General features: G+C 64.8%; 59 protein-coding genes, 2 pseudogenes and 1 riboswitch (2 of these 62 only partly in view). Of the genes and pseudogenes, 29 read left to right on the top strand and 32 right to left on the bottom strand.

The features are described from left to right. Nucleotides 1-44 carry the final stretch of a DMT family transporter gene (locus I6F37_RS05565; protein WP_036012972.1) on the top strand. Its footprint begins 922 nt before the window's first position, so 44 of the gene's 966 nt are visible here — the last part of the coding sequence; its start codon lies beyond the left edge, outside the window; it ends in the stop codon at nt 42-44. A gap of 13 nt (nt 45-57) precedes the next feature. Here I6F37_RS05565 and I6F37_RS05570 read toward each other — a convergent pair whose 3' ends face one another. From I6F37_RS05570 to I6F37_RS05580, 3 genes are all read right to left on the bottom strand, one after another. Next, a complete protein-coding gene (locus tag I6F37_RS05570) occupies nt 58-483 on the bottom strand; it encodes a GFA family protein (RefSeq protein WP_036012975.1) in 426 nt (141 codons plus the stop codon). Between the two features lie 138 nt (nt 484-621). After that, nucleotides 622-1,359 carry a tetratricopeptide repeat protein gene (locus tag I6F37_RS05575; protein WP_036012936.1) on the bottom strand — a complete coding sequence of 246 codons (738 nt, stop codon included), beginning with the start codon at nt 1,357-1,359 and terminating at the stop codon, nt 622-624. Between the two features lie 144 nt (nt 1,360-1,503). Beyond that, on the bottom strand, nt 1,504-2,109 hold the full coding sequence (locus I6F37_RS05580; protein ID WP_036012938.1) for a TetR/AcrR family transcriptional regulator: 606 nt from the start codon (nt 2,107-2,109) through the stop codon (nt 1,504-1,506). Between the two features lie 131 nt (nt 2,110-2,240). Between I6F37_RS05580 and I6F37_RS05585 the strand changes: the two genes are divergently transcribed. Next, entirely contained in the window at nt 2,241-2,639 is a 399-nt protein-coding gene (locus I6F37_RS05585; RefSeq protein WP_036012940.1) for a RidA family protein, read from the top strand. Between the two features lie 47 nt (nt 2,640-2,686). Here I6F37_RS05585 and I6F37_RS05590 read toward each other — a convergent pair whose 3' ends face one another. Both I6F37_RS05590 and purQ read right to left on the bottom strand, forming a co-directional pair. After that, nucleotides 2,687-3,676 (bottom strand): tripartite tricarboxylate transporter substrate binding protein BugD, encoded by a 990-nt coding sequence (locus I6F37_RS05590; RefSeq protein ID WP_036012942.1) that lies wholly within the window; start codon nt 3,674-3,676, stop codon nt 2,687-2,689. Further along, entirely contained in the window at nt 3,673-4,374 is a 702-nt protein-coding gene (gene purQ, locus I6F37_RS05595; protein ID WP_036012944.1) for a phosphoribosylformylglycinamidine synthase subunit PurQ, read from the bottom strand. Before purQ ends, I6F37_RS05590 begins: the two co-directional genes overlap by 4 nt. 167 nt (nt 4,375-4,541) lie before the next feature. On the opposite strand from purQ, the gene I6F37_RS05600 reads away from it, so the two are divergent. Beyond that, entirely contained in the window at nt 4,542-5,558 is a 1,017-nt protein-coding gene (locus tag I6F37_RS05600; RefSeq protein ID WP_036012946.1) for a magnesium and cobalt transport protein CorA, read from the top strand. A gap of 19 nt (nt 5,559-5,577) precedes the next feature. Here I6F37_RS05600 and I6F37_RS05605 read toward each other — a convergent pair whose 3' ends face one another. From I6F37_RS05605 to purC, 3 genes are read right to left on the bottom strand one after another with little or no spacing between them, the layout of a single operon-like run. Beyond that, complete coding sequence (locus I6F37_RS05605; protein ID WP_036012948.1) at nt 5,578-5,763, bottom strand: hypothetical protein; 186 nt, start codon at nt 5,761-5,763, stop codon at nt 5,578-5,580. Nucleotides 5,764-5,768: 5 nt separating this feature from the next. Then, nucleotides 5,769-6,011 carry a phosphoribosylformylglycinamidine synthase subunit PurS gene (gene purS / locus I6F37_RS05610; protein WP_036012950.1) on the bottom strand — a complete coding sequence of 81 codons (243 nt, stop codon included), beginning with the start codon at nt 6,009-6,011 and terminating at the stop codon, nt 5,769-5,771. Nucleotides 6,012-6,025: 14 nt separating this feature from the next. Continuing rightward, complete coding sequence (gene purC, locus I6F37_RS05615) at nt 6,026-6,793, bottom strand: phosphoribosylaminoimidazolesuccinocarboxamide synthase (RefSeq protein ID WP_172782948.1); 768 nt, start codon at nt 6,791-6,793, stop codon at nt 6,026-6,028. Between the two features lie 320 nt (nt 6,794-7,113). Here purC and I6F37_RS05620 point away from each other — a divergent pair, with 320 nt between their 5' ends. Further along, nucleotides 7,114-7,437, top strand: coding sequence for a DUF1476 domain-containing protein (locus I6F37_RS05620; RefSeq protein ID WP_225150536.1), 324 nt, complete (start codon nt 7,114-7,116; stop codon nt 7,435-7,437). Nucleotides 7,438-7,442: 5 nt separating this feature from the next. Here I6F37_RS05620 and I6F37_RS05625 read toward each other — a convergent pair whose 3' ends face one another. Then, nucleotides 7,443-8,417, bottom strand: a complete 975-nt coding sequence (locus tag I6F37_RS05625; RefSeq protein WP_036012977.1) for a LysR family transcriptional regulator — start codon at nt 8,415-8,417, stop codon at nt 7,443-7,445. Nucleotides 8,418-8,520: 103 nt separating this feature from the next. Between I6F37_RS05625 and I6F37_RS05630 the strand changes: the two genes are divergently transcribed. After that, nucleotides 8,521-9,348 (top strand): oxaloacetate decarboxylase, encoded by an 828-nt coding sequence (locus I6F37_RS05630; protein WP_225150538.1) that lies wholly within the window; start codon nt 8,521-8,523, stop codon nt 9,346-9,348. Here I6F37_RS05630 and cynS read toward each other — a convergent pair. The 4 genes from cynS to I6F37_RS05650 form a co-directional block, all read right to left on the bottom strand. Then, nucleotides 9,335-9,823 carry a cyanase gene (gene cynS / locus I6F37_RS05635; RefSeq protein WP_025037304.1) on the bottom strand — a complete coding sequence of 163 codons (489 nt, stop codon included), beginning with the start codon at nt 9,821-9,823 and terminating at the stop codon, nt 9,335-9,337. The two genes, I6F37_RS05630 and cynS, sit on opposite strands and share 14 nt — an antisense overlap. Nucleotides 9,824-9,836: 13 nt before the next feature. Continuing rightward, nucleotides 9,837-10,760: an ABC transporter ATP-binding protein gene (locus I6F37_RS05640; protein ID WP_036012954.1), complete on the bottom strand. Its 924-nt coding sequence runs from the start codon at nt 10,758-10,760 to the stop codon at nt 9,837-9,839. Between the two features lie 5 nt (nt 10,761-10,765). Further along, nucleotides 10,766-11,605, bottom strand: coding sequence for a nitrate ABC transporter permease (gene ntrB, locus I6F37_RS05645; RefSeq protein WP_036012956.1), 840 nt, complete (start codon nt 11,603-11,605; stop codon nt 10,766-10,768). 154 nt (nt 11,606-11,759) lie between these two features. Beyond that, nucleotides 11,760-13,139 carry a CmpA/NrtA family ABC transporter substrate-binding protein gene (locus I6F37_RS05650; RefSeq protein WP_036012958.1) on the bottom strand — a complete coding sequence of 460 codons (1,380 nt, stop codon included), beginning with the start codon at nt 13,137-13,139 and terminating at the stop codon, nt 11,760-11,762. Between the two features lie 160 nt (nt 13,140-13,299). On the opposite strand from I6F37_RS05650, the gene I6F37_RS05655 reads away from it, so the two are divergent. After that, nucleotides 13,300-15,246 carry a sigma 54-interacting transcriptional regulator gene (locus I6F37_RS05655; RefSeq protein WP_036012960.1) on the top strand — a complete coding sequence of 649 codons (1,947 nt, stop codon included), beginning with the start codon at nt 13,300-13,302 and terminating at the stop codon, nt 15,244-15,246. A gap of 117 nt (nt 15,247-15,363) precedes the next feature. Here I6F37_RS05655 and I6F37_RS05660 read toward each other — a convergent pair whose 3' ends face one another. From I6F37_RS05660 to I6F37_RS05670, 3 genes are read right to left on the bottom strand one after another with little or no spacing between them, the layout of a single operon-like run. Then, complete coding sequence (locus I6F37_RS05660; RefSeq protein ID WP_036012962.1) at nt 15,364-16,242, bottom strand: sulfurtransferase; 879 nt, start codon at nt 16,240-16,242, stop codon at nt 15,364-15,366. A gap of 48 nt (nt 16,243-16,290) precedes the next feature. Next, nucleotides 16,291-17,424: an acyl-CoA dehydrogenase family protein gene (locus I6F37_RS05665; RefSeq protein ID WP_036012981.1), complete on the bottom strand. Its 1,134-nt coding sequence runs from the start codon at nt 17,422-17,424 to the stop codon at nt 16,291-16,293. A 35-nt stretch (nt 17,425-17,459) separates the two neighbouring features. Next, entirely contained in the window at nt 17,460-18,002 is a 543-nt protein-coding gene (locus I6F37_RS05670) for an OsmC family protein (protein WP_036012963.1), read from the bottom strand. A gap of 247 nt (nt 18,003-18,249) precedes the next feature. Between I6F37_RS05670 and I6F37_RS05675 the strand changes: the two genes are divergently transcribed. Beyond that, on the top strand, nt 18,250-18,897 hold the full coding sequence (locus I6F37_RS05675; protein ID WP_036012964.1) for a TetR/AcrR family transcriptional regulator: 648 nt from the start codon (nt 18,250-18,252) through the stop codon (nt 18,895-18,897). A 159-nt stretch (nt 18,898-19,056) separates the two neighbouring features. Here I6F37_RS05675 and I6F37_RS05680 read toward each other — a convergent pair whose 3' ends face one another. Together I6F37_RS05680 and I6F37_RS05685 are read right to left on the bottom strand one after the other, a co-directional pair. Then, entirely contained in the window at nt 19,057-20,742 is a 1,686-nt protein-coding gene (locus I6F37_RS05680) for a tetratricopeptide repeat protein (RefSeq protein ID WP_036012965.1), read from the bottom strand. Nucleotides 20,743-20,957: 215 nt separating this feature from the next. Beyond that, a complete protein-coding gene (locus tag I6F37_RS05685; RefSeq protein WP_109143213.1) occupies nt 20,958-21,866 on the bottom strand; it encodes a LysR family transcriptional regulator in 909 nt (302 codons plus the stop codon). A gap of 102 nt (nt 21,867-21,968) precedes the next feature. On the opposite strand from I6F37_RS05685, the gene wrbA reads away from it, so the two are divergent. Then, nucleotides 21,969-22,595 carry an NAD(P)H:quinone oxidoreductase gene (gene wrbA / locus I6F37_RS05690; protein ID WP_036012985.1) on the top strand — a complete coding sequence of 209 codons (627 nt, stop codon included), beginning with the start codon at nt 21,969-21,971 and terminating at the stop codon, nt 22,593-22,595. Continuing rightward, nucleotides 22,595-23,794 (top strand): CynX/NimT family MFS transporter, encoded by a 1,200-nt coding sequence (locus I6F37_RS05695; protein ID WP_036012986.1) that lies wholly within the window; start codon nt 22,595-22,597, stop codon nt 23,792-23,794. The genes wrbA and I6F37_RS05695 overlap by 1 nt, the downstream gene beginning before the upstream one ends. Nucleotides 23,795-23,796: 2 nt before the next feature. On the opposite strand, the gene I6F37_RS05700 is transcribed toward I6F37_RS05695, so the two are convergent. Beyond that, nucleotides 23,797-24,990: a TrmJ/YjtD family RNA methyltransferase gene (locus I6F37_RS05700; RefSeq protein WP_036012988.1), complete on the bottom strand. Its 1,194-nt coding sequence runs from the start codon at nt 24,988-24,990 to the stop codon at nt 23,797-23,799. Nucleotides 24,991-25,327: 337 nt separating this feature from the next. Between I6F37_RS05700 and I6F37_RS05705 the strand changes: the two genes are divergently transcribed. Continuing rightward, nucleotides 25,328-26,542 carry an NADP-dependent isocitrate dehydrogenase gene (locus I6F37_RS05705; protein ID WP_036012990.1) on the top strand — a complete coding sequence of 405 codons (1,215 nt, stop codon included), beginning with the start codon at nt 25,328-25,330 and terminating at the stop codon, nt 26,540-26,542. A 91-nt stretch (nt 26,543-26,633) separates the two neighbouring features. Beyond that, nucleotides 26,634-26,917, top strand: a pseudogene (locus I6F37_RS05710) (DUF3455 domain-containing protein). 27 nt (nt 26,918-26,944) lie between these two features. Here I6F37_RS05710 and alaS read toward each other — a convergent pair. Continuing rightward, the gene (gene alaS, locus I6F37_RS05715; protein WP_225150540.1) at nt 26,945-29,626 is read right to left on the bottom strand and encodes an alanine--tRNA ligase; all 2,682 of its coding nucleotides are present in this window, start codon (nt 29,624-29,626) and stop codon (nt 26,945-26,947) included. Nucleotides 29,627-29,860: 234 nt separating this feature from the next. After that, nucleotides 29,861-29,951, top strand: a riboswitch (glycine riboswitch). 146 nt (nt 29,952-30,097) lie between these two features. Here alaS and gcvT point away from each other — a divergent pair. The 3 genes from gcvT to gcvP all read left to right on the top strand — a co-directional run bounded on the left by gcvT (nt 30,098) and on the right by gcvP (nt 34,641). After that, complete coding sequence (gene gcvT / locus I6F37_RS05720; RefSeq protein WP_225150542.1) at nt 30,098-31,243, top strand: glycine cleavage system aminomethyltransferase GcvT; 1,146 nt, start codon at nt 30,098-30,100, stop codon at nt 31,241-31,243. Nucleotides 31,244-31,252: 9 nt separating this feature from the next. Continuing rightward, a complete protein-coding gene (gene gcvH, locus I6F37_RS05725) occupies nt 31,253-31,621 on the top strand; it encodes a glycine cleavage system protein GcvH (RefSeq protein ID WP_057030328.1) in 369 nt (122 codons plus the stop codon). A gap of 155 nt (nt 31,622-31,776) precedes the next feature. Then, nucleotides 31,777-34,641: an aminomethyl-transferring glycine dehydrogenase gene (gene gcvP / locus I6F37_RS05730; protein WP_225150594.1), complete on the top strand. Its 2,865-nt coding sequence runs from the start codon at nt 31,777-31,779 to the stop codon at nt 34,639-34,641. Between the two features lie 129 nt (nt 34,642-34,770). Here the strand turns inward: gcvP and I6F37_RS05735 are convergent, their stop codons facing one another. After that, nucleotides 34,771-35,766, bottom strand: a complete 996-nt coding sequence (locus I6F37_RS05735; protein WP_036012995.1) for a hypothetical protein — start codon at nt 35,764-35,766, stop codon at nt 34,771-34,773. A 99-nt stretch (nt 35,767-35,865) separates the two neighbouring features. After that, entirely contained in the window at nt 35,866-36,954 is a 1,089-nt protein-coding gene (recA, locus tag I6F37_RS05740; protein WP_027577058.1) for a recombinase RecA, read from the bottom strand. Between the two features lie 323 nt (nt 36,955-37,277). Here recA and I6F37_RS05745 point away from each other — a divergent pair, with 323 nt between their 5' ends. Continuing rightward, nucleotides 37,278-37,478: a hypothetical protein gene (locus I6F37_RS05745; protein WP_036043863.1), complete on the top strand. Its 201-nt coding sequence runs from the start codon at nt 37,278-37,280 to the stop codon at nt 37,476-37,478. A 153-nt stretch (nt 37,479-37,631) separates the two neighbouring features. After that, nucleotides 37,632-37,802, top strand: a complete 171-nt coding sequence (locus tag I6F37_RS05750) for a hypothetical protein (RefSeq protein ID WP_225150543.1) — start codon at nt 37,632-37,634, stop codon at nt 37,800-37,802. Between the two features lie 575 nt (nt 37,803-38,377). On the opposite strand, the gene I6F37_RS05755 is transcribed toward I6F37_RS05750, so the two are convergent. Beyond that, the gene (locus I6F37_RS05755) at nt 38,378-38,629 is read right to left on the bottom strand and encodes a DUF2798 domain-containing protein (protein ID WP_109143204.1); all 252 of its coding nucleotides are present in this window, start codon (nt 38,627-38,629) and stop codon (nt 38,378-38,380) included. Nucleotides 38,630-38,850: 221 nt separating this feature from the next. Between I6F37_RS05755 and I6F37_RS05760 the strand changes: the two genes are divergently transcribed. Then, the gene (locus tag I6F37_RS05760) at nt 38,851-39,051 is read left to right on the top strand and encodes a hypothetical protein (protein WP_225150545.1); all 201 of its coding nucleotides are present in this window, start codon (nt 38,851-38,853) and stop codon (nt 39,049-39,051) included. A gap of 30 nt (nt 39,052-39,081) precedes the next feature. Here the strand turns inward: I6F37_RS05760 and I6F37_RS05765 are convergent, their stop codons facing one another. Both I6F37_RS05765 and I6F37_RS05770 read right to left on the bottom strand, forming a co-directional pair. Next, complete coding sequence (locus I6F37_RS05765; RefSeq protein ID WP_036013009.1) at nt 39,082-39,336, bottom strand: hypothetical protein; 255 nt, start codon at nt 39,334-39,336, stop codon at nt 39,082-39,084. Between the two features lie 98 nt (nt 39,337-39,434). Next, complete coding sequence (locus tag I6F37_RS05770) at nt 39,435-39,731, bottom strand: hypothetical protein (protein ID WP_036013030.1); 297 nt, start codon at nt 39,729-39,731, stop codon at nt 39,435-39,437. A gap of 363 nt (nt 39,732-40,094) precedes the next feature. Here I6F37_RS05770 and I6F37_RS05775 point away from each other — a divergent pair, with 363 nt between their 5' ends. Next, complete coding sequence (locus tag I6F37_RS05775) at nt 40,095-40,559, top strand: PaaI family thioesterase (RefSeq protein ID WP_225147582.1); 465 nt, start codon at nt 40,095-40,097, stop codon at nt 40,557-40,559. A gap of 114 nt (nt 40,560-40,673) precedes the next feature. Here I6F37_RS05775 and I6F37_RS05780 read toward each other — a convergent pair whose 3' ends face one another. After that, on the bottom strand, nt 40,674-40,967 hold the full coding sequence (locus I6F37_RS05780) for an HdeA family protein (protein WP_225128886.1): 294 nt from the start codon (nt 40,965-40,967) through the stop codon (nt 40,674-40,676). A 201-nt stretch (nt 40,968-41,168) separates the two neighbouring features. Between I6F37_RS05780 and I6F37_RS05785 the strand changes: the two genes are divergently transcribed. The 3 genes from I6F37_RS05785 to I6F37_RS05795 all read left to right on the top strand — a co-directional run bounded on the left by I6F37_RS05785 (nt 41,169) and on the right by I6F37_RS05795 (nt 42,593). Continuing rightward, the gene (locus I6F37_RS05785; RefSeq protein ID WP_225147583.1) at nt 41,169-41,417 is read left to right on the top strand and encodes a PilZ domain-containing protein; all 249 of its coding nucleotides are present in this window, start codon (nt 41,169-41,171) and stop codon (nt 41,415-41,417) included. 348 nt (nt 41,418-41,765) lie between these two features. Next, on the top strand, nt 41,766-42,167 hold the full coding sequence (locus I6F37_RS05790; RefSeq protein WP_036027875.1) for a hypothetical protein: 402 nt from the start codon (nt 41,766-41,768) through the stop codon (nt 42,165-42,167). Nucleotides 42,168-42,269: 102 nt separating this feature from the next. Further along, entirely contained in the window at nt 42,270-42,593 is a 324-nt protein-coding gene (locus I6F37_RS05795; RefSeq protein WP_036013014.1) for a hypothetical protein, read from the top strand. 57 nt (nt 42,594-42,650) lie between these two features. Here I6F37_RS05795 and I6F37_RS05800 read toward each other — a convergent pair whose 3' ends face one another. Both I6F37_RS05800 and I6F37_RS05805 read right to left on the bottom strand, forming a co-directional pair. Next, the gene (locus tag I6F37_RS05800; RefSeq protein WP_036013015.1) at nt 42,651-43,118 is read right to left on the bottom strand and encodes a DUF6691 family protein; all 468 of its coding nucleotides are present in this window, start codon (nt 43,116-43,118) and stop codon (nt 42,651-42,653) included. Between the two features lie 5 nt (nt 43,119-43,123). Beyond that, on the bottom strand, nt 43,124-43,552 hold the full coding sequence (locus I6F37_RS05805) for a YeeE/YedE family protein (RefSeq protein ID WP_036013017.1): 429 nt from the start codon (nt 43,550-43,552) through the stop codon (nt 43,124-43,126). A gap of 47 nt (nt 43,553-43,599) precedes the next feature. On the opposite strand from I6F37_RS05805, the pseudogene I6F37_RS05810 reads away from it, so the two are divergent. The 3 genes and pseudogenes from I6F37_RS05810 to I6F37_RS05820 form a co-directional block, all read left to right on the top strand. Beyond that, nucleotides 43,600-43,740: pseudogene (locus tag I6F37_RS05810) on the top strand (ArsR/SmtB family transcription factor); the annotation flags it as partial. Nucleotides 43,741-43,783: 43 nt separating this feature from the next. Next, a complete protein-coding gene (ccoG, locus tag I6F37_RS05815) occupies nt 43,784-45,220 on the top strand; it encodes a cytochrome c oxidase accessory protein CcoG (protein WP_225150547.1) in 1,437 nt (478 codons plus the stop codon). A gap of 154 nt (nt 45,221-45,374) precedes the next feature. Beyond that, the gene (locus I6F37_RS05820; RefSeq protein WP_225150549.1) at nt 45,375-46,544 is read left to right on the top strand and encodes a GNAT family N-acetyltransferase; all 1,170 of its coding nucleotides are present in this window, start codon (nt 45,375-45,377) and stop codon (nt 46,542-46,544) included. Between the two features lie 4 nt (nt 46,545-46,548). Here the strand turns inward: I6F37_RS05820 and I6F37_RS05825 are convergent, their stop codons facing one another. Continuing rightward, a complete protein-coding gene (locus I6F37_RS05825) occupies nt 46,549-47,214 on the bottom strand; it encodes a DsbA family oxidoreductase (protein ID WP_225150551.1) in 666 nt (221 codons plus the stop codon). 171 nt (nt 47,215-47,385) lie between these two features. Here I6F37_RS05825 and I6F37_RS05830 point away from each other — a divergent pair, with 171 nt between their 5' ends. After that, on the top strand, nt 47,386-48,186 hold the full coding sequence (locus I6F37_RS05830) for a thioesterase family protein (RefSeq protein ID WP_225124717.1): 801 nt from the start codon (nt 47,386-47,388) through the stop codon (nt 48,184-48,186). On the opposite strand, the gene I6F37_RS05835 is transcribed toward I6F37_RS05830, so the two are convergent. Further along, nucleotides 48,174-48,995 carry a helix-turn-helix domain-containing protein gene (locus tag I6F37_RS05835; RefSeq protein WP_225124716.1) on the bottom strand — a complete coding sequence of 274 codons (822 nt, stop codon included), beginning with the start codon at nt 48,993-48,995 and terminating at the stop codon, nt 48,174-48,176. The two genes, I6F37_RS05830 and I6F37_RS05835, sit on opposite strands and share 13 nt — an antisense overlap. A 40-nt stretch (nt 48,996-49,035) precedes the next feature. Next, nucleotides 49,036-49,857 (bottom strand): helix-turn-helix domain-containing protein, encoded by an 822-nt coding sequence (locus I6F37_RS05840; RefSeq protein ID WP_225124715.1) that lies wholly within the window; start codon nt 49,855-49,857, stop codon nt 49,036-49,038. 100 nt (nt 49,858-49,957) lie between these two features. On the opposite strand from I6F37_RS05840, the gene I6F37_RS05845 reads away from it, so the two are divergent. The 3 genes from I6F37_RS05845 (at nt 49,958) to I6F37_RS05855 (ending at nt 51,663) form a co-directional block, all read left to right on the top strand. After that, on the top strand, nt 49,958-50,188 hold the full coding sequence (locus I6F37_RS05845; protein ID WP_192893150.1) for a hypothetical protein: 231 nt from the start codon (nt 49,958-49,960) through the stop codon (nt 50,186-50,188). A 33-nt stretch (nt 50,189-50,221) separates the two neighbouring features. Then, nucleotides 50,222-50,620: a hypothetical protein gene (locus I6F37_RS05850; RefSeq protein ID WP_225124713.1), complete on the top strand. Its 399-nt coding sequence runs from the start codon at nt 50,222-50,224 to the stop codon at nt 50,618-50,620. 824 nt (nt 50,621-51,444) lie between these two features. Beyond that, complete coding sequence (locus I6F37_RS05855) at nt 51,445-51,663, top strand: hypothetical protein (protein ID WP_225150553.1); 219 nt, start codon at nt 51,445-51,447, stop codon at nt 51,661-51,663. A gap of 80 nt (nt 51,664-51,743) precedes the next feature. Here I6F37_RS05855 and I6F37_RS05860 read toward each other — a convergent pair whose 3' ends face one another. Beyond that, a complete protein-coding gene (locus I6F37_RS05860) occupies nt 51,744-52,307 on the bottom strand; it encodes an SET domain-containing protein (protein WP_225124709.1) in 564 nt (187 codons plus the stop codon). Between the two features lie 162 nt (nt 52,308-52,469). Between I6F37_RS05860 and I6F37_RS05865 the strand changes: the two genes are divergently transcribed. Next, nucleotides 52,470-52,632: the 5' end (the start) of a hypothetical protein gene (locus I6F37_RS05865; RefSeq protein WP_225124707.1), read on the top strand. 443 nt of this gene lie beyond the right edge of the window; 163 of the gene's 606 nt are visible here — the first part of the coding sequence; it begins with the start codon at nt 52,470-52,472; the stop codon falls past the right edge of the window.

Raw genomic sequence — 52,632 nt, forward strand, 5'->3', positions numbered from 1 at the left:
TTGCCGCGATGACGGTGCCTGCTGAGCGGGTGAAGTGGCGGTAGCCGACAGTGATGGTCAATCCGCCGGAATAAAGCGGAGGGTACCTGCACGGCGCGTCGGTTTGCCGGTGTCGTTGGTGTGATTGACACCGTCCATGACGGGCACCTCAGGAAAATCGAATGGACTTACCCCGTCAAGGCAAGCCACGTTGACAGCATACAGATTCTGGTCCGATCGACGCTGATGATGCGTGTAGATTCCGCAGCGGGAACAGAAGAAATGCTGCGCTGATCTGGTATGGAAACGGTAGCTCGTCAGCGCATCCTCGCCCTTCAGGAACTTGATGCCGCCCATCTCCGCCATGACGACGACCGCACCGCGCATCCGGCAGTAAGAGCAGGTGCAGCGGCGGATCGAATTGAAACCGTCACTCAGCGTCGCCTGGAAACGCACCGCTCCGCAATGGCACTGACCAGCGCGGACGTTTGTATCACTCACCATGTTGCATGCTTCCTGGCGTTGCTGCGAATGACGACGCCGCTCGGCGACGTCAGCGGGCACAACGTTCTCTCAAATGTGGGCCGAACAATCAAAAGGAATCGCCCAAGGCATCAAAACAACTCACGCGGGCCGGACTCCTCACGCCGACAACTGCTTCTCCGCGATCGACAGCCACTCGGCCTGCGCCTTGCGCAGATATTTCGGCGCGCGCCGCATCTGGATCAGGAGCTCGTTGAAGACCATGCGCGCCTCTGCGGTGCGGCCGACCGTTTGCAGCAGCATGCCGTAGCGCACCCGCGCCTCGGCGCCGGGGAAGTAGCCGGCGAGCGCGTGATATTCCTCCAGCGCCTCGTCGACACGTCCGACCTCGGCGAGCGCGCGGGCATAGAGCAGATGCGCGTCGGCGGAATCGAAATCGGGCCATTGCTTCTGCAGATCGTCCAGCGTCGCCAGCGCATCGGCCGGGCGGCTGGCGGCAAATTGCGCCTGCGCCCTGCGCAGCGCGTAGGCGGGATCGTGGCCCATCGGCAGCTTCAGGATGTGATCATAATGCGCTTCAGCTTCGCCGAACCGGCCGATATTCGCGCACTCTTCCGCCAGCGCCGCACGGTTGGCGATGGTGTCGGTGCCGGCGAGTTGGTCGGACAGCTCGCGATAGCGCTTCTCGGGATCGAGGCGATTGGCGACACGCTGGCGCGCCTGCCGGGCACCGGGGCTGGAAAACCATTCAGGAATGAGCTCGACCGCGATATAGGCGATCGCGCCCATCATCGGCACCAGCAGGATGATGAAGGCCCAGGGCCGCAACCGTCCGGTTCGCGAGGCGTGATAGATCAGCGTGATATCGAGCAGCAGAACGACCAAAGCAACGGGCATGTGACATCCGGAAAGCACAACGACAGCCGGCCTCCTGATATCGCAATCGAACCGATGAAACAACTTTGAGTTGCGTCAACCGGCAAGAATCAGCGAACCCGGACGCGCGCCTTAATGGTGACGAGGGGTCAGTCGCCGCAAAACCTATGCAGGTTCACGCGCCTCGCGTAGCAATCCACTCGCCAGCACTCGAAACGCATCAACAGCCTTGCTCAGCACGCTCTTGGGATCGTCGGCGGCCGCGACCCACAAGGCGGCGCTGAGCGCAGCCCCGTTCAGCAACCGCCCCGCCGCTTCGACATCGACCGGCTTCACGATTCCCTGCTCGATCAGCGCACGGATCGTTCGCATGGTGATATCGAGACAGGCGTTCTCGCCGGGCCATTTGGAGGGATCGCCGAGCACGGCAGGTCCATCCAGGAGCATGATGCGCTGGATCTCAGGTTCGAGCGCCATTTCGATATAGGCGCTTCCCTCGGCGAGCAGGCCCAGCCACGGGCTGGGCGCTCGCTCCCGAACGATGCGGAGCCGCTCCGCCATTTCACCGTCGATCTGCTCGACGACGGCCCAGAGCAGCCCCTTCTTGTCTTCGAAGTTGTGATACAGCGCGCCCCGCGTCAGACCGACGGCCGCAGTGAGTTCGTCCATCGACGCGTCTGCATAGCCCTGCGTGGCAAATGCCGCGCGTGCGGCGCGGATGAGCCTGGCCCGGTTTTCCGCCATGGCCGCGGCGCGCTTCCCCTTTGCCATGCCCTGCCCCCTTGACATACGCCTCGTATGTGAGCGATATCTCACATACGAAACGTATCTGAAATTGCCGTGACGCGCCAGCCATGGAACACCCACGATCCGCTCACGCCCATCAACCGAAAGGCCCTGCCATGCCCCAGCGAGAGGCAATCTTCCCCGCCAACCGCCACGCGCTCTACAAAGTGCATCGCTACTCGGCAGCGATCCGCTCCGGTGACCTGCTGTTCGTGTCGGGGCAGGTCGGCAGCCGCGAGGACGGCTCACCCGAACCGGTATTCGAGGACCAGGTCCGGCGCGCGTTCGCCAATTTGCGTGCCGTGCTCGCCGCTGGTGGATGCACGCTGGACGATGTCGTCGATGTCACCACGTTCCACACCGATCCGGCGAGCCAGATCGAGACGGTGATGGCCGTTCGCGCCGAGGAGATCGGCGATCCTCCCTATCCGAACTGGACGGCTGTCGGCGTGAACTGGCTTGCCGGCTTCGACTTCGAGATCAAGGTTATCGCCCGCATTCCTGTGCTCCAGTAAGCTTCCGGGCGGCCATACGCCGGCCGCCAGCAGACAACTTGGCCGGGCTACTTGTTGGCGTCGTCCGCCAGCATCTTGCGGTACTTTTCGACGTCGCGCGTCACGAGCTTTTGCAGCACGTCGGGCGCGTGCTCGTCGGCATCGGGCGCGACGGTCGACAGGTCGGCGAAGCGCTTCTTCACCGCTTCGGTCTCGACGGCCGTGCGCGCCGCGGCATTCAGCTTGGCGAGCACGGCCGGCGGCGTGCCCTTGGGCGCGAACAGGCCGTTCCAGCCTTGTGCCTCGAACTCGGGCAGGCCCGCTTCCGCCGAGGTCGGCAGATCCGGCAGCGTTGAGAGCCGCACGGTCGAGCCGACCACGAGGCCCTTCACCAGCTTGTCGTTGATCGATTGGGAAACCGAGGCGGCCGCATCGCAGACGCCGTCGATCTGGCCGCCGACCGCGTCGGTCAGCGCGGGCGCGGCGCCGCGATAGCCGATCAGCGTCGCGTGGATCCCGGCTGCTGTGACGAAGCTTTTGCAGATCAGATAGTTCGAGGAGCCGACGCCGGCATGGCCGAGATTGATCTTGCCCGGATTGGCCTTGGCATAGGCGATGAACTCTTTCAGGTCCTTCGCCGGAAAGTCCTTGCGCAGCGCGATGATGCCGAACGTCTTCGCCACCATCGCGATCGGCACGAAGGAATCAGGCGTGAACGGCAGTTTTGGATAGATCGTGTAGGTCGCGGCATTGGTGCCGGCATTGCCGATCGCAATCGTATAACCATCCGGCTCGGCGCGGGAGGCCCGCGCCAGCGCGGTCGAGCCGCCGGCCCCCGCAACATTCTCGATCACGATGGTTTGGCCGAGCGCGATGCCCATCTGCTCGGCCACCGCGCGCGCGATCACGTCCGAGGTGCCGCCGGCCGCGAACGGCACGATCATGGTGATGGGACGCTTGGGATAATCCTGCGCGGATGCGCAAGTGGCGATCGAAAATGTCGCGAACGCCAGCGCCGCGATCGCGGCGAGCGCACGCTTCACCACGAACGAGATCACGCGGCTTTTTCCAGATGCTGGGCGAGACCGGCGAACAAGCCGCGACCATCGGTGCAGCCCATGATGTCTTCGACGTGGTTTTCCGGATGCGGCATCATGCCGAGCACGTTGCCCCGGTCGTTGACGATGCCGGCGATCGAATGCGCCGCGCCGTTGATGTTGGCGGCCTCGTCGACCACGCCGTCGGCGGAGCAGTAGCGATAGAGCACCCGCCCCTCGCCTTCGAGCCGCTTGATGGTCTCTTCGTCCGCCTCGTAATTGCCCTCGCCATGGGCGACCGGCACGCGGATCACCTGGCCGGCATTGTAACCGCGCGTGAACGGCGTGTCGGAACGCTCGACGCGCAGATGCACGTCGCGGCAGATGAATTTCAGCCGCGCGTTGCGCATCAACACGCCCGGCAAGAGACCGGACTCGCACAGGATCTGAAAGCCGTTGCAGACGCCGAGCACGAGGCCGCCCTTGGCCGCATAGTCGCGCACCGCATCCATCACCGGTGCACGCGCCGCAATCGCGCCGCAGCGCAGGTAATCGCCGTAGGAGAAGCCGCCGGGCACGACGACGAGATCGGTGCCCGCAGGCAGCGCGGTCTCGGCGTGCCAGACCATCGCGGGCTCGCTGCCGGAGATCAGCCTCAACGCGCGCGCCATGTCGCGCTCGCGGTTGATTCCGGGAAAGACGAGGATGGCGGCTTTCATGGCAGAGGTTCCGACGCGGCTGGGAATCGAGGCTGGCCAACGGGCCAATTCGTGAACAGACATAACCATTTGACGGAGATTTTACCAGTGCTAGCGTTGCGGAGCGCCCTTGTACACAGGCCATAGCCACGCGCCTTTGGCCGCTCGATTTGCCCGGGATTGAAGCCATGAACGTCCCGTCGCTGCCCGTATCTCTCGCCGAAGCAGTATCCGCCGAGGGCGTGGTCGCCGCCGGCGCTTATGTCGACGGCCGCCGGGTCGCCAATATCGCCATCAGCGAGGCCTCGAGCTGGCGAGCCAAGCCCGGCCATGTCGTGTGGATCGGGCTGCACGAGCCCGACATGGCGCTGCTCGGCGCGGTGCAGAAGCAGTTCGACCTGCACGACCTCGCGATCGAGGACGCCAACCACGCCCATCAACGGCCGAAGATCGAGCAATATGGCGAGGCCCTGTTCATCGTCGCGCGCACCGCGCAATTGATCGAGGGGCGCATTGCCTTTGGCGAGACCCACATCTTCGTCGGCGAAGGCTATCTGGTCTCGGTGCGCCACGGCGCTTCGACCTCCTACACGCCGGTGCGCGAACGCTGCGAGAGCTGCCCGCGGGCGCTCGCGCGCGGCGAGGACTACATCCTCTATGCCATCCTCGATTTCATCGTCGACAATTACTCGCCCGTGCTGGAGAGCATCCACGACGAGGTCGAGGGCATCGAGGACGACGTGCTCTCCAAGCAGATCAGCAAGGCGCAGATCGAGCGGCTCTACATGCTGCGCCGCGACCTGTTGCGGCTGAGGACCGCGATCGGCCCGCTGGTGGAGGTCTGCCGCCGGCTGGAGCATGACGACCTGTCGATGGTGCGGCAGGCCATGCAGCCGCTGTTCCGCGACGTCACCGACCACGTCCGCAACATCCAGGAGCGCATCGATTCCATGCGCGAGGTGCTGGCCTTCGCCTTCGAGGCGAGCCTGTTGGTCGGCCAGGCCCAGGAGACGGCGGTGTCCAAGAAGCTCGCATCCTGGCTCGCCATCATCGCGGTCCCGACCGCGCTCGCCGGCATCTACGGCATGAACTTCAAGCACATGCCGGAGCTGGAATGGGAGTACGGCTATTTCATGCTGCTCGGCGTGATGCTGGCGGCATGCGGGTCGCTGTACTGGCGCTTTCGGCGGGCGGGATGGCTGTGAGTCCAGACGCTCAGACTGGTTACATGCCTCGTCTGCCAGACCACGTGCTCTGCGCCACCTGAAGGTCGTGCAGCATGAGAAGCTGCTCTTCTCGACAGGCGCTCAGCTCAGACCTGATTTCGTCGATCTTGTATTCGACATCACCGAGCGTTTGCTCGACCTGCTTCAGCAGCTCGAAAATCAGCTCTTTGCCGATATCCGCCACTCCGCTCAGGCTTTCATCTCGATCGCATAATTCTCGATCACGGTGTTCGCCAAGAGCTTGTCCGCGGCTTCCTTCAGCGCCGCCTCCGCCTTGGCCTTGTCGGCGCCGGCGAGCTCGATGTCGAACACCTTGCCCTGGCGGACGCTGGCGACGCCGTCGACGCCGAGCGACTTCAACGCGCCTTCGATGGCCTTGCCCTGCGGGTCGAGGATGCCCGTCTTCAGGGTAACGGTGACACGTGCCTTCACGTCAAAAGTCCTCTTCAGCTCTTCACCAGCACCGGGCCGGTGCCCTGGGGACGCTCGTTCTCCATGAGGATGCCGAGACGCTTTGCAACTTCGGTGTAGGCCTCGAGCAGGCCGCCGAGATCCCTGCGGAAACGATCCTTGTCGAGCTTCTCGTTCGACTTGATGTCCCACAGCCGGCAGCTGTCCGGCGAGATCTCGTCGGCGACGATGATGCGCATCATCTCGTTCTCGAACAGGCGCCCGCACTCCATCTTGAAGTCGACGAGGCGGATGCCGATGCCGAGGAAGAGGCCGGTGAGGAAGTCGTTGACGCGGATGGCGAGCGCCATGATGTCGTCGATCTCCTGCGGCGTCGCCCAGCCGAAGGCTGTGATGTGCTCTTCCGACACCATGGGGTCGTTGAGCTGGTCGTTCTTGTAATAGAACTCGATGATCGAGCGCGGCAGCTGCGTGCCCTCCTCGATGCCGAGGCGCTGCGACAGCGAGCCGGCGGCGACGTTCCGCACCACCACCTCGAGCGGCACGATCTCGACCTCGCGAATCAACTGCTCGCGCATGTTGAGGCGGCGGATGAAATGGGTCGGCACCCCGATGTCGTTGAGGTGCTGAAACAGGTACTCCGAGATCCGGTTGTTGAGGACGCCCTTGCCCTCGATCACCTGATGCTTTTTCGCATTGAACGCGGTGGCGTCGTCCTTGAAGTGCTGGATCAGGGTACCGGGCTCGGGGCCTTCGTAAAGAACCTTTGCCTTGCCTTCATAAATGCGACGCCGACGGCTCATGGGGATGTACCGTGTTTTGTTGAAATCCATGAATTTGGTGTGCTCCGGTTGACTAGGATTACGACCCACAGCGGAGCTGCCGTGAACGGCCAGGAACCCATCTATAACCCGTTGGAAACAGAACGGGAACCAAGCCTTAGGCAACCTATCCGATTGGCTGTCCGAGCACAATCGATCCGGCCGTCCGGCGCCAACTTATACCGTCTTGCCTGCGGCTTAACGGCCCGTTGTTTTGCCGATTCGTGCTATCTATGTAGGCATGCAGCCGGGTCGCCGCAACGGAAGGCTCCCGCTTCATTCAGCGAGGATTTGGAACAGGCATGAGCGAGTTCGATAAGCGCCAGGAAGGCTTCGAGAAGAAGTTCGCCCTCGACGAGGAGCAGAAGTTCAAGGCGGAGGCCCGCCGCAACCGGCTGCTCGGCCTGTGGGCAGCCGAGAAGCTCGGCATTACCGGTGATGCCGCCACCGCCTATGCCAAGGAGGTGGTTGCGGCCGATTTCGAGGAGGCCGGCGATGCCGACGTCGTGCGCAAGCTGACGACCGATTTCGCCGCCAAGAACGTCGCCGTCACCGAGCAGGCGATTCGCGCCAAGATGAGCGAGCTGCTCGCAGTTGCCGCCGCCGAGGTGAAGGCGGGGAAATAATCGAGTCAACCGACCCGCCGGCGCGCAATAGCCTTGCGCGCCGGCGTTCTTCTTCTGCCTTCCCGCGTGCTCGAGACATTCGGCCCGGCATAGTTGCGGCGGATGGTTTCGAGCAGGCGCTCTGCGGCAGCGCTCAAAAACCCGTCACGACGCGTGACGAGGATGATATCCTGGTGCGCACCAAGGTCGCCCACGGCGATCGTCGCGATCGAGCCCGCACGCAGCTCCTCCGCCACATGGCTTTTTGCCAGCAGTGCAAGACCGAAGCCCGATTCCACCAGCCGCTTCTGCGCAGTGAGGCTGTCCACGGCCGTCCATTCCACCTCGCCAAGTCCCCGCGTCAGAAACAGCGCGAACACGTGAGCCGCGGCAATCTCGCGGCGCCCGCGAATCTCGGGGAATGCGATCCAGCGCTCGCCACCAAGCTCGGCGAGGCGTTTCACCCGCTGTCCGGCGCGAGGATGGTCGGGCGCACAGACCACTTGCAACGATTCGCGCAGGATCTGCTCGCAGGCGAGATCGCCCGAGCCGTCGGCGTTGTAGCGCAGGCCTATCGTGGCCTCGCCGCGCCGGATGAGATCGCTGACCTCCGCGCTGGTCGCCGTCCGCAAGCTCAGCACGACGGCGGGATGCTCCTTGGTAAACCGCTTCATGATGGTCGAGAGGCGGCTGTCAGCGAGTGTCCCGGTCACGGCCAGCGAAACCGGCCCTGCATTCTGCTTGGTCAGTGCGCGGATCGCCTGTTCGCCATCCTGCGCCGCGGCCACTGCGCGCTCGGCATAGGGGATCAGCACGCGCCCGGCATCGCTCAGCCGGGTGCGGCCTGCCACCCGCTCGAACAGGGGAACGCCGAGCTCCTGCTCCAATAGAGCGATACGGCGCGAAATCGCCGGCTGCGAGCGGTGCAGGAATTTCGCGGCATGCGAAATCCCGCCTCTGCGATGAACCGCCAGGAAGGTGTTGAGGGCGTCACTGTCCATCGCGACCTCATGCAAAAAGCTGATGATATCTGACAGAATAACAAATTTGGCGGATGACGAAAGTGCGCCTAAAGCTCGTTGGGACAGACAATGGAGACGAGCCATGACGAGCCAGTTGGACAAGGCGAGAGCGTTTTGCGCGTTGCACGAGCGGCCCGGTGCCTTCATCATTCCCAATCCATGGGATGCCGGCACCGCGAAGCTGCTCGCGGCGATGGGCTTCGAAGCCCTGGCCACGACGAGCCTCGGGGTCGCCAACATGCTCGGCAGCAGCGGCGTCAGCCTCGAGGTCATCCTCGCCAACGCACGCACGATCGTGGAAGCGACCGACCTGCCCGTCAGCGTCGACCTCGAGAATTGCGGCGCACATGAGCCGAGACGCGCCGCCGAAGCTATTCGGCGTGCCGCAGACACTGGCGCGGTGGGCGGCTCGATCGAGGATTTCAGCGGCGATCGCGATCGCCCGATCTACGACTTCTCCCACGCCGTCGAGCGCGTCCAGGCCGCGGTGGAGGTGGCACGCGCGCTGCCCACTCCGTTCACGCTGACGGCGCGGGCCGAGAACTTCCTGCACGGCCGCAAGGACATCGACGATACGATCCGCCGCCTGCAGGCCTTCGAGGCCGCCGGCGCCGACGTCCTCTACGCGCCGGGCCTGTACGATCTCGCCACGATCAGGACGGTGGCGTCCTCGCTGGGCAAGCCCTTCAACCACGTGATGGGCTTTGCCGACCCGACGCTAACCGTCGAGCAATTGTCCGCCGCTGGCGTCAAGCGCATCAGCGTCGGCGGAGCCATGTCGCGCTACGCGCTCGCAGCGTTCCTGAACTGCGCGCGCGAGATGAAGGACAAGGGGTCCTTCACCTACATCCGCGAGATGGCGCCGGTCGGCGAGCTGCGCGCCGCCTTCGCCGCGGTCACTCCTCCTTGAAGCCATACTCCGGCACGTTGCCGCTGGCGCCGTAATATTTATACGGCAGGAACTTGCCGCTCATGGTGATCTTGACGCGGTCGCCCTTGGGGTTGGCGACGCGTTCGATGCCCATGTCGAAGTCGATCGCCGACATGATGCCGTCGCCGAACTCCTCCTCTATCAGCGCCTTCCAGGCCGGACCGTTCACCATCACCATCTCGTAGAAGCGGTAGATCAGCGGGTCGGTCGGCGGCATCGGCGTGCCGGTGCCGCGCATCGGCACCTCGTTGAGCATGGCAACTTCCGCCTTCGACAGGCCGAACAGCTCGCCGGCATTGGCAGCCTGCGGCTTCGTCAGCTTCATCTGGCCCATGATCGCACCGACGATCAGCACCTCGGAATAGCCGCCGATCTTTTCGCAGATGTGCTTCCAGCTCCAGCCCTTCTCGCGCTTGATGTCGAGCAGTTTTTCGGTGAGGTCTTCGCGTTTCATTAGGGTCTCCTTGCTAGGCGCTCAATCCGGGGTTTGTCCCCGGCATCCAGGTCTGTCGCGGCTCTTCGCCGCTTGATGCGATCGAGAGCCCGGGCTTGCCGATCTGCACCGTCGGCACATTGCGCGGATCGTGATCCGGCTTTTCAGTGGTAAAAGTCTTGCTGCGCGTCACCAGGAAATCGATGATGTGGTTGCGCAGCGCGTAGTACAGCGGATGGCGGTGCAGGTCGGTGCGGCCGCGGTCCCGCGGCAGCGGGTTCTCGACCACCTCCGCCAGCACCGCGCCGGGACCGTTGGTCATCAGGAAGATCTTGTCGGCGAGATAGATCGCCTCGTCGACGTCGTGGGTGATCATGAACGCGGTCTGCCCGGTCTCCAGGCAAATCCGCCGCACCTCGTCCTGCAGCGTGCCGCGCGTCAGCGCGTCCAGCGCCGAGAACGGCTCGTCCATCAGCATCATCTTCGGCGTGATCGACAGCGCCCGTGCGATGCCGACGCGCTGCTTCATGCCGCCCGACAGCTCCGAGGGACGCTTGTGCTCGGCGCCGGAGAGGCCGACCAGATCGATGAACTTCTGCGCATGCACCTTGACCTTGGCGCGGTCCCAGCTGCGCCATTTCGAGCTGACGGCATAGGCGACGTTGCCGAGCACCGTGCGCCAGGGCAGCAGCGCATGGCTCTGGAAGATCACGGCGCGGTCGAGGCTGGTGCCCGAGATCGCCTGACCGTCGACGATGACCGCGCCCTCGCTCGGCGCATCGAGCCCGGCGAGGATGTTGAGCACCGTGGTCTTGCCGCAGCCGGAATGGCCGATCACGCAAGCGAACTCGCCGCGCGCCATCGAGAGCCAGAGGTTCTCGAAGATGGTGGTCGTCGCGCCGCCCGCACCTGGATAGCGCTTGGCGATGCCTTCGATCGAGATGAACTTGTCGGTCATCGCCTCTACTCCGGAAACGTGACCATGCGCGTGAAGCGCGCCAGGATCTGGTCGAGCAGCATTCCGACGATCCCGATCAGGAGGATCGCGATGATGACGTTGGTGATCGACAAATTATTCCACTCGTTCCAGACGAAGTAGCCGATGCCGGTGCCGCCGACGAGCATCTCGGCGGCGACGATCACGAGCCAAGCGATGCCGATCGAGATGCGCATGCCCGTCAGGATGGTCGGGGCCGCTGCCGGCAGGATCACGGTGAAGGCCCGCCTGACGGTGCCGACCTCGAGCGTGCGCGCGACGTTGATCCATTCCTTGCGCACGCTCGCGACGCCGAACACCGTGTTGAGCAGCATCGGCCAAATCGAGCAGATGAAGATGACGAAGATCGCGGAGACCGAGGAATCCTTAATTGTGTAGAGCGCGAGCGGCATCCAGGCCAAAGGCGAGATCGGCTTCAAGACCTGGATGAACGGATCGAGCGCCTTGCTCAGCAGCGGCGACATGCCGATCAGAAAGCCGAGCGGGATCGCCACCAGCACGGCCAGCAGATAGCCGGTGCCGACGCGCGCAATGGAATAGCCGAGCTGGATGCCGAGCCCCTTGTCGTTCGGCCCGTTGTCGTAGAACGGCCGCTTCAGATGCTCCCAGAGCTTTGCGCCGACATCGAGCGGCCCGGGCATCGCCGATTTGCCCTGCGTCGCCGTGAGGCCCATCAGCTTGGCGTATTCCGGGCTCATCGTCGCCGTCGTGCCGGTCGAGCGTGTGGCGAGATGCCAGATGCCGAGGAAGGCGGCGAGCAGCACGATGGAGACGAGGCCGGCGCGGAGGCGGAGGGAGGCGGTCATCTCCCTCTCCCCGTTCTTACGGGGGCGCGACGAGCTTCGCTCGCGCTGAGAGGGTCGGGGTGAGGGGCCTCCCTCGACACGTGAGATTGTCGAGGGATCTGTGCCCCCGACCTCTCCCCGCAAGCTGGGCGAGGTGAAGATAGAGCGCTGGCCATCACGACGCCTTCCTGATCTTGAAGCTCGCCAGATAGTCCTCGGGCTTGGCCGGATCGAAATTCTTGCCCATCACCGCGAACGACTTGTAGGCACTCGCCGGCGGCGTGAGGCCCATCTCGGTCATCAGCTTCTTGGTATCGGTTGCCAGATACACCTGCTCGGCCACCGCCTTGTAGTCGACGTCGCCCTTGATCTGGCCCCAGCGCTTCATCTGCGTCAGCATCCAAACCGCAAAGGACTGCCAGGGGAATGGATCGAAATCGACGCGCTTGGGATCGGTCTTCACCCCGCCGAGGCCGTCGGCATAGGTGCCGGTCAGGACCTGCTCCAGCACGGTGACAGGCGCGTTGATGTAGTTCGCAGGCGCGATCGCCTCGGCGATCTGCTTGCGGTTCTCGGCCTTCGAGGCGAAGGCGGTGGCATCGACGATCGCTCGCGTCAGCGCCGCGAAGCTGTTCGGCGCTGACGTGATGAACTCGCGGCTCGCAGCAAAGCTGCAGCAGGGATGGCCATCCCAGATCTCCTTGGAGAGCAGATGCATGAAGCCGACGCCGTCATAGATCGCGCGCTGGCAGATGTTGTCGGGCGCGAGGAAGCCGTCGATGTTGTCGGCACGCAAATTCGCGACCATCTCCGGCGGCGGCACCGAGCGCAACTGCACGTCGGTATCGGGATCGAGACCGTGCTCGGCGAGGTAATAGCGCAAGAGATAATTGTGCATGGAATAGTCGAAGGGGATGGCGAATTTCAGCCCCTTCCAGTCCTTCGGATCGCGCTTGTCCTTGTGCTTGCTCGCCAGCACGATGCCCTGCCCGTTGATGTTCTCGATGGCCGGGACGGTGAACGGAATGGCGTTGGCGCCAAGGCCGAGCGAGATCGCGATCGGCATCGGTGCCAGCATGTGCGCAGCGTCGTATTCCTTGTTGATGGTCTTGTCGCGGATCACGGCCCAGCCGGCGGTCTTCACAACTTCGACGTTGAGGCCGTGCTTGGCATAGAAGCCCATGGGCGCTGCCATGATGATCGGCGTGGCGCAGGTGATCGGGATGAAGCCGACCTTGAGGTCCTTCTTCTCGGGCGCGCCGGCTTGCGCGAACACCTCGGTCGCCGTCTGAATCGGGAAGAATTGCGACAGCGCCGCGAGCGCGGTCGATGCGCCGACCGACTTCAGGAAAGCGCGCCGCGCCACGTCCTGCGGAAACATCGCGCGCATCACCGCGGAGGCGACCACGCCCTCGTAGCGCTTCTCTTCGCTTGCGACCGGCTCGCAATGCAGCGCCGTCGCCTGCTCATGCTCAGCTGCGGAACGATGCTGGCCGCAAACACAGCCGGCTCGAAGCTTGCGATCGGGATCAAACGGATTGTCGAACGTGGACATCGGCCCTCCTGCGCGTCAATGCGAGAAGGAATTACGCAAGGAGCATGCCACCGACGAAGAAGCGGACATTGCCTTGATGACGCAGCACTTTCACCCGCGCTTGGCCGCTACGAAAACTCGTGATAAACGAGATTTCGTAGTTCAATTACGAGATTTCGCAATGGCAACGACGCCAATGCCCGTCCACGACGAGGTGGCCCCCGTCATCGACCCGCGCATCGCGGCGTTCGAATCCTCGGTCGAGGCGATGCTGCTGGTCGATCCCTACGGCGACCAGATCGTCGATGCCAATCCCGCCGCCTGCGCCCTGCTCGGTTACGACCGCGCTTTGCTGCGGCAGACCAGGGCCAGCACGCTCCACGCCGGCGAGCTTGCCGCCCTCACCGTCTTCACCCAGGCCGTGCTGCACAAGGGCGCCTACTGGACCACCGCGCTCAATCCCCGTCACGCCACCGGGCAAGATCTCAAGCTCGAATATGCCGGCTGCCTGCTGCCGCATGACGGCCGCACGCTGCTGCTGCTGACGCTGACCGACCTCGAAGCCCGCCGCCGGCGCAATGTCGATGCTGCCGCCGAAGACCACATGCGCGGCGGCATCTCGACCTGGCAGCGGGTCGAGCGCGTGTTCCAGGACATCGAGCGCGAGAACCAGCTGATCCTGCGCGCCGCCGGCGAAGGCATCTATGGCGTCAACGCCGAAGGCAAGACCACCTTCGTCAACCCTGCGGCCGAGCGCATGCTGGGCTGGACCGCCGAGGAGCTGGTCGGCAAGGAGATCCACCCGATCGTCCACCACACCCATCACGACGGCCGGCACTATCACAACCACGACTGCCCGATCTATGCGGCGTTCCGCGACGGCGCCGTGCACCAGGTCGACGGCGAGGTGTTTTGGCGCAAGGACGGCTCGCCGGCCTGGGTCGAGTACACCTCGACGCCGATCCGCGATCGCGGCGTCGTGGTCGGCGCCGTCGTGGTGTTTCGCGATGTCAGCCAGCGCCGCGAGGCCGCCGAGAAGCTGCACGCGGCCCTTGCCGAGGTCGACCGCTTGCGCGAGCGGCTCGAGCTGGAGAACGCCTATCTCCAGGAGGAAATCCGCATCGAGACCAACCCGCGCGGCATCATCGGGGGAAGCGAGGCGATCCAGAAGACGCTGCGCCAGGTCAAGCTGGTGGCGCCGACCACCGCGGCGGTGATGATCACCGGCGAATCCGGCACCGGCAAGGAGCTGATCGCGCGCGCCATCCACGAGGATTCCACCCGCAGCGACCGGCCGCTGATCCGCGTCAACTGCGCCGCGATCCCGCGCGAATTGTTCGAGAGCGAGTTCTTCGGCCATGTCCGCGGCGCCTTCACCGGCGCAACGCGCGACCGCATCGGCCGCTTCGAGCTCGCCGACGGCGGCACGCTATTCCTCGACGAGGTCGGCGAGATCCCGCTCGAGCTGCAAGGCAAGCTGCTGCGCGTCTTGCAGGAAGGCCATTTCGAGCGCGTCGGCGAGGCGCGCACCCGCGCCGTCGACGTTCGCGTCATCGCCGCGACCAATCGCGATCTCAAGCAGGAGGTCCAGCGCGGCCGCTTCCGCGAGGATCTCTATTTCCGTCTCAACGTGTTTCCGATTGAGACCGTCCCCTTGCGCGAACGCCGCGAGGACATTCCCCTGCTGGCCCAGCATTTCCTGACGCGCGAGAGCAAGGCGCTGAAATCGAACCTCCGTCTGTCGGAGGGCGATGCGCGGCGGCTGACCCGCTACAACTGGCCCGGCAATGTCCGCGAACTCCAGAACGTGATCGAGCGCGCTGCGATTCTGTCGCAGAACGGCCGCCTGCGCATCGATCTGCCCGATCCTTCAGGTGAACAAGCGCCCAGCGGCGCCACCCGCCAGAGGCCCGACGCGCGCCCCGCAATCATGACGTCGTCGGAAATGCGCGACCACGAGCGCGCCAACATTCTCGCCGCGCTTGAGGCCTGCGCCGGAAAAGTCTTCGGCCCCGGCGGCGCCGCCGAGATCCTCGACATCAAGCCGACCACGCTGGCCTCACGGATCAAGGCGCTGGGAATCGCGCCTCGTCCGCAAGGGGCCCATCCTTCGAGACGCCCGCTTTAGGCGGGCTCCTCAGGATGAGGTCGGAGGGCGCGGCAACAGTATCAACAGACACCGGTGCCGCTTAGCCTCATCCTGAGGAGACCGCGAAGCGGTCGTCTCGAAGGACGAGGCGCGCGCTCAGGCTGCCTTGGTGGTGACGTCCGATGCGATCGGCAGGCCCTGCTCGATCGGCAGCGAGGGATCGCGCGACCATTCGTTCCAGGAGCCGAAATACATCCGCACGTCCTTCACGCCGGCGTTCTTCAGCGCCAGGAACGTGTTCGAGGCGCGCGCCCCCTTGAAGCAGTAGAGATAGACCGGCGTAGTCTGCGAGATGCCGACCGTGGCGCATTCCGCCAGAATCTCGTCCTTGGATTTGAAGCGCGGGCCTTCGACGGTCGGCTTCATCATGCGATACCATTCCAGCCACACCGCGCCCGGGATGCGGCCCTTGCGCGGGCAGAAATCCTTGCCGTACGGGGACGAGCTGTCGCCGATCCACTCGTCGACGTCGCGCACGTCGAGGATCGCGATGCCCGGCTTGCCGACGGCGGCGAGCATGGTCTTGGCGTCGATCAGGATCTCGCCCGCTTCAGGCACGATCGAGAACGAGGCCTTCTCAGGCGCGGGCACATCCTTGGTCACCGGGAAGCCCGCGGCCGACCAGGCGTCGAAGCCGCCATGCAGCACCTTCACCTTGGGATAGCCGAGCATGGTGAGCAGGTAATAGCCGCGGCAGGACTGGCCGAAGCCGGAGTTCATCGACTGTTCGTAGATCACCGCCGTCTCCTTGCCGGAAAGACCGGCGCTGCCGAACGCATCGGCGAACTTGGTCTTGAGCTCGGCCATGCCCTCGGGCGTGGAGGTCGCGAGGAACGTGAAGATCTCATGCACGTTGACGGCGCCCGGCAGATGGCCGGCGGCGTAGGCGTCGGGATTGCGGGTGTCGATGACGACACACGGCTCGGTCTTCAAGAGATCGGCGAGTTCGACGGCAGTGATCAGAACGTCAGTCATGGCAGCCTCTCCGTTGAGGTTGGGGGTCTTCGGGTGGACTCGTAGAACTCAGGACTCGGCCAGCATCTTGCGCAGCTGCTTGGTGGCCGGCGTGACGATCGCGACGAAATAGGCCTCGCGCAGGCGCCGCTGCGCGCGGTGGCTCTTGAGGTAGCCGCGGGCACCACAATGCAGCATCGCCGCATGCGCCGCCGCGACACTGGCTTCGCCGGCGCGCAGCCGCAGCGCAATCACCTTGCGCCAGTAGGTCTCCTCCTCGTTGTAGGGATCGCGCGCCAGCGCCATGGTCTCGGCCTCGAGCTCGGCGGCGAGCTCGCGGAAATGCACCGGCTGCTGCGGCAAATAGCGGTTGATATGGCCGAGGAGATTGTCGACATCGTCCATGATGTTGATGCAATCCTTGATCACCCCCAGCGCCATGCCGGCCTGCAGCAGGATGAAGCCGGCGCGGATCTTCTTGACGAAGGGCGCGGCGGGATCGGCCAGGATCAGCTCATCGGGCACGAAAGCGTCGCGGAACTGCACGCCATAGGTGCCGGTGCCGTCCATCGCGAGGAACGGCTTGCAGGGCGTCAGCGTGATCGCGGGGTCGGAGCAATCGGCCAGGAACATGACAGTGCCGGGCTCGCCACTTGCGATGCCCGGCTCGTCCTCGCGCTCGAAGATGGTGCCGAAGTAGTGATCAGGCCCGAGGTTGGAGACCCAGGGCAACGCACCGCGCACGATATAGCCGCCCTCGACCTTGCGGCCCTTTAGCTTGAGCTTCTCGATGCCGAAGAAGCTCTTCATGGGATTGGAGAGCCCGGTGCCGCCAAGCACGCGGCCGGTCGAGAAGGCATCTCCGAAGCGCTTTGCGAGCTTCACATTGGCGGAGTTCGCCGCGTACCAGACCAGCGTGTTCTGGCACCAAGCCATGAAGGCCGTGGCACCGCAGACCTCGCCGATCGCCGCCATCGCCTGGATCGCGCAACGCAGATCGGCGGGGCCTTCGTGCGGCACGTGGCTGCCCCATGCCCCGACCGCACCAAACTTGCGCAGCACCTCGGCCGGATAGACCGATCCGTCGTCGATGCCGGCTGCGAGCGGCGCAAGCTCTTGGCGCGCGATCCGCGCCACCTCGCCCGCGATGGACGGTGCGGGCTGATCCAGAACGTCGGCCCGCGATAAAGCCAGTGAACCCATGATCGTCTCCCGCACCCTGTCCTGATTGCCGTCTGCTAGATGCCGACCTCGAGATTGACCGGCCGGGTGAAGGTGTTGGCGACCGGCGACCATTTCTTCACATGGGCGACCAGCGCGTTGATCTCGTCCGGCGAGATGCCCTCGCATTCCATGTCGACCTTGACGCGGACATCGGTGAAGCCGACCGGCTTGTCGGAGGTGTCGCCGGTGCCCCAGACCGCGGTGATGTTGAGATCGCCTTCGAGCTCGAGCTCGAGCTTGTTGACGATCCAGCCGCGGTGCACGGCGTTGGCATGCAGGCCGACCGCGAGGCACGAGCCGAGCGCGGCCAGCGAGGCTTCCGACGGATTGGGCGCGGTGTCGTCACCTAAGAGACCCGGCGGCTCGTCGACGATGTAGGGCTGCAGGTTGCGGATGTAATTGGCGTGGCGGAATTTGCCCTCCGCGACCGTCTTGCACTTCAAGGTCTTGATGACCTTCGGGTTTGCCTTGCCGTTGGCAATCAGTTGCTCGAGCCCGTTCTTGTCGATGGGCGCGAGGCACCCCGTCAGCACTGTCTTCTGAACGACGGCAGTCATCAATCTTCTCCCTGGCAGAAGTGGAAATCGGCAGGATACCGAACGGTCTGTTTCCTTGCATGGAGCGTGCCAGATCTCGCGAAAAACAAAAGGCGAGGCTTTGGAGCCGCTTAAGCGTCGCTGCCTGCAGATTGGTCAGCCCACTCCTGCTCAAAGGCGGAGCAGACGCGCGCGCGGATGCGAATCTTTTCGGCGCCGAACAGATGCGGCTTGCTGATGCGAGGCGGCTGCGATTAAGTTGTCGCTCATGGCAAAGCCGTCATCGAAGAAGAATCCGCCCCACGCCGCTGCCGGCGACGACGAATCCGCACGCGGGCGCCTGCTCAGCGCCGCAACGCATCTGTTCTGCAAGAACGGCATCAACGCCACCGGCATCGATGCGATCATCGAAGAGGCCGGCACCGCCAAGACCACGCTCTACAAATTGTTCGGCTCCAAGACCAACCTCGTCAACGCGGTGCTGGAGAGCGAAGGCAAGCAATGGCGCGAATGGTTCATCGGCGCCATGGAGCAAGGCGGCGGCGATGCGCAGGCGAAACTCACGCGCATCTTCCCCGCGCTGAAGAGCTGGTTCGCCGAAGAGCGCTTCTACGGCTGCCCCTTCATCAACGCCGTCGGCGAGCACGACAAGGATGCCAAGCAATTCCGCAACATCGCGCTGAAGCACAAGAAGATCGTGCTCGGCCACATCGAGAAGCTCGCCGGCGAGCTCGGCTCAGCCGAGCCCGCTGTGCTGGCGCATCAGCTCGGCCTCATCATCGACGGCGCCATCGTCGCCGCCATGATCTCGCGCGACCCGGCCGTCGCGGATACCGCGGCGCTTACGGCAGGCCCCCTGCTCGGCCAGGCCAAGGCGAAGAAGAAGCGCGCGGCGGAGCAGTTGGAGGCCGTGTGACGGTTCTTGCTTCGTAAAGGGGACACTGTCCCGGATCGCGCTGCGCTCCATCCGGGCTACGATGACTTCGTAGGGTGGGCAAAGGCGCGACGCGCCGTGCCCACCATTCCGTCTCAACTGTAAGCTTTGATTTGCCCGCCTACGGACCCGTCCGCTCGATCAGCGGCTCGCTCGCAGCGCGGCAAGCTCGACGTCGGCGGCCGACTTCTCGATAAAGGTCCTCGGGCAATCGGCAGCCGCCTGCTCGAACAGTTTTAACGCCTCTTCCCTGGAGCCGCTCTGCAGGGCTCGCTCGGCAATATAGAAATTCGCCTCGCAGACCTGCCCCTTCTTCTTCGCCGGGTCGGCATCGTCCGCTGCGCTGCGCACTTGCTCCGGCGTCGTCGTACCCAGGAAGAGGTTGACGACCGGCGCGGGCCATTTCGTCGCGTCGAGCCGCTTTGCAGCCTCGCTCAGCCGGCTCGGTTGGTCGCTGCGCCTTGCAACAATTTCGCGCCAGATGACTGGATAGGCACCTTTCGGATCGAGCTCGATCGCCTGATCCAGATCGGTCAACGATTGGGCGAAGGAAGCGGTCTGCCAATAGAGCCTCGCACGATGAAAGTAGGCGCGCGCATCCTTGGGATCGAGCTGCACGAGTTGATCGTAGTCCTCGAGCGAGCGGCCGAAGTCCCCCTTGGCCTTGTACGCGTTGGCGCGGAGCCCGAATGCATCCTTATCCTTGGGGTTGAGGCGTATCGCGTCATCGAAGTCTGCGATAGCGCGGTCAAGCTCCCCTTTCGCGTGGTAGGCCCCACCCCGAGCGCGGAGCACGGGGCCATCCGTGGACGCGAGCGCAATCGATTCACCTGCGACGGACGCAGAAATGGGATCTGCATCCTGACCTTGAAGCTGACTCTGCCGATCGCCGGTGTTTCCTTGACCCTTATGTGCCAGCTGGATCACCTGATTGTAATCGGCAATGGCGCGATCGTAATCACCCTTTTGAAAATAGGCGACGCCCCGGCAACCATAGGCAGACCGGCTCTGTGGGTTTAGCTCGATGATCCGGTCATAGTCGGCGATCGCGCGGTCGAGTTCACCCAGTTGAGAAAAGGATTCGGCTCGGAAGTAGTAAAAATTCTCGCTTCTGGGTTTGATCTGGATGGTTTGATCCAGTGCGGCCAACGCGAGCTCTCTCTTACCCTTTGCGAAGTAAACTCGACCGCGGCACAATTGGCCTCCACCGTTTTGCGGGCTGATCTCGACCGCACGATCGCAGTCAGCCATGGCCCGATCGGGATCCCCATTCCGGACGTAAGAGAGGCCTCGTTCGACATGCGCTATGACATTGTCCGGATGAATCAGAAGGGCCTGATCATAATCGGCGATGGCACGGACGAAGTCGCGTCTCGCCGAATAGACGTGAGCACGTCCGATATAGGCGTAGGTATTCTTCGGATCGAGCTCGATCACCTTGGCATAATCAAGCAGCGCAGCCTCGGGCTCTCGCTTTTGGATCAGCGCAGAAGCCCTCGCGATGCGGGAGTTCAGATTGCCCGGATCGCGCTCAATGATCTCGTTGTAGTCCGCTATCGCAAGGTCGATCTCGCCCTTCTGGCGGTAGAACATGGCGCGGCGGAAGCGCGCCATGACCACACCTTGCTGCATGCCCGTCCCCGCCGCCTGAATGATGGCGGTGCAGCCTGCGATCCTGTCATCGAGGCTGAAATTGCCGACCGCGTTACACTTGGAAGCCAACGGCATTTCCGCGCGAGCGCCTGACATTTCGAGCAAGGCCGTCAGCGCCACAACACCGAAGCTTGCTGCCGCACGAACTCCTGCGCGGCCGATCCTTCCAAACATGCAGTCCCCACTCAATTTCCAGAGACTTCATAGCAACCAATCTTGTCTATGCACAGCCCTTGGTTGCGCACTTGCAGGCGACGGGTCCGTGCGGCCCGATGCTCAGGCCGACTTGGCCATCATCGCCTGAAGCCGCACCAGTTCCGCCTCCAGATCACCGCTCCACATCCACTGCCCTAATGTCGAGCACGCGACGCGCCTCGAGCCGTGTCCGCCTACGCCTCGGCGATCTGCAACAAGGCCTCGCGAAAAGCCAGCGCGGCTGGTCCGAGCGGCTGGTCCAGCCGGTGCGCGAGATAGGCTTCTGCGGCAACCTGGCTGCGCCGTCCGAGGGCGGTGGTGGCAAGGCGCACGAGGCGCCTTTCCCTCAGATCGCGCTCCACCAGCCAGAACGGCAGGCGGCCCCAGCCGAGACCGGCGAGAATCATCGCATGCTTGGTGTCCTGATTGGTGACCCGGCAGGTCTGGGGCGAAAGCACACCGAACATGCGCCCTTCCGTCAGCGGCGTCGGATCGGACAGAACGATCTGCAGATGATCGGCCAGATCCTGAAGGCTGATCCTGTTGCGCGATTGCCGCCTCGCCAATGGGTGATCGACGGAAACGACGGCAACCTGCTCGACCGACGAGATCGCCTCGAGTGCGATCCGCGGATCGCGAAAATCCTCGCCGACCACGATCGCAAGCGAACTGCGCTTGTCGATCAGCGAGGCGATCGGTCCACCCAGCGGCTCGACCGCAAGCCTGATTGAAACCGAGGGATAGGCAGCGCGCATCTTCGTCAATGCCGCGCCGACCATGCCGATCGGAAACAACGTGTCGATTGTCAGGGAAAGCTCGAGTTCGACTCCCTCGCCAAGGCCCCGGGCCCGCGCCCGCATCGCATCGACCCTGAGGAGAATGTCACGCGCGTTGGCGAGCAGTGACTGCCCCTCGGGCGTCAGGACCGGCCGATGACCCGTGCGATCGAACAGCGCAACACCCAGTTCGGCCTCCAGATTGGCGATGGCATGGCTGATGGCGGACTGAACACGGGACAGCCGAGCCGCGGCCGCCCGGAAGCTCCCGCATTCCGCCACCGTCACGAATGTTCGCAACTGATCTAGCGTCAGCACGTCCAGCATGATCTATCCAATCGATCGAACTCATCGATCTTATCGCGCTACCGCTGATCAAGCACAGACCTATTTTGGCTGCTAGCCCCCACCTAAGAGCGAGGAAGCAAAATGACGAAGGTCCTGGTGCTGTACTACTCGTCCTACGGTCACATCGAGACGATGGCTGAAGAGATGGCCCGGGGTGCACGGGAGGCCGAAGCCGAAGTCGCCATCAAGCGCGTGCCGGAAATTGTGCCCGACCACGTCGCGCAGAGGGCCGGATACAAGGTCGATCAACGCGCCGACACCGCCGCCGTGGCCGAATTGCCGGACTACGACGCGATCATCCTTGGCACCCCGACGCGTTTCGGGAACATGGCCGCGCAGATGAAGAACTTCCTCGACCAGTGCGGCGGCCTGTGGTTCGAGAACAAGCTCGTGGGCAAAGTCGGCAGCGTCTTCACATCGACGGGCAGCCAGCATGGCGGCCAGGAAAGCACCATTCTGTCCGTGCACAGCGTGCTGCTGCACCTCGGCATGGTCGTGGTCGGGCTGCCCTACACATTCAAGGGACAGATGCGCATGGACGAGGTCACCGGATGCTCGCCCTACGGCGCATCGACCCTCGCCGACGACGGCAGCGGCGGGGATCGTCGTCCAAGCGCCAACGAACTGGCCGGGGCACGCTTTCAGGGACGCCATGTCGCCGAGATCGCTCGCGCCCTGGCCGCTGGGCGGCTCACGGAGGCGGCCTGATGGCGGCGGCAGCACCTGCCTCGTCCTTGCGAGATCGACATTGGCATGTGGTGAGCATCGTCGTGGGCTCCGGCGTCGTCGCCGCGATCCAGGTGGGGAAGGCTGCGATCGCCACGCCCATGCTGCAAAAGGATCTGGGCCTTGACCTCGCCGCTGCCGGCTGGCTGACCGGGATCATCGCTGTTCTCGGCCTGTTGGGCGGTATCCCTGCCGGCTCCCTCGTCGCCCGCGCCGGAGATCGGCGAAGTCTCATTGTCGGCCTCGGGCTGCTCATCCTTGGCGCCATCATCGGCGCGCTCGCAACCGACTATGCGGTGCTTCTCGCATCGCGCATCGTAGAAGGCTCAGGATTTCTTCTGATCATTGTTGCGGGTCCGGCGATCCTGAACAGAGCAGTCCCGTCCGGGCAACAGGACGTTCCGCTTGCCCTGTGGAGCTGCTTCATGCCGGCCGGCATTGCGCTCGCGATGCTCGTCGGGACGTTCTTCAGCGACTGGCGCGCTCTGTGGTGGGGCAGCGCCGGTCCTGCGGCGATCGCCATCGTGGCCGCGTGGATGAGTATTCCGGCTGCCCCGAAGCGCATGTCGGCATCGTGGAGGCGCACGATGTCGGATGCCGTGCGCGTCGCGACAAGCAAGGGCCCGCTTCTGCTGGCCGGATGTTTTGCCCTCTACAGCCTGATGTTCTTCGCGCTGTTCAGCTTCCTCCCGGTGCTGCTGATGGAGCGGATGAACATCCCTCATGGCACTGCCGGCATGCTCAGTGCTCTCGCCACCGCAAGCAACATCACCGGGAATGTCGCTGCCGGCTACCTGCTCGCGCGCGGTGCCCGGCGTTCAGTGCTGCTCGTCGCGGCCTGTCTGGCCATGGGCTTTTCAGCTCCTGGCATCTTCCTGCAGATCTTCGGCGATACGCCCACGCTTCTGCTGTGCATCCTGTTCGCTGCGGTCGGTGGTCTGATGCCGGCCGTCCTGATCTCATCGATCCCCTTGCTCGCGCCATCCGCCGCACTCATTCCTGTGGTCACCGGACTGGTGATGCAGGGCAGCAATCTCGGCCAGGTGGCCGGACCTGTCGCGGTCGGAAGTGCCGTTGAGGCCTATGGGTGGACAGCCGCACTGGCCATCATCCTGATCGCCGCGCTGCTTGCCGCCATCATCGCCGCATCCGCCCGCTTCGATGACAGCGCGGCCCACTGACCCTACTGTCCCAACATCTCGGCAAGCCGCACCAGCTCCGCCTCGAGATCGCGCTCCACATCCACGGCCCGAATGTCGAGCACGCGATAATCCCGCGCCTCCAGCCACGCCCGCCGCGACGCGCGATCGGCTGCAATCGCCTCCCCCTCGCCCGGGTTCACCAGCTCGATCGCGATCCGGTGCGGGAATGAGACGAAGTCGGGGATGTGGCGCCCCACGGGAGTCTGCCGCTTGAACCCACCTGCGAAGCGGCGATCACGCGTCAGCGCCTGCCAGAGCAGGCGTTCGGCGTCGGTCGGGTTGCGGCGGAGCAGGCGGGCAAGGCCCCGCACGGTCGAGCCGCTGTCGGGCACACCGCCGCCCTGCCCGTGCTCGGCCAGCAGCGCGCGCAGGCGCGTGGCCTGCTCGCCGTCGAGCACGCCGCCCTTGGCCGGACCCTTGCGCCCCTCGGCGATCGCCATGATCACGCCGTGCAGCGTGTGCATGTCCTGCTTGGTCGGCTCCATCCGGGTGAAGATGTTGCGCAGGTTCACCAGCATGGTGTCGCGCTTCTCGGCGGGCCGCAGGAACTCGACCTTGTCGAGCTCGCGCACGAGATTGTCGAAGAAGGCCTGCATCTGGTGCTGCGAGGCGCGCTCGGATCTTTCAGGCATGGCGTGCGGCAGCGCGCCCGACGTCGCACGCTTGAACCATTCATAGCCGACCAAGAGCACGGCCTGGGCGAGGTTGAGCGAGGCAAAGCCCGGATTGACCGGGAAGGTGATGATGCGGTTGGAGAGCCCGACCTCCTCGTTGGTCAGTCCCCAGCGCTCGCGGCCGAACAGGATGCCGGCCTTTCCACCAGAGGCGACGTGACCTGCGATCTCGGTGGCAGCCGCCTCCGGCCCGACCACGGGCTTGGCCTGGTCGTGGGGACGTGCGGTGGTGGCGAACAGGAGGTCGAGGTCGGCGACCGCCTGCTCGACCGTGTCGAACAGCTGCGCCTTCTCCAGGATATGGTCCGCGCCGGCGGCCGCTCGCTGGGCGGCGATGTTTGGCCAGCCGTCCCGGGGGTTGACGATGCGCAAGCGGCCAAGCGCGAAATTGCCCATGGCGCGCGCGGTCATGCCGATGTTCTCGCCGAGCTGCGGCTCGACCAGGATCACGATGGGACCGTCGAGGGAAAGGCCCGCTTTGCTCTTGTCAGTCCCCGACATCTGCTTTCGCTTCCACTCTTCGTCTCAAGGCCTTGGCAAGGCCGCCTTAGGAATTGATTCAAGCGGCCCCCACGACCGGGCCGCCTCGCGGTCTGTCGTTTGCCTGTCCTGACAAAATTCTCAAGGGAAATAACGACTTGGATTCGACTTTTGAATCTCGCCCGAAACGGGCCCGAAGGCCGGGCCGAGGCCCGGCCGGCCGCTCCTCGCCTGCGCAAGCTGGATGAGCTAAAAGTGCATAATCCCTTGGCTTTCGCCCGCCGCGCGGCGGTGCTAAGAGGCGGCGGATATTCCCGTGGCGCGCCAAAAGCGCCGTTCCCAAGAGGCTCCCCCGATCATGGCAAAAATCAAGGTATCCAATCCCGTCGTCGAGCTCGATGGCGACGAGATGACCCGGATCATCTGGCAGTACATCAAGGACAAGCTGATCAACCCGTTCCTGGATGTCGAGCTGCTCTATTTCGACCTGGGCATGGAATACCGCGACCACACCAATGATCAGGTGACGATCGACGCGGCCGAAGCGATCAAGAAGGTCGGCGTCGGCGTCAAGTGCGCCACCATCACCCCGGATGAAGCCCGGGTGAAGGAGTTCAATCTCAAGCAGATGTGGAAGTCGCCGAACGGCACCATCCGCAACATCCTCGGCGGCGTGATCTTCCGCGAGCCGATCATCTGCAAGAACGTGCCGCGCCTGGTTCCCGGCTGGACCAAGCCGATCATCATCGGCCGCCACGCCTATGGCGACCAGTACCGCGCCACCGACATCAAGTTCCCCGGCAAGGGCACCCTCTCGCTGAAGTTCGTCGGCGAGGACGGCACCGTGATCGAGAAGGAAGTGTTCAAGGCGCCCGGCGCCGGCGTCGCGATGGAGATGTACAATCTCGACGATTCCATCATCGATTTCGCCCGCGCTTCGTTCAATTACGGCCTGCTGCGCAATTACCCGGTGTACCTGTCGACCAAGAACACGATCCTCAAGGTCTATGACGGGCGCTTCAAGGACATCTTCCAGGACATCTTCGACAAGGAGTTCAAGAAGGAGTTCGACGCCAAGGGCCTGACCTACGAGCACCGCCTGATCGACGACATGGTCGCTTCAGCGCTGAAATGGTCCGGCGGCTATGTCTGGGCCTGCAAGAACTACGATGGCGACGTGCAGTCCGACACGGTCGCGCAGGGCTACGGCTCGCTCGGCCTGATGACCTCGGTGCTGCTCACCCCCGACGGCAAGACCGTCGAGGCGGAAGCTGCCCACGGCACCGTGACCCGCCACTACCGCGAGCACCAGAAGGGCAAGGAGACCTCGACCAACTCAATCGCGTCTATCTTCGCCTGGACGAGAGGCCTGTCGCACCGCGCCAAGCTCGACAACAACCCCGAGCTCGCCAAGTTCGCGGCCACGCTGGAGAAGGTCTGCGTCGACACCGTCGAGGCCGGCTATATGACCAAGGACCTTGCGCTGCTGGTCGGCGCCGACCAGCGCTGGCTCTCGACCACCGGCTTCCTCGACAAGGTCGCCGAGAACCTCACGAAAGAGCTGGCGGCGTAAGCTGTCCGCAATTTCGCCCGACTGGGCCAGACATGATCAAGGGCCGCGCCAAAGCGCGGCCCTTTTTCAATTCTGTGGCCCTCGCGCGGAGATGCGACCATGCCGATCACACTATGCCGGGCCGAACTGGGAGCTCGCCGACGGCAGCGCGGTGACGGGTAAAGCCGCCGGCAATGCGCCGGGCGCGACCGCAGCCGACATTCCCTGGCTGAAACTAGACGTCACCTCGCATCGCGGCAGCGGCGCACTCACGCCCGTGACCACGGTCCAGCGCATCAACACCCATGGCGGCAAGCTCGACGTGCCTGCGACAAGGCCGGCGAGTTCAGGAGCGCGCCCTACTCCGCCGACTACGTCTTCCTGAACGAGGGCTGAGCGCTCGCCAGTCCGGTAGACATTGAGCTAAGCGCCCGCCATCGCTTTTTCGATCGCGCTCAGGGCCTCGGAGGCCTTGGCGCCATCGGGCCCGCCGGCCTGGGCCATGTCGGGCCGGCCGCCGCCGCCCTTGCCGCCGAGCGCCTCGGAGGCGATGCGGACCAGATTGACCGCATTGAAGCGCGCGGTGAGGTCCTGCGTGACGCCGACCACAATTCCGGCCTTGCCGTCCCCGGTGACGCCGACGATGGCGACGACGCCCGAGCCGATCTGCTTCTTGCCGTCGTCGGCGAGACTCTTGAGATCCTTCATCTCGATGCCTTCGACCGCACGCGCCATCAGCTTGACGCCGCCGGCCTCGCGCACGCCCGACGCTGCGCCGTTGTTGCCGGCTGCGGCGCCGCCGCCCATCGCCAGCTTCTTGCGGGCATCGGAGAGTTCGCGCTCGAGCTTCTTGCGCTCCTCCATCAGCGCCGAGATGCGCGCCGGCACGTCGTCGAGCGAGGTGCGCAGCTCGTTCGCCGCGATCTTCGCCAGCGCCATGGTGTCGTTGGCATGTTTTCGCGCGTAGTTGCCCGTCAGCGCCTCGATCCGGCGCACGCCGGAGGCGACCGCGCTCTCGCTCGCGACCGTGATCAGGCCGATATCGCCGGTGCGCTTCACATGGGTGCCGCCGCAGAGCTCGACCGACCAGCCGAGCGCGTTGGCGCCGCGCTCGCGCGCGGTCCTGCCCATCGAGACGACGCGGACCTCGTCGCCATACTTCTCGCCGAACAGCGCGCGCGCGCCGGCCTCGCGGGCCTCGTCGACGCCCATGACGCGCGTGGTGACCTCGTCGTTCTCCAACACCACGTCGTTGGCGATGTCCTCGACCCGGGCGAGCTCCTCAGCCGTGATCGGCTTCGGATGCACGAAGTCGAAGCGCAGCCGATCCGGCGCGACCATCGAGCCGCGCTGGGCAATGTGATCGCCGAGCACCTGGCGCAGCGCCTCGTGGATAATGTGAGTCGCCGAGTGATGGGCGCGGATGGTCGAGCGGCGTGCGTGATCCACCTCGAGCTGCAGCGCCGTGCCGAGCTTCACTTCGCCACTCTCGACCGTGCCGATATGGACGAAGAGATCGCCGAGCTTCTTCTGCGTATCGGTGACGCGGACCTTGATGCCGCCCTCGCCCGAGAGCACGCCGGTGTCGCCGACCTGGCCGCCCGACTCCGCATAGAACGGCGTCTGGTTCAGCACGATCGCGCCCGTCTCGCCGGCCTTGAGGCTCGTGACCTCGGCGCCGGCCTTGACCAGCGCCGAGACCACGCCTTCGGCGCTCTCGGTCTCGTAGCCCAGGAATTCGGTCGCCCCGAGCTTCTCGCGCAGCGGGAACCAGATCGCTTCCGACGCCGCCTCACCCGAGCCCTTCCAGGACTCGCGCGCCTTGGCCTTCTGGCGCTCCATCGCGTCGGTGAACGCCGCCTGGTCGACGCCGATGCCGCGCGACTTCAGCGCGTCCTGGGTCAGGTCGAGCGGGAAGCCGTAGGTGTCGTAGAGCGTGAAGGCGACGTCGCCGTCGAACATGTCGCCCTTCTTTAAGGACGCGCTCTTCTCGTCGAGGATGGCCAAGCCGCGCGAGAGAGTCTTGCGGAAGCGGGTCTCTTCCAGCCGCAGCGTTTCCTCGATCAGTTTTTCCGCGCGCATCAATTCCGGATAGGCCTGGCCCATCTCGCGCACCAGCGCCCAGACGAGGCGGTGCATCAAAGGCTCCTTGGCACCCAAGAGCTGGGCATGGCGCATCGCCCGGCGCATGATCCGGCGCAGCACATAGCCGCGGCCCTCGTTCGAGGGCAGCACGCCGTCGGAGACCAGGAAGGCGGACGAGCGCAAGTGATCGGCGATGACGCGGAACGAGCCGACGTTCTGCTCGTTCGGTCCGCTGCCGAGCGCGGACGAGGTCGCGTCGATCAGGTTCTTGAACAGGTCGGTCTCGAACACGCTCTCGACGCCCTGGAGGATGCAGGCCATGCGCTCCAGGCCCATGCCGGTGTCGATCGAGGGACGCGGCAGATTAACGCGCTCCTCCTTCGTCACCTGCTCGTATTGCATGAACACGAGATTCCAGAATTCGAGGAAGCGGTCTCCGTCCTCTTCCGGCGATCCCGGAGGACCGCCCCAGATGTGCTCGCCGCGGTCGATGAAGATCTCCGAGCACGGGCCGCACGGCCCGGTGTCGCCCATCGCCCAGAAATTGTCCGAGGTCGGGATGCGGATGATGCGGTCGTCGGAGAAGCCGGCGATCTTCTTCCACAGGCCGGCCGCCTCGTCGTCGGTGTGGTAGACGGTGACGAGCAGCTTGTCCTTCTTCAGCCCGAACTCGCTCGTGATCAGCTTCCAGGCGAGCTCGATTGCGCGCTCCTTGAAGTAATCGCCGAACGAGAAATTGCCGAGCATCTCGAAGAAGGTGAGATGGCGCGCGGTGTAGCCGACATTGTCGAGGTCGTTGTGCTTGCCGCCGGCGCGCACGCATTTCTGCGAGGTGGTGGCGCGCTGATAGGGCCGCTTCTCGACGCCGGTGAAGACGTTCTTGAACTGCACCATGCCGGCATTGGTGAACATCAACGTCGGGTCGTTGCGCGGCACGAGTGGCGAGGACGGCACGATCTCGTGGCCGTTCTCGGCAAAGAAGTTCAGAAAGGTCGACCTGATCTCGTTGACGCCGCTCATGTTCATCCAATCGGGTATGCTTGGGCCCGCTTTTCGCGGTCCAAACCGGACCGTTAAGGCTGATATCTGCGGGCCAAAGCGCTTTTAGACAAGGCCAGCTTCGCTGTCCAGAAACTGTGCAGAGAGATCAGAGGGTTGCCGCAGGCGCTCAATCCCCTTGCAATCCCGTTGGATAGGGCGCGCGGACGCGTTGACAGGCTTGGCTCCCCTGTGGTCTCTACCCATCTGTATCGTACGGCCACGTCGGGAGAGACCGGCACTTGGTAGCCGGCGCCGAAGGAGCAACCGCCCCGGAAACTCTCAGGCAAAAGGACCGCGTGGCTTTGACAGCATCTGGAAAGAGGCGCCGACGGGTCTAGGCCCGGACAGCGTCCGCCGACGGGATAATACTCTCAGGCACAGCGACAGATGGGGCTTCGACTGGTGTCCATCGGGGAATCCTCCCCGGGGGAACCGCCGAGGGCCCTCAAGATGCTAGCGCACGACCAAGACTCCCTGAAACGCACCCCCCTCTACGACCTTCATGTGTCCCTAGGGGGCAAGATGGTGCCGTTCGCGGGCTATGACATGCCCGTGCAGTACCCCGCGGGCGTCTTGAAGGAGCACCTCCATACCCGCACCAAAGCGGGCCTGTTCGATGTCTCCCACATGGGCCAGCTCGCGCTCCGGCCGAAATCCGGCAATGTGGAGGACGCCGCCCGCGCGCTGGAGCGGCTGGTGCCGCAGGATATCGTGGCGATCGCCGCAGGGCGGCAGCGCTACGCCCAGTTCACCAATGACGACGGCGGCATTCTCGACGACCTGATGGTCGCCAATTTCGGCGATCACCTGTTCCTGGTCGTCAACGCCGCCTGCAAAGCCCAGGACGAGGCGCATCTGCGCGCGAACCTGTCCGACGCCTGCGTGATCGAGCAGCTTGCCGACCGCGCGCTGATCGCGTTGCAGGGCCCGAAGGCGGAAGCGGCGCTGGCGAAATTCTGTGCAGAGGTATCAGGCATGAAGTTCATGGACGCCGGCCCGCACGAGGTTGCCGGCATCAAGTGCTTCGTCTCGCGCTCCGGCTACACCGGCGAGGACGGCTTCGAGATCTCGGTTCCAGCAGGCGATGCCGAACGCCTCGCAAAGGTGCTGCTTGAAAATCCCGACGTGCTGCCGATTGGCCTCGGGGCCCGCGACAGCCTGCGGCTGGAAGCCGGGCTCTGCCTGTACGGCCACGACATCGACACCACGACCACGCCGGTCGAGGCCGCGCTGGAATGGTCGGTGCAGAAAAGCCGCCGCAGCGGCGGTGCGCGCACCGGCGGCTTTCCCGGCGCTGCGAAGATCCTCGCCCATTTCGATGGCGGCGCATCCCGCCGCCGCGTCGGCTTGCGCGCCGAAGGCCGCGCGCCGGTGCGCGAGGGCGCGCTGCTGTTTGCGAATGACGCGGGCGGCGAGCCGATCGGACAAGTCACCTCGGGCGGTTTCGGCCCGAGCCTGAATGCGCCGGTTGCGATGGGCTACGTGCCCACGAATCTGAGCGCGCTTGGCACAAAGCTCTTCGCCGAGGTGCGCGGCCAGCGACTGCCCTTACAGGTCGCCGCCATGCCCTTCGTGAAAAACACCTACAAACGCTGAGGACGAGACATGACCACGACGCTGTACACTTCCGACCATGAATGGCTCGCCATCGACGGCGATGTCGCCACGGTCGGCATCACCGATTACGCCCAGCAGCAACTCGGCGACGTCGTGTTCGTCGAGCTGCCCAAGGTCGGCCGCGCGCTGAAGAAGGCCGAAGCCGCCGCCGTCGTCGAGTCCGTCAAGGCGGCCTCCGACGTCTACGCACCAATCTCGGGTGAAGTGCTCGAGGCCAATGCCGAGCTCGCATCCGAGCCGGCGCTGGTGAACTCGGATGCGCAAGGCAAGGCCTGGTTCTTCAAGATCAAGATGGCCGACAGAAGCGAGCTCGGCGGCCTCATGGATGAAGCCGCCTACAAGGCGCATACGGCGTGAGATGAAGCGAAGTCTAACCTCATGCTCAGTGTCATCACCCGCGAAGGCGGGTGATCCAGTACGCCGCGGCCCCTCGGTTCAATCCGCGCTGCTGGAGAGTACTGGATGCCCCGCCTGCATGACACTGACAGCGAAATCTGAAGCGAGGACCCATGATGACCGCGCACCGCAAATCCAACGGCGACACCGCCAGTTTCGTCCGCCGCCACATCGGCCCATCGGCGCGCGATGTCACCGCCATGCTTGAAACAGTCAGTGCCAAGAGCGTCGATGCGCTGATCGCGGAAACGCTGCCGGCCTCGATCCGGCAGGCCGGCCCGCTCGACCTCGGCAAGCCCTTGAGCGAGACCGAGGCGATCGCGCACATGACCGAGCTTGCGCGTCAGAACCAGGTCTTCACCTCGCTGATCGGCCAAGGCTATTCCGGCACGGTCCTGCCCGCAGTGATCCAGCGCAACATCCTGGAGAACCCGGCCTGGTACACGGCCTACACGCCCTATCAGCCCGAGATCAGCCAGGGCCGGCTGGAGGCGCTGCTCAACTTCCAGACCATGATCTGCGACCTCACCGGGCTCGACGTCGCCAACGCCTCCCTGCTCGATGAAGCCACCGCCGCCGCCGAAGCCATGGCGCTGGCCGAGCGCCACTCGCAGGTCAAGGCAAAGGCCTTCTTCGTCGACAAGGACGTGCATCCGCAGACGCTGGCGGTGATGCGCACCCGCGCCGAGCCGCTGGGGTGGACCCTGGTCGTCGGCGATCCCCTCACCGATCTCGACAAAGCGGACGTGCTCGGTGCGCTGCTGCAATACCCGGGCTCATCCGGCGCGCTGCGCGATCTCAGGCCCGCGATCGCGGCGCTGAAGGCCAAGGGCGCGCTCGCCATCGTTGCCGCCGACCTGCTGGCGCTGACGCTGCTCGCCTCGCCCGGCGAGCTCGGGGCCGACATCGCCATCGGCTCGGCCCAGCGCTTCGGCGTGCCGATGGGCTATGGCGGCCCGCACGCCGCCTATATGGCGGTGCGCGATGCGCTGAAGCGTTCGCTGCCCGGCCGCATCGTCGGCCTCTCCGTCGATTCCCGCGGAATGCCGGCCTATCGCCTCGCGCTGCAGACCCGCGAGCAGCACATCCGCCGCGAGAAGGCGACCTCCAACATCTGCACCGCGCAGGTGCTGCTCGCCGTGATCGCCTCGATGTATGCGGTCTATCACGGCCCCGAGGGCCTCACGCAGATCGCGCGCAACGTCCATCGCCGCGCCGCCGTGCTCGCGACCGGCTTGCGCAAGCTCGGCTTTGCGCCTGCGAGCGAAAGCTTCTTCGACACGCTCAGCGTCGATGCCGGCGGCAAGCGCGAGGAGATCGTCGCGCGCGCGCTCGCCGAGAAGATCAATCTCGGCATCAGTGATGCCGCGCTTCGCATCGCGCTCGACGAGACCACGACGCCTGCGACGATTGAAGCAGTCTGGCGCGCCTTCGGCGGCAAGCTTGCCTATGCCGAGATCGACGCCGAGACGCGCGAGGCGCTGCCGGACGCGTTGAAGCGCGCCACCGCATTCCTGACCCATCCGGTGTTCCATGCGCACCGCTCGGAGACCGAGATGCTGCGCTACATGCGCAAGCTCAGTGACCGCGACCTCGCGCTTGACCGCGCCATGATCCCGCTGGGATCCTGCACCATGAAGCTGAACGCGACCACCGAGATGATGCCGTTGACCTGGCCGGAATTCGGCTCGCTGCATCCGTTCGCCCCGCGCGAGCAGGCGGCCGGCTATCACGCGCTGTTCGCACGCCTGGAGAAATGGCTCTGCGACATCACCGGCTATGACGCGATCTCGCTGCAGCCGAATTCGGGCGCGCAGGGCGAATATGCCGGGCTGCTCGCGATCCGCGGCTATCATGCCGCGCGCGGACAGGGCCATCGCAAGATCTGCCTGATCCCCTCCTCCGCCCACGGCACCAATCCGGCCTCGGCCGCGATGGTCGGCATGGACGTGGTGGTGGTGTCTTGCGAGAAGAACGGCGACGTCGACGTCAATGATCTCCGCGCCAAGGCGGAGAAGCACGCGAACGACCTCGCAGCTGTCATGATCACCTATCCCTCGACCCACGGCGTGTTCGAGGAGCACATCCGCGAGATCTGCGACATCGTGCACGGCCATGGCGGCCAGGTGTATCTCGACGGCGCCAACCTCAATGCGCAGGTCGGCCTTTCCAGGCCCGGCGATTACGGCGCCGACGTCAGCCATCTCAACCTGCACAAGACCTTCTGCATCCCGCATGGCGGCGGCGGCCCCGGCATGGGCCCGATCGGCGTCAAGGCGCATCTCGCCCCGTTCCTCCCCGGCCACCCCGCGACGAAGGCAGACGCGCCGGTCGGTCCGGTCTCGGCCGCGCCGTTCGGTTCGGCGTCGATCCTTACCATCTCCTACATCTACATCCTGATGATGGGCGGTGAAGGCCTGAAGCGCGCCACCGAGATCGCGATCCTCAACGCCAATTACATCGCAGCGCGCCTCGATCCGCATTTCCCGGTGCTCTACAAGAACGAGAAGGGACGCGTCGCGCATGAGTGCATCGTCGATCCGCGTCCGCTGAAGACGACGAGTGGCGTCACCGTCGACGACATCGCAAAGCGCCTGATCGATTACGGCTTCCACGCCCCGACCATGAGCTTCCCGGTACCGGGCACGCTGATGATCGAGCCGACCGAATCGGAATCCAAGGCCGAGCTGGATCGTTTTTGCGACGCCATGATCGCGATCCGCAAGGAAATCGCCGAGGTCGAGGCCGGTCGCTTTGAGATCGCAGCCTCGCCCCTGCGCCACGCTCCGCACACAGTGCACGACATCGCCGACGACGATTGGAAGCGCGCCTACACCCGCACGGAGGGTTGCTTCCCCGACGGCGTCTCGCGCTCCGACAAATATTGGTGCCCCGTCGGCCGCGTCGACAACGTCTATGGCGACCGCAACCTGGTGTGCTCCTGCCCGCCGGTGAGCGATTACGCAGAAGCTGCGGAGTAGGATGTGTAGGGTGGGTTAGCCTCGCGGCTGCGCAAAGCGCAGTCCGCGACGCGTAACCCACCACTTCTGCGTCCGCTGAACCGAACGGTGGTGGATTACGCCTTCGGCCCTACGGCACTGCGTGCGCCGCTAGGGCGCAATCAACAACCGGCGCTCGCCATCCCACCGCCAAAGCCGTTCATTGGTGAGCAGCGTGCCGCCCCACCAACGTCGAATCGGATTGTGGCGACGGAAATCTTCGCGGCCTTCCAGAACCGCTTTGCCAAATTCGGTCAGCGACAACCGGCTCCGACGATAGGCGGCGTTGCGACCTCGCGCATCGTGCGGGGCGAGCGTCGCGAGTTTCGGATCGAGACCTGCGACCGCCGGCATCGGGCCCGACGCAAGCCCTTCGAGCAACGGACCCAGCTCCCACTGGTCGAACACGCGCGTTTCGAGCAGCCCGCCCGGCTGAAACAGTTCTTTTGTACGGTTGTGCCCCCTTGCAATCAGCTCGATAAGCCGCGCCTCCGTCGCGCCCAATCCGGTGATTGGTGACGGCAGTTCAGCTAGCAACGCTTCCAGAGCCGGCTTCAGGAAAGGTAGCCTGGGTAAATCCCTTGTCAGCAACCCGAAGCAAAGTTCAGGCGTCGGCGCCCGATACGCCTCCCAGGCCATGTTGGCTATCTCGAAGTCGCACTCTGCGATCTCCGATTCCCGCACCGTACGATCGCGAAGTTGCGGGCCGTCCGCTTCGCGCAGATCGAAATTGACCCGTCGCAGTCTCAGACAATGGGTGATCGATGGATGGGACCGCAAATAGTCCAGGATCCAGATCAGTTGCAATTGACTGTTAGGCTCAGGGTCGAACCACAGCTCGATGAACTCGACGCCATAGGTCTCGCAAAACCAAACCAGGCCAGTCTCCTTGTGTGCGAGACCGGTCTGAGGCAACCGGCCAACAAGATCGGACCACCGCACCTCCGGATCGCCCCTGTAATAGCCTCCCGTAAGATAGTCCTCGAGGTGGTGCGACGTAGGCAACGGCCCCCAAACGAACCGAAAGATCAACGGGACGACCATGTCAGCACGACCGGCATAGGTGAGACCAACGCCGGACGAACTAGTCAGAATCACACGCTTCATCGTCGACGCGCCCTCACGCAACACGAAACGGGCACCGAAGACGTCGGCAACTCAACGTCCTCAGTGCCCGCTCCTCGCGAAAAATTTTCGCGTTAGGTCTTACTCGTCCGCCGGCTCCTCGCCGTCGGCGTCGCGCTCCGGCGTGCCGGCGAGAATCTGCTCGGCGATCAGGCCGGAATTCTGGCGGATCGCGGTCTCGATCTTGGCGGTGATGTCGGGGTTGCCCTTCAGAAACGCCTTGGCGTTCTCGCGGCCCTGGCCGAGGCGCTGGCTGTCATAGGAGAACCAGGCGCCGGACTTCTCGACGATGCCGGCCTTGACGCCGAGATCGAGGATCTCGCCCATCTTGGAGACGCCCTCGCCGTACATGATGTCGAACTCGACCTGCTTGAACGGCGGGGCCAGCTTGTTCTTGACCACCTTGACGCGCGTGGTGTTGCCGACCACCTCGTCGCGCTCCTTGATCGCGCCGATGCGGCGGATGTCGAGGCGGACGGAGGCGTAGAATTTCAGCGCATTGCCGCCGGTGGTGGTTTCCGGCGAGCCGTACATCACACCGATCTTCATGCGGATCTGGTTGATGAAGATCACCATCGTGTTGGATTTGTTGATGGAGGCCGTGAGCTTGCGCAGCGCCTGGCTCATCAACCGTGCTTGAAGTCCCGGCAGCGCATCGCCCATCTCGCCCTCGAGCTCGGCCTTCGGCACCAGCGCCGCCACCGAATCGACCACGAGAACATCGACCGCGCCCGAGCGCACCAGGGTGTCGCAGATCTCCAGCGCCTGCTCGCCGGTGTCGGGCTGCGAGATCAGGAGCTCGTCGATGTTGACGCCGAGCTTGCGGGCATAGACCGGATCGAGCGCGTGCTCGGCATCGATGAAGGCGCAGATGCCACCCTTCTTCTGCGCTTCCGCCACCGTATGCAGCGCCAGCGTGGTCTTGCCGGACGATTCCGGCCCGTAGATCTCGACGATGCGCCCCTTGGGCAGGCCGCCGATGCCGAGCGCGATATCGAGCCCGAGCGAGCCGGAGGACACCGCCTCGATGTCCATGGAGCGGTCGTTCTTGCCGAGCTTCATCACCGAGCCCTTGCCGAACTGGCGCTCGATCTGAGAGAGCGCGGCAGCCAGAGCTTTACTCTTGTCCATGGAGGATCCTTCGACGATACGCAGGGCAGTTGCGGACATTGGGTCGTGCTCCTTATGGCGAGGATTCGCGTGAGGGACAAACGGTTGCGAGGCAGCTCGGCGATAAAAGCAATGTACCCCATTTGTTCTAGGTTCGCAATATGTTCTTTTGCGGATTTTGTCTTTCTGACTGGACCAGGAGACAACGGAGCTGGTCGAACCGGCCATGCTGGATCGTCACGCCGTCGGCACTGCGTGCACAACTGAACAGACGCGGATCCACTTCTGGATCCTAATGCATCATCACCGCGCGGACCGTGGCCACTATCGGTGATGAGACCGCTGACTCGCGCTCCCGCCTCCTCACACGGAAAGAGCGCGCCATGTTGAAGCGACGACGTTTCAAGCAGCAACTGACCCTTCAGGACCGGCTGTCGGCATGGGTGAAGCAGGTCCGCGAGCAGGCGTCCAAGCTACCTCCCGGGCCGGAGCGGGACGCGCTGCTCAAGAAGGCGCGCCAGGCCGACGTTGCCAATCATCTGAACGATTGGGTCAAATCGCCGGGGCTGCAGCCGCCGGAATAGCCGCCTACGCCGGGTTCCTCGAAGCGACCATGACCGGGATCAACGACGCGCGACTGGGCGCCGTCATGTTTCCGTAATCCTACGGCACCGAACCTTTTCGCGGTCTCGGGCCTTCTGTGGGGATGGGACCGCAACTTTTGGGGATCTCTGGTCATGACGAACAACGACACGCAGCACGATACGCTGAGGCGAAAGCCGCTGCTGGACGCCGCCCACGAGGAGATGGTGAAGTTCGAGCGCAAGGAAAACGAGTTCCGCAAGCAGGACCGCGAAGAGCGCGCCGCCGAGCTCCGTCTGCCGCTGAACGAGATCAAGGTTCATTAGGCACTGCCAGGACCGCCGTCCGGAGCGGGCCAGGCCCGCCCGCGATGCGGCACTCCGCTCTGTTCCTTGCCCGGAACCTCCGATCGGCATCGCCGGTCGGGGCGCCGCGACCGCGGATGCAGTAGGTAGCTAAATACTACCAGCAACCCATTGGCGAAGCGATGAAATCGGCAGGACCCCTACTGTGCATGGGGTTGTTTTGCCACTTTTGAGAGGCAAGGCACGCCAGCGCCGTCGATCGGACGGCCCGGCACGTCGGTCCCGTCTGCAGCAGCGCATGCTACAGCACCGCCAGCAGAACCAAGCCTATCACTAGCACGACGAAGCCAGCCGCCGTCGCGGCGGCGAATGACCGCTCTACGTTATCCATATGATGCCACCCCGTTTCCGGCGCGCCACGTTTCCCCCATGGCTGCGCCGAACGGATAAAATCTTGCCGACGGGTGTGTCCGCAGTGGTGCGGACGGATGTCGAAATTGGGACCGGTACGGGGCCAGTGTGCGGCCTTTCGATCGCGCACCTGCCGGCGGTCCGCCTGTCAGGCTGTCGTCAGCCAGCCGGCTAGGGTCGCCCGGCTACCGGCCAGCGCGGGGCTCCTGCTCCTCCTGCGTCAGGCGCAGCGAGAAGGCGCGGATCGCGGGCGCCGCCAGCAGCACGACCGGCAGCATCGCGGCCCATGCGATCAGCCAGGACACCATCCAGTGCCGCACGAAGAGCATCGGGCTGCCGGCGGGAAAGCTGGCGATCCCCGCCGCGATCAGCGAGGTCAGCCCGGACTGGATGATGCCGAAGACGAAATGCGAGTAGCGGCGGGGAATGCCGAGCATGAGGCGCCCATGGTTGCTTGCCCGTGATCGGCAAGCAAGGCACATGCCGTCGAGCGGATCCGGCGCTTCGATTGGAACCGCGATGCGGGACCGCCGGATGCACCCCGGCCGGGCTCCAGGAACTTTGTTCATGGTCGGAGAACCACGGAGGCGCGGGCGACATTTTTCTTGCCTGCGGAATATTGCGACGACCAACATGTTTGCAGGCACAAGGGTGAATCGTGGGAGGTGACCATGAATCACAGGGCGTCGAGTTCACCATCGCCAAGACGGCGATTCCCGGAGTCTGGCAGTGGCAGTTCCGCATCGGCGACCGGATCAAGACCGGCAAGACCGAGACCAGGATCGACCTGCTGGCGATCCGGCGCGTGCAGCTGCGCATCGACCGCGAGCTGAAGGCGATCGGGCGAAAGACGGCCTGAACCGTTTCGCCTTCTGCGTCATAGCGCGCGTCAGTCGGCGCTGGGCAGCCGACGCATGGTGAACTCGATATCGCCGCCGGGCAATTCGCGCCAGGTCTCGACCTCGCTCATATAGCCGGCCTTGGGGTAGCGGGCGAAGAAGGCCTGCGCCCGCTCCCGTGCCGCCGCCCGCGGCAGCGTGAAGGTCTCGCGCAGATAGCCATCGCCGGCGGACTGGCCGGGCTTGCCGGCCGCCTTGCGCCGGCGCGCCATCCGCTCGGCGAGATCCCGCGGACGATCGGCCATGTCCTGCCTTCCTCTGCGCACTACGTTACGGACAATGTAGGGCGCGGGCCGGATCAAGAGGAGTCCTTCCGAGGAGCATTGTGCCTCCCCGGAACGGGTCAGTTGGCGGCCGTCCCGCTCTTGGCCTTCTTCGGCGCACTGGTCGCGGCCGACGCCTTCGGCGCCGCCGGCTGCTTCGGCTGTTCGGCGCGCATGCCGCCCCAGGGATCGCTGGACGCCTTGGTATCCGGAATCTTCTTCAGCGTTTCCTTGTAGGCCTTCTCACGCTCGGCCTCGATGGCCTTCTCCTCCGGCGACTTGCTCGGGGCATCCTGCATCAAATTGATGTTGGGCATTTGCGCGTAGGCAGGTCCCGCCAGCACGGCCAGCACCGCGGCCAAACGGAAAAGCTTCATCATCCACTCCTTAAGTCTTCCATGAGGCGCGGATCGCCCCGCGCCGTGTCATCCTCGTCAGCCCGGTCACGACCCGGTGGCAGCTAGTGCCGATCCGATCGGCATGATTTGGGCGCCTGCAGCCAATCGTCCCAGATCGGACCGCATTTGGTGCACCCGCTCAGCGCGAGACCGAGCAGGCCCATGCCAAAGACGAGGATACAGCGACGCAACATCATCCACCCCTACCCAAGCCAGGCATCATATCGGGCCAAGTCAGGCATTTTCAAGCCGAGGCGGCCGGCGCCAGACCGGGTGACTTTGCCTCGCGGATGCGCGCACAATGCGGTGAAACATCCGGCAACACAGGAGAGCGCGACAGCAATGCAAACGCAGCCAGAAGCCGAGTTCGGCCCCGCCGACGCCAGTCGCATCCTCGGCGAGGTCTTTGCGCCCTGGGTCCAGGATCTCAACCTCGCGGTCGAGCGCATCGAGCATGTACAGCCCGCGGACGACCCGGACTGGCAGCCCGGCGCGCTGCTGCGCATGCCGTTTTCGGAGCGGCTGTGCCGCAACGGCGGCGTGGTCTGCGGCCAGGCCCTGATGGCGCTCGCCGATACCGCGATGGTGATCGCGATCCTCGCGGCCAATCGCGGCTACCGTCCCATGACCACGGTCGATCAGACCACGCATTTCATGCGCGCGATCGCCGCGTCCGACGTGCTGGCGGATGCGCGCGTGGTGCGGCTCGGGCGCACCATGAGCTTTGGCCGCGTCACGCTGCTCTCGGCCGCCGACGGCAAGCCGGCCGCGATGGTGTCGAGCGCGTTCGCGATGCTGCCGGGGTGAACGCGCCCTGAAAACAAGAGAGCCGCGCGAAGCGCAAGGCTCGAGGCGGCTCTCGATGGAAATCGTGTCGGGACAGCAAGCGCGATCGCGCTTGCCGTCATTGCGCCGGCAATGTCACTTGCCGAGGATCTCGTCGGCCGCGGTGACGACGCTGACGGTCGGATTCTTTCCGCAATAGGCGCCGAACTTCTTGGCATTCTCGATGAAGACGTCGGTGTCGATGATCGCATTGTCCTCGTCGCCCTTGTACCAGCCGTCCATCCAGGTCAGCACGACGCCGATGTTGTCCTCGCCGCTCTCGAGGAACTGCTTGCAGGTCATGGTCGAGAGGTCCCACTTGACGGCGTGGGCGGGCATCGAGGCCAGCGAGAGCGCTGCGGCGAACAAAATCGAAAGCGAAGTCTTCATCAATATCTCCATCGGCGCGTCGCGCCATAAAGGAAAGGCACTTGTGTAGGCTCTTTGGGTAGGCTCTTTGGGCAGGTTCGTGGGAGCGGCTCGCCGCTCCAACGTCGTAAACAAAGTCTGAAACGCCGTGCAAGTAGCGCCAGTATTGAGTTTAGTTCAACGTAATTTCTATGCACTACTTCATACTCATCGGCAGGACTGATGCAGATGATTGAGAAGCGCACATCGCAACGTCACCGTGTTTTCAAGGGCGGAAAGATCACGTTCGAAAACAGCGGCATTCCTTGCACGGTGCGAAACATGTCGGCGGGCGGCGCGGCGATCGACCTCGACACTCCCGTCATGTTGCCGCAATCGGTCACGCTCTCGATCGCCTGTGACCATTTCGTACGGCATTGTCGCACAGTTTGGCGCAGCGACAAGCGCGTCGGCCTCGCTTTCGTGCAATAGCGGGCGCGATGTGAACGAAGGTTCGCATCGCGTGCACACCACCATCATGACTGGCTCGCAATCACGCGCGTAACACCCGCGAGCGATGATGAGCCCCGCAACGTCGATCGACTCGACGCGGTCATTGGGCGGGCACTGCGCCTGCGCTGAGGCGGCCCTCAGCGCCAGCACGGCGGCGTGATGACCAGAATCCGCATTACCGCAATCCCCCACCTCTGGGGTACAAGCCAGCCCCCAATCGCGGAATAGCGATGTCCGGGTTCCGGGACCTCAGCAAATCTTGATCGGCCTGGACTTCGTCCGATCGCATTCGTGCCTATCTGTCGGCCCGCAGGGGACCTTTCACGGATGTTGCGGATCATTGCTCATGCGGCGCTGCTCATTGGCGCGCTTGCGCTCGGTGCCTGCGGCTTTGCCGACAGCCGCGCACCGGTGCCGGAATTCATGCGCATGAAGGAGCCCGAGCAGCCGCCGGAAGCGCCGCCCGACGTCAAGCGCGTGGTGCGCGAGCAGATCGACGTCGTCTTTCTCGCAACGTCCTATCCGCGCGAGGTTCACGTCGCCCCGCCGCATCGTGAGCTGCGAGGACCGGGCTGGACCGCGTGCGTCCGCGCGCAGCTCACCTCGGCGACCGGTACGTCGCTCGGCGCCCAGACCTACATCGTGACGATCAACGACGGCAGGGTCGTGGACCGCCGGCGCGCCGACGCCGACGACATCTGCGGCACGGAGACTTACGAGCCGATCTAGGAACCCGCCCCTGACGACAGGTTCCGGGAAAAACCTGTAGATGACCCGGAACGATCACCGCCTCCCCTTCTTGTTACCGCCGAGGGCAGTTTCGAGGAGGACATGATGAGGACGTTGACTATTGCGCTGCTGGCAGGCGTGGGGGCCTTGGCCGCCGCCTCGGGGGCCAAGGCTTCCGATATCTATACGACCAGCGAATACACCAATCCGGATCTCGTGCAGCAGGTGCGACTCGTCTGCGACGAGGATGGTCGCTGCTATCGCACGCGCGGCGGGTCGCGCGTGATCGTGCGCGATTCCTACAATTACATGCCGCGCGACCGCTACTATGAGCGCCGGAGCTATCATCGCCACTACGATGACGGCCCGCGCGCCGGCGTCGGCATTCGCGCGCCCGGCGTCAGCGTCGGCGTCGGTAGCTGGTGAGCGATGAAGGCTTGATGGTCGGAGACCGGGCGAGACTATTCGCCCGGTCCCGTGACCTCAGGTTTCGAGTGGATCGGCCGGCGTGATGTAGCGCGTCGATGACGGCAGCTGAGCGATGAAGCGGGCGAGCACCATGCCGGCGCACATCGCCACGACAAAGATGACGGCGGAGAGCGAGCCAAATCCGAGCGCGGTCAGCGCCGGCCCCGGGCAAAAGCCTACCAGCCCCCAGCCGATGCCGAAGATCGCCGGACCTGCGACGATCCTGGGATCGATGTCTCGCCGCGTCGGCAAATAGAATCGATCAGCGAAGAATGGACGCGGAAGCTTGAGAACGCGGCTGAAGCCGACGAAGGTCACGGCCACCGCGCCCGCCATCACGAAGGCGAGGCTTGCATCCCATGTCCCTGCCTGAATGCCGGCGACGTCCAGGAAGTTCAGCACCTTTGCGGGGTTCGACATGCCGGAGACGATGAGGCCGAGGCCGAAGATCAGTCCAATCGCGAATTGAACCAGGATTGCCATCGCCGTCAGTTCCAGTGCCGCATCAAGAACACGGTCGCCATGCCGGCGGCCATGAAGGTGATGGTCGCAACCAGCGAGCGCACCGACAGCCGCGACAGGCCGCAAACGCCGTGGCCCGAGGTGCAGCCGCTGCCCCACACCGAACCGAAACCCGTGAGCAATCCGCCGATGATCAGGAGGGCCGGCCCCGCCGCGATCGTCTGCTCCGGCAGACCTCCGGTGACGAGCCGGACCAGCACGGGCGCAGCAGCAAGACCGGCGACGAAGGCAAGGCGCCCAGCGAGTTCGCTGTCCTCATAGGGCGGAAACAGCCGCGCCGCGATGCCGCTGACGCCGGCGATCCGACCCGTTGCCCACATCAGCAGAACGGCCGCGAGGCCAATCATCGCCCCGCCAACGAGCGACGCGATCGGCGTAAAAGACGTCGTGACCATGACCTCTCCTGAGCGAGAGCGCCCTTGCGTAGGGCGCAAATACCATGGCCGCGCTATCCCAGCATCTCGGAAAGATGCGCGCATTGAGCTTGGTCAAACCAAAGCGTGACGGCCAAACGATATACTACAACATCGCGAGCCCGAAAGTCCGCGCAGTGCTGGAGATTCTTTGCCGGCTCTTCTGCGCCGGCAAGTCGGACTCTCGCCTTCGCAAAACGCGGGGAGCATGGGATGACCGACGACACCTTCATCGAGGGACCTCTCTACGAGAAGCGGAGGAAGGTCTATCCGCAATCGGTGCGTGGCCCTTTCCGCCGCATCAAATGGGCGATCCTGTGCGTCACGCTCGGGACCTATTATCTGCTGCCGTTCGTGCGCTGGAATCGCGGACCCGGCCTGCCCGACCAGGCCGTGCTGATCGACTTCCCGCATCGGCGCTTTTACTTCTACTTCATCGAGCTGTGGCCGCAGGAGGTCTATTATTTCACCGGTCTCCTCATCATCGCGGCGATGATTCTGTTCCTGATGAACGCGGTCGCGGGACGGCTGTGGTGCGGCTACATGTGCCCGCAGACGGTGTGGACCGACCTGTTCTACGCGGTCGAGCGTTGGGTCGAGGGCGACCGGCGCGAACGCATGCAGGGCGACAAGCGCTACTGGACGTTCGACCATCTTCGCAAGGTCGCGCTCAAGCACTTCCTCTGGATCATGATCGCCTGGTGGACCGGCGGCGCCTGGGTGCTCTACTTTTCCGACGCGCCGACGCTGGTGAAGGAGCTCGCGACCTTCCAGGCCCCGTTCATCGCCTATCTCTGGATCGGCATCCTCACCGCCACGACCTATGTCTTTGCCGGTCACGCCCGGGAGCAGATGTGCATCTACATGTGCCCGTGGCCGCGGATCCAGGCGGCGCTGACCGACGAATGGGCGCTCAACGTCACCTATCGGCGTGACCGCGGCGAGCCGCGCATGTCGGTGAAGAAGGCGGATGCCGCGCGCGCCCATGGCGATCCCGCCGGCGATTGCGTCGACTGCCATCAGTGCATCAATGTCTGCCCGACCGGCGTCGACATCCGCCACGGCATCCAGCTCGGCTGCATCCAGTGCGGCCTGTGCATCGACGCCTGCGACAACGTCATGCGCGAGATCGGCCGGCCCCAGGGCCTGATCGGCTACGACACCGACATCAACATGCAGCGCCGACGCGAGGGCAAGCCGGCGATCTACCGCATCATCCGTCCGCGCACGCTGATCTATGCCGCGGCCATCGCCATTGTGGGCAGCATCATGCTGTACACTCTCGCCACTCGCGCGACGATGGACGTCAACGTGCTGCACGAGCGCAATCCCCTCTTCGTCCAGCTTTCGGACGGCGGCGTGCGCAACGACTACACCGTGCGTATCCTCAACAAGAGTGCACAGCGATCGTTTGCGCTCGAAGTCTCCGGTCTGCCGGGCGCGACCATTCGCGTCGCCGGCATCGAGGCGGAACCTGGCGGCAAGCCCATCATCGAGGTCGGGCAGGATCAGACCCGCGAGGTCAGGCTGTCGGTACAGATCGGGCCCAGCGACCTGCCGAAGACCTCCCGCGACATCGAGATCACCATCACCGATACCGCCAGCGGCGGCCGCGCGAGCACCCGCGATCATTTCGTGCCGGGAGACTAGCCACGATTCCTCAGGGTCACCCCCGGCCGGATGCTGAATGGAATGTTAACACTACCGCTCGAATTGCGGCGGCGTGCCAACGGTATTTTCCAATCTTTGCGCTAAGCATGACCGGTGGCACGGGCTCAGCTCGCGTGAACGGGGACGACGGGACGTGGTCGACATCGCGCATCAGGCTGCGATCAATCCGGCATCGGCAAGGGATGCCGCGATGGCGCGCGCGCCTGTTCCGCTTGCGGCCGTCGACACCGGCCAATGGCGCGCGCTGGCGCAGCGGGCGATCGAGCCGAACGGATATTACCTGCCCGCCTGGGAGCTCGCCGTCAGCGCAACTGCGCGCGGTCGCACGGATGCCTTGGCGCTAGCCGCATTTGACGGCACTTCGGCCCGGCTGATCGGCCTGATGCCGGTGGTCTCACTCTGGCGCGCTTTGAAGATTCCCCTGCCCGCCCTGGTGAGCGCGCATCCCTATGGCACGCTGTGCAGCCCGCTGCTCGACCGCGACGCTCCGCTCGAAGCCGCTGCGCGTCTGCTGCAGCAGGCGCGCGAGGCCGGCGCGCATGCGCTCGTGCTGACCGACGTCGCGCTCGACGGCGCAGCCATGGCATCACTCAAGCAGGTGCTGAAGCGCGACCGCCTGAAGCCGAGAATCCTCAGCTCCTACATCCGCGCCAGCCTCGATGCGACGCAGGATGGAGACGCACTGTTGCGCGAGGCGCTCGGCGCCAAGAAGCTCAAGGAGCTGCGGCGCCAGCGTCACCGTCTCGAGGAGCACGGCCCCGTCGTGTTCGAGGTTGCGCGCAGCACCGACCAGATCGGACGTGCGCTCGAAACCTTTCTGCAGCTCGAAGCGAGCGGCTGGAAGGGCAAGCGGGGCACCGCGCTGGTTCAGCACGCGGGCGACGCAACCTTCATCCGCCGCGCAGTGCCCGCGCTGGCAGAGACCGCGCAGTGCGAGATCGTCACCCTTCGGGCCGGCGCGACGCCGATTGCCGCCGGCATCGTGTTGCGCCATCAGGATCGTGCCTTCTTCTTCAAGCTCGGGATCGACGAGCGCTTTGCAAAATATTCGCCGGGCGTGCAGCTCACGCTCGACCTCACCCGCCATCTCTGCGCCGACCCCGCCGTCGCCAGCGCGGACTCGACGGCGAATGCCGATCACCCCATGATCAACCCGATCTGGCGCGGACGCCTCGCGATCGGCGATGTGCTGATCCCGCTACGGCGGCACGACCCGGTCGTGGCGCTCATTCACGGCGCGCTGGTCGGCCTCAACGCCGCGCACGAGGCCGCGCGCGGCGTGGTTCGCCGGCTCCGAAAATAGAAAGCTACTCCGCCGCCTGCGCGTTGATCTCCTCGGAGACCTGGCGGATGGCGCGGGCAAGCAGGTTTGGATCCTGCGCGCCGGAGACGGCGTACTTCTGCGCAAAGACATAGGTTGGCACGCCGGAGATGCCCTTGTCGGCGGCTTCCTGCGCATCTGCCGAGACGCGCGCGACGTCCTCGTCGGTGGCGAGGCGCTTGCGCACGTCGTCGGCATCGAGGCCGATGTCGGCCGCTGCCTGCACCAGCACGTTCACGTCGGTGAGATCGCCGCCGTCGCGGAAATACAGCTCCATCAGGCGCTGCTTCATCTCGGGCGCCTTGCCGATCGCGTCCGCCCAGAGGATCAGGCGGTGGCAGTCGGTCGTGTTGGGCTGGCGCGCGACGAGCTCGGGCTTGTAGAGGAGCCCCTCCTCGCTCGCGGCCGCGACGACGCGTCCCGCAATGCCCTTATAGGCTTCGACCGAGCCGAACTTCTGGGTGAGATAGGCCTCGCGGCTGATGCCCTCGCGCGGCACCCAGGGATTGAGGAAGAAGGGACGGAAATTGAGCTTGACCGGAACGTCAGGCACCAGCGCCAGCGCGCTCTCGATGCGATGCTTGCCGATATAGCACCAGGGGCAGACCACATCAGAGACGACGTCGATCTGGAGCGGTTTCAGCGTGCTCATGTCAGGCGCCTCCTTCGGGCACTTCGAGGGTCCGCCCGAACATAGGCCGAACCGGAGGCGGCGCAAGGCACCCGTCCTGCATGGCTCACGACTTCACCTCTGCGGTTATTGTGACCGGTTCTCCCCGCCCCGATACTCACGGCCACGATCAAGCCCAAAGAGGAGACCGCGATGAACGCCATTTTCGAGCCGGAAGGCGATCTGTTCCGGGCCACCGAGCATGCCGGCGGGCCGTGGTCGCCGGACATGCTGCAGGGAAGCGCCACCACCGCGCTGATGACCCGCGAGGTCGAGCGCCTCGCCGCCAAATCCGGCTTTGCGGTGCGGCGTCTGACCTTCGATCTGTGGCGGCCGGCGGGCCTGCGCCTGTTCAGGGCGGTCAGCGAGCTGCTGCGCGACGGTCGCAAGGCCAAGACCCTGCAGGTGCGGCTGATGGACGGCGAGACCGAGATCGGCCGCTGCACGGCGCTGCTGACGGCGCCGAGCGGCGAGTCGCCCATCGATCCATTCGCGAGGCCCTTGGCCCCCGACAGTGGTCCCGAGGCCGGCAGCCCGCCGCCCGCCTTTGCGCAGAAATGGAGCCGCTATTTCCAGAATGTGTCGGTGCGCCTCATCGAGGGCGCCCTGGAGAAGCCGGGCCCGGCGGCAGCCTGGATGCGGCTCGATGCGCCGCTGGTCGAGGGCGAACCCAACACGCCGTTGCTCCAGGCGGTGCAGGCCGCGGACTTCTCCAGCGGCGTCGCGCAGATCGTCGACATGCGCCAATGGACCTTCATCAACCCGGAGATCAGCCTCTATTTCTTCCGTCCGCCCGAGGGCGAATGGATCCTGATCCGCGCCGCGACGCGCGTCGGCGCCCATGGCGCGGGCCTCACCACGGCGACACTGAGTGACCGCAACGGGCCGTTCGCGGAGGTGATGCAGGCCATGAGCTTCGAGCGGCGCGAAGCCGTGCAGGCTCAAGCGTCCTGATCTGCAAGCGCGACCAAGGCGGCCTCGGAGGCGGCATCAACAGGCATGAACATCTCGACGCGAAGCTCCTGCAGCGTGACGTCCTGCGGGGTGCCGAGCGTCAGCACCGCACCGATCAAACCAACGCCGATATCGCCCTTGCGCAGGCGCACCTCGCAGAGCGGCCCCGGGGCCGCGTTGTCCTCGGTCGCCTCAGGCAGCTGCGGCAGCCGCATCAATTCGCGCCAGGTCGATTGCAGGGCCTCATCGAGCGGCGCGGCCATCGCCTCATGCCGCGCCCGCGCCAGCAGCGCGGCTGCGACAATCGACCAGTTCTCGACGAAAGGCTTGAGTTCGTCGGCAGCGAGGAACATGCGCATGTGGTTGAGCGGGCGCTGCATGCGGAGAGGGCCAAGCAGCATGGTCATCAGGCGCGCGGCGGCGCGATTGGCCTGCATCACGTTCCAGCGCCGGTCGGTGACGATCGCCGGGAACGGCTCGTGACGGCTGAGCAGCAGGTCGATGGCACGCCGCGCCTCGGCAAGCTCCGGCGCCGACAGATCGCGCTCGCCATATTGCCGCGCGAAGCCGCCGGCCTCGAGCAGCGCATTGCGATCGCGCAACGACAGATCGAGCGCGGACGCGAGCTGCAGCAGGATGTCCCGGCTGGCCGCCGCCTTTCCGGTCTCGACATAGCTCAGATGCTTGACCGAAATGCCGGCCTCGAACGCCAGCTCCGCCTGGCTCAATGCACGACGGGTGCGCCAGCCGCGCAGGAGATCGCCGATGGGATTGGCCGGCCGCAATCGCCGGAAGGAGCGTGTGTCCATCCGCCGATTATGCGAGCGCTGCTCCGTCCTGTAAACGGCGCTAGCGCAGCCCGGCCGCCATCTGCTTCAGCCGTTCGGCGGTGCGCTCGTCCGCCGGAAAGAACGTCTCCAGCGCCAACTCCGACAGGGTTATGTCGACCGGCGTGCCGAACACCATGGTGGTGGAGAAGAAGCTGAGGATCTCCCCGCCATGCCTCAGCTTGAAGGGGATCGCGACGTTGTCGGCTGGCAGCGGCGCCGAGCGCGCCGGAATCGGATAGCTCTTCAGATCGTTGTACAGCTTGATCAGCTCCGGATCGGCCGTCGCCTCGCACTGCCGGTGCAGCCGTTCCAGGAGATGCCCGCACCACTCGGCGAGATTGACCGTGCGCGGTGCCAGCGCCTCGGGATGGAAAGCCAGCCTCAGCACGTTGACGGGCTGGCCGAGCAGATGCTGCGGGATGCCGTCGAGCAGCGGCGCCACCATGCGGTTGGCGGAGACCAGGTTCCAGTGCCGGTCCACCGCGAGCGCCGGATTGGGCTCATGTGCTTTCAAGACGAGGTCGATCGCCGCACGGGCTGATTTCAAGGCGGGATCCTCCAGCGGGCGCTGCGGAAAGGCCGGAGCGAAACCGGCTGCGACCAGCAGCACGTTGCGTTCGCGCAAGGGCACGTCGAGCCGCTCGGCGAGCCTGAGCACCATGTCGCGCGAGGGCGCGGCGCGACCGGTCTCGACGAAGCTCAAATGCCGCGCCGAGATTTCGGCTTCGCCGGCAAGATCGAGCTGGCTCATGCGGCGGCGCTGCCGCCATTCCCGCAAATGGTCGCCGATATGGACCGGCTGGCTGCGTTCGGTACGTACGGTGGATGCATGTGCGTTCATGATCAAAAACTAGCACGCGAATTTAGGCGCTTCCATTACCACCGAGGTAATCGAAATGGGGGACGAGCACGCGCATCTTTGGTCGCAACAGGAGATGACCATGATCGCGTTGCTGCTCTACCGGACCGTCGCAGACCACGTCTTGCCCTGGGCCATGGCGTTCGCAACCCGGATGCTGGCGCGCAGCCTCAACATGCCGGAGCCGCTGCTGCATTCGACCGGCGACTATGTGGTCGCGCAGGTCATCGCCTTCGAGCACGGCGTCGGCAGGAGCCTCTGCCCGTTCCGGCTCGCCCGTCTGCTCCGCGCCTGGTGGCGCGGTCGGCGCTAAAGTTCCACCCCAGCCCAACCAAGGAGACCTGAGATGATCGATGCATCCACCTTCCTGCGCCGCGCCCTCTTCGCCGACGCCCTCTTCAGCGGCGTCGCCGCGCTCGGCTTCACCTTCGGCGCGAGCGCTTTCGCTGCGCTGTTCAACCTGCCCGAAGCGCTGCTGCGCGAGAGCGGCCTGTTCCTGATTGCCTACACCGCCCTGGTCGGCTGGCTCGCCTCGCGGGCCACGGTCGCGAAGTCGCTGGTGCTGCTGGTCGTGATCGGCAATGCCGCTTGGACCGTCGGCAGCATCGCGCTGCTGCTCTCGGGCGCGGTGTCGCCGAACCTCGCCGGCGAGCTCATGGTCGTCGCGCAAGCCATCGCCACCGGCGTATTCGCCGAGCTGCAATATGTGGGTTTGAAGAGGAGCGGGCGCGCCGTCGCGGCGTGATCGCTTCGTGGCGGCTCCGCGGCGCAAACCGGGGAACGCGACGGCTTCGTCATATCGGATCGTATCCGGATGCATGCATGACCTCGCGTTCTCGCAGCGGATTTCGCCCGAGCTTTGCTTCGTTGCTTGCGCCCTTCGGTTGCCGGAGGGCGCAGGGAAGGCCGGGCGCCGGTGGCACCCGAGTCCGTGTACAAGGACATGCACACGGGGTGGACCACAGGTGTTGCCGGTCGCCCGGCCTTCCCTGCGCGGATGGTTTTAACGGTGTCCTTCGTGCTCTCCTCGGGGAGCGTTGCACTATTGCCCCCGTCGCCTTGCGGCTTCTCTGATGCGCGCACCCGGTCGGGCCGCCGCATCACCGCAAGCCTTGACGCACAGACCCCGGGCGTCAGGACCACACGACTTCTCCGTCCGCGGACGATTTGGCCTCAGCGCCCGGGGCTTGGTGTGCGCACCCCAGACCATCGACCAAACCGCTGTGACCGCGCCGTGTCGTATGCGCATCGCCTGAGACTCACGGTTGCCCGCCCTGTCCTCAAGCCAATCGCGCCGGCGCTACCGCGTCCACCGCACCCCGGCCCGCATCTCGTGACGATCGCGAAGCGCCCCTCTGGCAGGGCCGGGATAGGCAACACATGCCACAAATCCGAAATTCGGAAAAGCGATATATTTCTGCGCGCCGAGATTGACAGATTTTGGGTGTTTTGCCCGACGCCTCGCCGGTAGGCAGCGAGTACGGCGAGTGGCGCGGAAAAGCGATGGGTTTCGCAAGGGCTCAATTCAACCTACGGGGCCAGAGGCGCTCGCGCAGCGAGCCTCGAAGTATGAACGACCTCGATGCAAGCGGGCCGCCCCCTTCGAGGGCCGCCGAAGAGGCGGGCCGCCTCAGGGTGACGGTCAGACATCTGAACGCGCTGTATCAACAGCGTCATTGCGAGCGTAGCGAAGCAATCCAGAGTCTTTCCGCGGTTGGATTCTGGATTGCTTCCGCCTTCGCCAAGGCTTCGGCGGACAAGTCGCTTTCGCTCGCAATGATGGAGTGATGGAGACTCCGCTGCATTTCAGCCGGCAGCCTGAGGATCAATCAGGGGGACTCGTGAAAGCCGGTGGGTGCTGCGCGAGGCTACGCCTTGGCGCGACCGACCTTGCCGGGGAAGTGCTTGCCGTTCAGCTTCTTCTTTTTCGTAGCCGTGCTTTTCGCGCCCGCCTTCTGCGCCTTGCGCTCGGCCCGCGCCTTCACCTTGGCGGCTTCCGCCCTCGCCTCGGCGCGCAGCTTCTTGCGCTTCTTCTCGCAGGAATCGCACTTGCAGCCGATCGGCTTCAGATAGGCTTTGAAATAGTCGGTGCCGTAATCGTAGTTGATCTCGTCGCCCGGCTCGATGTTCCTGATGGCGCGGATATAGACCTTGCGCTCGCGCGGGCGGACGTCCGATTCCGCGTTGGGGCGGCAGGAATGGTTGATGTAGCGCGCGAGGTTCTTGCGCACCGATCCGTCGATGGTCCAGCGCCCGTTGAGCTCGAACAGATATTTGTTCTCGATTTCGTCCTGCTCGGGAATGCGCGAGTCCAGGATCGGTCCGAAATAGCGGATGATCCGGGTCCCCTTCTTGATCGGCTTGGTGGCGAAGAGGCCGAGCCCGGTCTTGGAGCGGCCGACGCGATAAGGTTTGTTCGAGGTGGGTGGCATGATCAGGAGAATGAGAACGCGAACGAGGCCCGCACGGCTTAAGCGAAGCCGCTCTTGTAGAACGATTCCGCGCCGCTGTCAGGTATATCGCGTCGCTGTTTGAACCTTGCCCACAATCAAGACGTCTGATGGGACGAAGTTCCCAGTCCATCAAAGCTTCACATGAACCGTGTCACCGCAATAGGCTTCGCCGTCCTGATGGCTTGCATCGGTCTGAGCCGCGCCGACGCCCAATCCCTGGGCAGCAGCTACACCTCGACGGCTCCAAAAGATTGCCGGCAGATCGGCAAGCCCGGCGCGCTCGACGGCAGCAGCACGCGGGTTT

The sequence above is a fragment of the Bradyrhizobium sp. NBAIM08 genome (genome assembly GCF_020193935.1).
Classification (GTDB): domain Bacteria; phylum Pseudomonadota; class Alphaproteobacteria; order Rhizobiales; family Xanthobacteraceae; genus Bradyrhizobium; species Bradyrhizobium yuanmingense.

Excerpts from the sequence above, each read along its gene's own strand:
- I6F37_RS05735 (WP_036012995.1), bottom strand. The coding sequence starts at position 35,766 with ATGAAGCGTGTGATTCTGACTAGTTCGTCCGGCGTTGGTCTCACCTAT.
- I6F37_RS05800 (WP_036013015.1), bottom strand. The coding sequence starts at position 43,118 with ATGGCAATCCTGGTTCAATTCGCGATTGGACTGATCTTCGGCCTCGGC.
- I6F37_RS05575 (WP_036012936.1), bottom strand. The coding sequence starts at position 1,359 with ATGCCCGTTGCTTTGGTCGTTCTGCTGCTCGATATCACGCTGATCTAT.
- I6F37_RS05625 (WP_036012977.1), bottom strand. The coding sequence starts at position 8,417 with ATGGACAGTGACGCCCTCAACACCTTCCTGGCGGTTCATCGCAGAGGC.
- I6F37_RS05775 (WP_225147582.1), top strand. The coding sequence starts at position 40,095 with ATGCAAACGCAGCCAGAAGCCGAGTTCGGCCCCGCCGACGCCAGTCGC.
- I6F37_RS05790 (WP_036027875.1), top strand. The coding sequence starts at position 41,766 with ATGTTGCGGATCATTGCTCATGCGGCGCTGCTCATTGGCGCGCTTGCG.
- I6F37_RS05855 (WP_225150553.1), top strand. The coding sequence starts at position 51,445 with ATGAACGACCTCGATGCAAGCGGGCCGCCCCCTTCGAGGGCCGCCGAA.
- I6F37_RS05570 (WP_036012975.1), bottom strand. The coding sequence starts at position 483 with ATGGTGAGTGATACAAACGTCCGCGCTGGTCAGTGCCATTGCGGAGCG.
- I6F37_RS05825 (WP_225150551.1), bottom strand. The coding sequence starts at position 47,214 with ATGAGCACGCTGAAACCGCTCCAGATCGACGTCGTCTCTGATGTGGTC.
- purC (WP_172782948.1), bottom strand. The coding sequence starts at position 6,793 with ATGAGCCGTCGGCGTCGCATTTATGAAGGCAAGGCAAAGGTTCTTTAC.
- I6F37_RS05705 (WP_036012990.1), top strand. The coding sequence starts at position 25,328 with ATGGCAAAAATCAAGGTATCCAATCCCGTCGTCGAGCTCGATGGCGAC.
- I6F37_RS05585 (WP_036012940.1), top strand. The coding sequence starts at position 2,241 with ATGCCCCAGCGAGAGGCAATCTTCCCCGCCAACCGCCACGCGCTCTAC.
- I6F37_RS05840 (WP_225124715.1), bottom strand. The coding sequence starts at position 49,857 with ATGAACGCACATGCATCCACCGTACGTACCGAACGCAGCCAGCCGGTC.
- I6F37_RS05675 (WP_036012964.1), top strand. The coding sequence starts at position 18,250 with ATGGCAAAGCCGTCATCGAAGAAGAATCCGCCCCACGCCGCTGCCGGC.
- I6F37_RS05850 (WP_225124713.1), top strand. The coding sequence starts at position 50,222 with ATGATCGATGCATCCACCTTCCTGCGCCGCGCCCTCTTCGCCGACGCC.
- I6F37_RS05655 (WP_036012960.1), top strand. The coding sequence starts at position 13,300 with ATGGCAACGACGCCAATGCCCGTCCACGACGAGGTGGCCCCCGTCATC.
- recA (WP_027577058.1), bottom strand. The coding sequence starts at position 36,954 with ATGTCCGCAACTGCCCTGCGTATCGTCGAAGGATCCTCCATGGACAAG.
- I6F37_RS05765 (WP_036013009.1), bottom strand. The coding sequence starts at position 39,336 with ATGGCCGATCGTCCGCGGGATCTCGCCGAGCGGATGGCGCGCCGGCGC.
- I6F37_RS05755 (WP_109143204.1), bottom strand. The coding sequence starts at position 38,629 with ATGCTCGGCATTCCCCGCCGCTACTCGCATTTCGTCTTCGGCATCATC.
- I6F37_RS05830 (WP_225124717.1), top strand. The coding sequence starts at position 47,386 with ATGAACGCCATTTTCGAGCCGGAAGGCGATCTGTTCCGGGCCACCGAG.
- gcvT (WP_225150542.1), top strand. The coding sequence starts at position 30,098 with ATGCTAGCGCACGACCAAGACTCCCTGAAACGCACCCCCCTCTACGAC.
- I6F37_RS05700 (WP_036012988.1), bottom strand. The coding sequence starts at position 24,990 with ATGTCGGGGACTGACAAGAGCAAAGCGGGCCTTTCCCTCGACGGTCCC.
- I6F37_RS05805 (WP_036013017.1), bottom strand. The coding sequence starts at position 43,552 with ATGGTCACGACGTCTTTTACGCCGATCGCGTCGCTCGTTGGCGGGGCG.
- I6F37_RS05795 (WP_036013014.1), top strand. The coding sequence starts at position 42,270 with ATGATGAGGACGTTGACTATTGCGCTGCTGGCAGGCGTGGGGGCCTTG.
- purQ (WP_036012944.1), bottom strand. The coding sequence starts at position 4,374 with ATGAAAGCCGCCATCCTCGTCTTTCCCGGAATCAACCGCGAGCGCGAC.
- wrbA (WP_036012985.1), top strand. The coding sequence starts at position 21,969 with ATGACGAAGGTCCTGGTGCTGTACTACTCGTCCTACGGTCACATCGAG.
- I6F37_RS05770 (WP_036013030.1), bottom strand. The coding sequence starts at position 39,731 with ATGAAGCTTTTCCGTTTGGCCGCGGTGCTGGCCGTGCTGGCGGGACCT.
- gcvH (WP_057030328.1), top strand. The coding sequence starts at position 31,253 with ATGACCACGACGCTGTACACTTCCGACCATGAATGGCTCGCCATCGAC.
- I6F37_RS05845 (WP_192893150.1), top strand. The coding sequence starts at position 49,958 with ATGATCGCGTTGCTGCTCTACCGGACCGTCGCAGACCACGTCTTGCCC.
- ccoG (WP_225150547.1), top strand. The coding sequence starts at position 43,784 with ATGACCGACGACACCTTCATCGAGGGACCTCTCTACGAGAAGCGGAGG.
- I6F37_RS05660 (WP_036012962.1), bottom strand. The coding sequence starts at position 16,242 with ATGACTGACGTTCTGATCACTGCCGTCGAACTCGCCGATCTCTTGAAG.
- I6F37_RS05860 (WP_225124709.1), bottom strand. The coding sequence starts at position 52,307 with ATGCCACCCACCTCGAACAAACCTTATCGCGTCGGCCGCTCCAAGACC.
- I6F37_RS05785 (WP_225147583.1), top strand. The coding sequence starts at position 41,169 with ATGCAGATGATTGAGAAGCGCACATCGCAACGTCACCGTGTTTTCAAG.
- I6F37_RS05695 (WP_036012986.1), top strand. The coding sequence starts at position 22,595 with ATGGCGGCGGCAGCACCTGCCTCGTCCTTGCGAGATCGACATTGGCAT.
- I6F37_RS05780 (WP_225128886.1), bottom strand. The coding sequence starts at position 40,967 with ATGAAGACTTCGCTTTCGATTTTGTTCGCCGCAGCGCTCTCGCTGGCC.
- I6F37_RS05670 (WP_036012963.1), bottom strand. The coding sequence starts at position 18,002 with ATGACTGCCGTCGTTCAGAAGACAGTGCTGACGGGGTGCCTCGCGCCC.
- ntrB (WP_036012956.1), bottom strand. The coding sequence starts at position 11,605 with ATGACCGCCTCCCTCCGCCTCCGCGCCGGCCTCGTCTCCATCGTGCTG.
- I6F37_RS05630 (WP_225150538.1), top strand. The coding sequence starts at position 8,521 with ATGACGAGCCAGTTGGACAAGGCGAGAGCGTTTTGCGCGTTGCACGAG.
- I6F37_RS05580 (WP_036012938.1), bottom strand. The coding sequence starts at position 2,109 with ATGGCAAAGGGGAAGCGCGCCGCGGCCATGGCGGAAAACCGGGCCAGG.
- cynS (WP_025037304.1), bottom strand. The coding sequence starts at position 9,823 with ATGAAACGCGAAGACCTCACCGAAAAACTGCTCGACATCAAGCGCGAG.
- I6F37_RS05665 (WP_036012981.1), bottom strand. The coding sequence starts at position 17,424 with ATGGGTTCACTGGCTTTATCGCGGGCCGACGTTCTGGATCAGCCCGCA.
- I6F37_RS05685 (WP_109143213.1), bottom strand. The coding sequence starts at position 21,866 with ATGCTGGACGTGCTGACGCTAGATCAGTTGCGAACATTCGTGACGGTG.
- I6F37_RS05650 (WP_036012958.1), bottom strand. The coding sequence starts at position 13,139 with ATGTCCACGTTCGACAATCCGTTTGATCCCGATCGCAAGCTTCGAGCC.
- alaS (WP_225150540.1), bottom strand. The coding sequence starts at position 29,626 with ATGAGCGGCGTCAACGAGATCAGGTCGACCTTTCTGAACTTCTTTGCC.
- gcvP (WP_225150594.1), top strand. The coding sequence starts at position 31,777 with ATGACCGCGCACCGCAAATCCAACGGCGACACCGCCAGTTTCGTCCGC.
- I6F37_RS05640 (WP_036012954.1), bottom strand. The coding sequence starts at position 10,760 with ATGACCGACAAGTTCATCTCGATCGAAGGCATCGCCAAGCGCTATCCA.
- I6F37_RS05745 (WP_036043863.1), top strand. The coding sequence starts at position 37,278 with ATGTTGAAGCGACGACGTTTCAAGCAGCAACTGACCCTTCAGGACCGG.
- I6F37_RS05750 (WP_225150543.1), top strand. The coding sequence starts at position 37,632 with ATGACGAACAACGACACGCAGCACGATACGCTGAGGCGAAAGCCGCTG.
- I6F37_RS05680 (WP_036012965.1), bottom strand. The coding sequence starts at position 20,742 with ATGTTTGGAAGGATCGGCCGCGCAGGAGTTCGTGCGGCAGCAAGCTTC.
- I6F37_RS05835 (WP_225124716.1), bottom strand. The coding sequence starts at position 48,995 with ATGGACACACGCTCCTTCCGGCGATTGCGGCCGGCCAATCCCATCGGC.
- I6F37_RS05620 (WP_225150536.1), top strand. The coding sequence starts at position 7,114 with ATGAGCGAGTTCGATAAGCGCCAGGAAGGCTTCGAGAAGAAGTTCGCC.
- I6F37_RS05600 (WP_036012946.1), top strand. The coding sequence starts at position 4,542 with ATGAACGTCCCGTCGCTGCCCGTATCTCTCGCCGAAGCAGTATCCGCC.